The organism is Rhizobium sp. NPDC090275 (assembly GCF_044772225.1).
Classification (GTDB): Bacteria; Pseudomonadota; Alphaproteobacteria; order Rhizobiales; family Rhizobiaceae; genus Rhizobium.
On record NZ_JBIVYL010000002.1, the window covers coordinates 110782 to 166983 of the forward strand.

Here is a 56202-nt window from a genome sequence, read left to right on the forward strand (position 1 = left end):
TGTCGAAATCAGCGCCTGTGAGGTAGCGCTTCTCAGCACCTTCAAGCACGATCGGGAAGGGCGCCTTCTTGTCCGGATCGGACAGGAACAGGTTCTTGGCGACCTCGACCTTGCCGGTGGCCCAGTCGAACTTCACCTGATGCAGGAAAAGCATGGCGTCGCTGGAATTGGCCTTCGAGCCGAAGCCATTGTCGGACAGCGTCCAGAACGTGCCGTCTTCCATGGTCTTGATGCCGGAGAAGCCCTGGATCGGCTGTCCGTCGAAGGGAAGCTTGAGGTCGGTCACGCGCGCGCCGTCCTTGCCCGGAACGGTGCCGAGCGCCTCGGTGCGCTTGCGATCCGGCGTCGTGAACTTGCCGGAGTGCTTGAGGAACTCAGGTGCGTCGGCGGGAGCCGGCACCATGGTGTTCGCCGGCAGAATAGCCTGGCCGGCGAGCTTTGCGGGAAATTGCTGCTGGTCGGCCATGGCCGAACCGGCGATCAAAAGAACAAATGAAACGGAAGCAAGAAGAGCATTTTTCATCGAAACCCCCATGTGATGGAATGCGGGCTTCGATTAGCAGGCCTCTCATGTCGGCGCTTTGACACCCGCGTGAAGCTTTGGTGACGCTATGCGGTCGTCCGCCTTGACCAGCGAGATCACGCCGAGGCTCTGTCCGCGCCCCTTGACCGCGTGTTGCCCGAGATCCTCGGCCACAACCTTGGTCGGCAGCTGGATCCGCTGGGCGAGGTCGGTCGAGATCAGCACCGAGCGGTTCAGTGTCTTGCAGAGCGATTCAAGCCGCGACGCGGTGTTGATCGTATCGCCGAAATACGTGATCTTGTGATGGTCGACGCCGATTTCCGCGGTGATGATGCTGCCGCCATGCAGCGCCGCGCGCAACCTCGGCACCTGTCCATAGGTCGTCAGCCAGCTCTCGGCATCCGCCTCGATCGCACTGATGATGTCGAAGATGCAGTTGACGCAGCGCGCGAATTTGACGCCGCGGTCCAGCGGCCAGGTAATGATGGCGGCATCGCCGACATAATCGACGATCGTTCCCTTGTATTTGCGTACCGGCTCGGCGAAGGCCGCAAACAGCGAGCTCAGCATCTGCTGCGCGCGCAGGTCGCCGTGCTTCTCCGCGAAGGTCGTCGAATCGACAAGGTCGATGAAGAGAAACACCCGCTCTTCGCTGACCGGTTTGCGGTAGCGGCTGATGAGCATGCTGGTGAACACTTCGCGGCCCAGCAACTCACGAACTCTGAGAACGAAGATCATCAGCGAGCACACGGCCAACGCGTAGAGAAAGGCGTTGAACGGCAGCACCACCATGTCGACCCAGGAATGGGGAATGACAATGCCGGTTCCCCATAGCGAAAGGCCGGCGGCCGCAAAGCCGATGCTCATCAGCACTTCGTAGATGAAAAGCTCGGCGAGGAAGAACGTCAGCGTCGGCAGCGCCTCGACCCGGTTGCGCAGTTCGCGAAAGATCACCTTTCGCTCGAAGGCGATGATCGGCATGCCCATGCACAGTGCGAACACAGCGCCGATGAGCGGACGGCTGTCCTGGAAGAACATGACGCTGTAGAGCACGCCGCTTCCCGCCATGACGAGCATGATCAGAAGCCAGTTCTGGACTGGAGATACTTCTCTCATAAGGGTCTTTTCGTTCAGCCTTGGCCAGCGTGCGTCTGAAGCAATGTAGGCGCGCGTAAGCCCTTTCGGAAGGGGATTGGATATCCCTCCCGAAAAGATTTAGCTGAATGATTGGGCGCAGTTATGGCCTGAATCGAGGCGACGCAAAATTTGCGTCGCGACTTACAGAGCGACCGTCTCGACCTTCTTGCCGACGAAGCGCAACGCGACGTCGCCCTTGATCAGCTGCAAAGCAGGGTCGCCGAACAGCTCGCGGCGCCAGCCGCGCAGCGCGCCCACATCGGCGTTTTCGCCCTCGGCGGCGATCTTGTCCAGATCCTCGCTGTTGGCGATCACCTTGGGCGCGACGCCGTGCTTTTCCGAGATCAGCTTCAACAGCACCTTCAACAGCTCGGCTGCGGCCGCGGCTCCCTCCGGTGCCTGGGTCTGTCTCGGCGCATGCGGCATCTCGGCCTTCGGTAGCGCCAGCGCCGTATTCACAGCCTCGACGACAGCGGCACCGGCAGACGACCGTTCCCAACCCTTCGGGATGGTGCGCAGACGACCAAGCGCCTCGGTATCCTTCGGCTGCTGCTGGGCGATCTCATAGATCGCGTCGTCCTTGATGACGCGCGAACGCGGCACGTTGCGGCTGCGCGCTTCACGCTCGCGCCACGCGGCCACGTATTTCAGCACGGCAAGCTCCTGCGGCTTGCGCAGGCGCATCTTCAGGCGCTGCCAGGCGTCGTCGGGATGAATGTCGTAGGTCTCTTTCGCCTCGAGCACATCCATCTCCTCGGAGAGCCACAAGGAGCGGCCTTCGCGCTCGAGCTCTGCCTTGAGATAGAGGTAGACGTCGCGCAGATGCGTCACGTCGGCCAGCGCATAGTCGAGCTGCTTTTCGGAAAGCGGACGGCGGCTCCAGTCGGTGAAGCGCGAGGACTTGTCGATCTGCACGCCCTTGGTTCGGCTGACCAGCTGGTCGTAGGAGACAGAATCGCCGAAGCCGCAGACCATCGCCGCAACCTGCGTGTCGAAGATCGGATGCGGAATGAGGCCGCCACGGTTGTAGATGATTTCGATATCCTGGCGCGCGGCGTGGAACACCTTCAGCACGCTGGAATTGGCCATCAGCTCAAAGAAGGGTTTCAGGTCGAGACCCTTGGCCAGCGGATCGACAAGCACTTCCGTCGTCGGGCTCGCCATCTGGATCAAGCAAAGCTCCGGCCAGAACGTCGTCTCTCGCAGAAACTCGGTGTCGATAGTAATGAATTCTGACTTGGCCAGCTCGATGCAGGCCGCCTCCAAATCGGCGGTTGTTTCAATCATCTCAATTCATTCGCAGGATAGACATAGTTGAACCTTCCTTCTCCTTTCGGCCCGATATGTCAACCGCTACCGGCAAAGAGTGGTCAAACAACCCTGACATAACTCGTCATGCCGGTCTTCTGATGCTCGATGATGTGGCAATGCAACAGCCAATCGCCGAGATTGTCGGCGACGAAGGCTAGCTGCACCTTCTCGTCCGGCTGTACCAGATAGGTGTCGGTGACGAGCGGCATGACCTCTCGCGTGGACGATGAGAGCACCGTGAAGCTCATCCCGTGCAGGTGGATCGGATGCGTATGCGGCGTCACGTTCTCCAGCTGCAGGATATAGCTCTTACCGAGCTTCAGTTCCGAAAGCGGTGCAGTCGGGTCGCTCGTGTCGCCCGGCCACGGCACCTTGTTGATCGCCCAGAAGCTGTAGCCCAGCGTCCCGCAGATGCTGTCGACCGGCGCATTCTCGGCGGTGGCGCTAAGCACGACCGAGATCTTCTCCGCCGTGGAGATGTCAGCCTTCGCGACGGGGTTCTCCGCGAGTGCCGCGAGATCGCCGACATTGCGCTTCAGCGAGGTGCCCACCGAACGCAGCTTGGCGATCGTTTTCGGCGTGGTCCCGCGAATGTCCTCCAGCGTCGCAACCGCACCTTCGGTATCGGGCATCCGAACGGCAAGATCGAGCCGCTGGCCGGGGCCGATCAAAAGCAGGTCGAGCGGGAAGCGCTTCGGCACGGGATTGCCGTCGATCGCGATCACGGTCGCCTCGGCCCCCTCCATCTTCAGCGAGAAGATGCGCGTGACGTCGGTGACGGCGATGCGCAGGCGGATCAGGCCGCCGGCCGGCGCGTCATATTGCGGTTCCTGGTGCCAGTTCGCGGTGCGCACCGTGCCGTAGGTGCCGGTCTTCGCCGCGTCACGCGGTCGGAACGCGGCAATGAACTGGCCGTCGCCGCCGAGGCGCCAGTCGCGGAGGTTCAGCACCACTTCGGAATCGAATGTGGGGTCGGCCGCATCCTCGACCACGATCACGCCGGTCATGCCCTGTCCCATCTGCGCCAGCGTGTTGCAGTGCGGATGATACCAGAAGGTGCCGGCATCGGGCGGCGTGAAGGCGTAGTCGAAGCTGTCGCCGGTATAGACATAGGGCTGCGTCATGAACGGCACGCCGTCCATCTTGTTGGGAATGCGCAGGCCATGCCAGTGGATGGTGGTCGGTTCGTCGAGCGTGTTGGTGAGCCGCGCCGCATAGGGCTTGCCCTTGGTCATCCGCAGCACCGGCGGCATTCCCGCATCGTTCCCCGGATTACCCCAAGTCATGATGTTCTTGGTCACACCGGCATCGGTCAGCGTCGCCTGTGTCTTCAGCGCTTTCAGCATCTGCGGCTCTGGTGCTGCTTCCGCCAGGCCGAACTTGCCGGCAATGCCGATACCCACCCCGTATGCGCCAGCGACGGCGGAAGCCTTCAGAAGGTTGCGGCGGGTGAGGAGGGGCATGGCGGGACTCCGGAGAAGAATGATACGTCCTCTTTAAAGTTGACCGCGACCTTCAGCAATATGCCTCGTGCAGCCAAACTGCCGCAGAGCTTGGCATATGATAAGGTTGCAACCACGCCGAAAACCGGGCGCAAAGCGCGCGTGGGCCGTGCCAAGTCTTGACAAATCAGGCCGTCCATGCGCTTTTCCGCCCGATTTTCTTGTCGGCGCGAGAGAGCTTTTGAAGCCCCTGCTGCCGTCTTCAAGCCAAATACTGGAAATTGAGATGATGCATCGTTACCGCAGCCACACATGTGCAGCCCTCCGCAAGGCGGATGTCGGCGCCAATGTCCGGATTTCCGGCTGGGTCCACCGCGTTCGTGACCATGGCGGCGTTCTCTTCATCGACCTTCGCGACCATTACGGCATGACCCAGGTCGTCGCCGACCCGGATAGCCCGGCCTTCAAGATCGCCGAAACCGTTCGCGGCGAGTGGGTCATCCGCATCGACGGCGTCGTCAAGGCGCGCTCGGAAGACACCGTCAACAAGAACATGGCGACCGGCGAGATCGAACTCTACGCCCAGGAGATCGAAGTGCTCTCCGAAGCCAAGGAACTACCGCTGCCGGTCTTCGGCGAGCCGGATTATCCTGAGGACATCCGCCTCAAGTACCGCTTCCTCGACCTGCGCCGCGAGACGCTGCACAAGAACATCGTCAAGCGCAGCCAGATCATTTCCGACATCCGCAACCGCATGACGTCGGCCGGCTTCGGCGAATACACGACCCCGATCCTGACGGCGTCCTCGCCGGAAGGCGCGCGCGACTTCCTCGTGCCGTCGCGTATCCACCCCGGCCAGTTCTTCGCCCTGCCGCAGGCGCCGCAGCAGTACAAGCAGCTCCTGATGGTTGCCGGTTTCGACCGCTACTTCCAGATCGCGCCGTGCTTCCGCGATGAAGACCCGCGCGCCGACCGCCTGCCGGGCGAATTCTACCAACTCGACCTGGAAATGAGCTTCGTCACCCAGGAAGACGTCTGGGACACGATGGCCCCGATCATGACCTCCGTCTTCGAGCAGTTCGCCGAAGGCAAGCCGGTCACCAAGGAATGGCCGCGCATCCCCTATGACGTCGCGATCCGCAAGTACGGCTCCGACAAGCCGGACCTGCGTAACCCGATCGAGATGCAGGCCGTCACCGAGCACTTCGCAGGCTCCGGTTTCAAGGTGTTCGCCGGCATGATCGCCTCGAACCCGAAGGTCGAAGTCTGGGCGATTCCCGCCAAGACCGGCGGCTCCAGAGCATTCTGCGACCGCATGAACGCCTGGGCGCAGTCGCTTGGCCAGCCGGGCCTCGGCTACATCTTCTGGAAGGAAGAAGACGGCAAGGTCGGCGGTTCCGGTCCGCTCGCCAAGAACATCGGCGAAGAGCGCACTGAAGCGCTCCGCGTCCAGCTCGGCCTTGAAGCAGGCGACGCCGCCTTCTTCGTCGCTGGCGAACCGGCGAAGTTCTACAAGTTCGCGGGCGAAGCGCGCACCAAGGCGGGTGAAGACCTGAACCTCGTTGACCGCGATCGCTTCGAACTGTGCTGGATCATCGACTTCCCGTTCTACGAATGGAGCGAGGAAGACAAGAAGATCGATTTCGCCCACAACCCCTTTTCGATGCCGCAGGGTGGTCTGGAAGCGCTGCAGAGCCAGGATCCGCTGTCGCTCAAGGCCTACCAGTACGACGCCGTCTGCAACGGCTTCGAGATCGCCTCGGGCTCGATCCGTAACCAGTCACCGGAAGCCATGGTCAAGGCCTTCGAACTGGTCGGCCTCAGCCAGACGGATGTCGAAGAGCGCTTCGGCGGCATGTACCGTGCCTTCCAATACGGCGCGCCTCCGCACGGCGGCTGCGCTTTCGGTATCGACCGTGTCGTGATGCTGCTGCTCGGCGCCAAGAACCTGCGCGAGATCACGCTGTTCCCGATGAACCAGCAGGCGCAGGACCTCCTGATGAACGCCCCGTCGCCGGCAACGCCGAAGCAACTGATGGAACTGTCGCTGCGCGTCATGCCGCCGGTCAAGAAGGACTAAGCGAACATCGCTTGAATGAGAAAAGCCCGGCGCAAGTCGGGCTTTTCTCGTTTCCGGACAATGTCAGAGAGCCGCGTAGATCGCCTGTTTGAGGTCTACGGTGAACCGGCCCCACATGCCCTCCAGCGTCGTGTTGGTGAGCGCGACCACCGTCAGCTTCCTTGTCGGATCCACGAACCAGCTGTGACCATAAACCCCGCCCCATTGCAGGCTGCCGCGAGACAGCGGAACCTGCGCGGCATCTGGATCGGTCACCACGGCCCAGCCGAAGCCGAAGCCCGAGCCGGGCTCTACCTGCTGCCGCAGACCGTTGGCCTGGTCGGTCATCATGGTCGCGACCGTTTCCGTAGATAGCAACGCGCCACCGCCCTGGCGGATGGTTTCGAGAATGCGGAGTACATCGTCCGCCGTGCCCGCCATTCCTGCGCCGCCGGAGTGATAGGAGGAAGGGTCGAAGATCCGGTCCGGCGCAAACCGCACTGAACCCGTCAGCGCGGGAATGACGGCTTCCTGTCCCATCCGCTCCGGCTCGGGCGAGGCGTTGAAGTAGGCGGCCGCCAATCGCTGCCGGTCGCGCACCGAAAACGCGGTGTCTGTAAGCCCGAGCGGGCCGGTGACGAGTTCCGCGACCGCATCGTCGAGCGACATGGCCATTTCCTGCTCGATGACGCCGCCGAGAACGTCGATCGCCAGAGAGTAGCACCAGCCTTCGCCCGGCGCGAACCGCAGCGGTGCACTCGCAATGCGCTTCAGGTTCTCCGCGAGCGCCATTCCAGGCTCGCCGATGCCGTCCGAAACGCCGGCGCGGGTATAGGGACCATCCTCGTCGATGAAGCAGTAGCTGAGGCCTGCGGTGTGGGTGAGCAGATGGCGAAGGCGGATGACCGCTTCCCCGCCATCGGCAAGCCGAGGGCGGAAGTCGGGCAGCCAGCGTGTGATCGGATCGTCCAAACCCATCCGACCCTGTTCGACCAGTCGCATGGCGGCAATCGTCACGATCGGCTTGGTGACCGAGGCAAGGCGGAAGATCGTGTCCTCGGTCATCGTCCGTCCGGCTTCCCGGTCCGCCAACCCGGCTGCGCGCCGGTAGACCGGCTTTCCATCTTGCATGATCAGGACCACGGCGCCCACCAGCCGCTTGTCGGCAAGTGCGGCATCGATTGCCTTATCGACGCCCGCGCCGAAGGATACCGCCGCGTTATCAATCTTGATGTCTGGGGGAAGACTCATGAGATCAAACCTTCTATAATCACAATGACCATTCCTGAATATAGCGGATCGTAAGATAATTCCAGAGTGAACGTTGTGAAAAATACAGAAAGTTCGAAACCTGACACTCAACGCAAGCGCGGTCGCCCGCCCGCTTTCGACAGGGAGGTCGTTCTGGCGGCGGCGCGTGACGTCTTCTGGCAGCACGGCTACGACGGCTCGTCGATCGCCGATCTGACGGCGTCCATGGGGATTACCCCTCAAAGCCTCTACGCGGCCTTCCGCTCAAAGGCTGATCTCTATCGCGAGACGCTCGACCAGTACCGCCGCATGCCACGGCAGGAGCCGGGCAATCCGTTGCAGGAAAAGATCGATACGGTAACGGCTTTCACGCGTTTTCTGCGGAACTCCGCGTTCCTGTTCACGGCAGCCGAACACCCCAAGGGCTGCATGATCTCGACGGCGGTGCTGAACTGCGCGGCGGAAAACGAGGACATCGCCTTTCACGTCTCATCCCTGCGGCTGCAAACGCTCGGCGCGTTCCAGGCGCGTATCGAGCGTGGGGTAGAGGAGGGCGATATGCGCGCCGACACCGATGCCGGCTCGCTTGCCCGTTTTCTCGGCGCCATGGTTCAGGGAATGTCGGTCCAGGCGCGTGACGGTGCGGGTGCCGACGAGCTCTTGGCAGCAGCCGATCACGCGATCAGCGAATTGAAACGCCACAGCATACGATGAAGAAAGGCCCGGCGAGCAATGCGCGCCAGGCCTTTCTCATTCATGCGGCAACGATCAATCGTTCGCCGAAACCTTCACGCCGAGCACCTGCGGCAGCGTGTTCGGTGCGCCCATGGCGGCACCCATGATCATCGGGAACGGCACGGGTTTTTCCGGTGCGGCGTTGACCGTCAGGCTCTTCGGGTCGTCGAGGAAGGTGTTGACGGCGGCCGATACGGCGTTCTGCAGCTCGGGGATGTTGAGCTGTGCCAGCATGATCGGCGCCATCGCCTTCAGCGAGTCCGCCATCTGCTTGCCCGACATGCCCTGCTGGCTGCCGGCATAGTCGAGAGCGCGCTTGGTGATCGAGGCGTCGTCGAAGCGGATCTGAGCGCTTTCGAAGGACAGCTGCTGCAACAGGCCAAGCATGGCAAGGCCGAAGGCCTGCTGGGCCTGGTCCTTGTTCTGGTTGGCTTCCGCCTGCTGGGCGGCTTCCTGCAGCGACTTCACGAAGGCGAGCGTATAGCCATTGACCTTGAAGGCGAGGTTGAGCTTGCCGACATTGCTGAAATCGAAGGCGAACTCGGATACGTCGATCGTGCCCGGTGCCAAGTCCCAGGCGCCCTTCATGGTGATGTCGCCATTGACCTGCTGCAGCGCCAGCTTCTCGATCGCTTCCTTGCTCTGCGGATCGGCCGCCTTGCTGAGGTCGGCCTTGAGGCTCTTGAAGGCGCCGTCGAAATCGAAGCCGGACTCGTCTTCGCGCAGCGTCAGGTTCACATCGCTGCCACCGAGCGAGAACACTTCGGCGCCATCCTTGACGACCTTCAGCGGACCGCTGTGGGCGCTCTCGTAGAGCAGCATGGAGGAGAGGCCTTCGCCCTTGGCATCGGCAGGAATGGAGATGCCGCCGAGCGTCAGTTCGCTCACGGTCAGCGTCGCGCCGTCATTGGTGGTGTTGATGTCGGGGAAGGCTGCTTCTTCGATGTAGTAGCCACCGTCGTCATCTTCCTCGACGCCCGACAGCGTGATTTCGCCGATCGGCAGAGCGCCGCCGTTATTCGGCTTGAAGCTGGCGTTCTTCAGCGTGACGGTCTTGCCGTCGACATCGACGCCATCGGCTGCGAGCGTGCCGCCCTGCAGCGTGTAGGCGGCATTGATCTTCTTCAGCAGGTCCTGGCCATCGAGCGCGAAAGCGGAGCCTGCGAGAGAAAGGAATGCCACGCCCGAAAGCATGAGCCGTGTCGTCCGGTAAAATGTCATTGGTGTTCCTCAGATCCAGGTGGGCGGTTGGCCGTCAATCTACGGTGGATTTGTGCCGGTTTATATTTCGTGTTTTCTAAAATTATGTTGAAGGGATAAGCAAACAAAGTCCAAATTCGGGCAGAAAGGTTTTAGCGGTCGTTTTCTTTCTGTTCGGGGACTTCATCCACAGCCGCAATGCCCGGATTCCTTGCTCACATCAACCATCTCGGTTAGTCAGAAGGTATGGGACAAGAGATTTTGCCGCCCTCTGGCGGAGACGATGACAGCATTCTTCCGATCGACCTGAAGGCGGCGCTCGAAGAGCGTTATCTCGCCTATGCGCTGTCGACCATCATGCACCGCGCGCTGCCCGACGTTCGCGACGGCCTGAAGCCGGTTCATCGCCGCATCATCCATGCGATGAGCGAGATGGGCATCCGCCCGAACTCGGCCTTCAAGAAATGCGCCCGTATCGTCGGTGACGTCATCGGTAAATTCCACCCGCACGGCGACCAGTCGGTCTACGATGCGCTGGTTCGTCTCGCCCAGGATTTCTCGCAGCGTTATCCTGTCGTCGACGGGCAGGGAAACTTCGGCAACATCGATGGCGATAGCGCTGCTGCCTATCGATACACCGAAGCCCGCATGACAGATGTCGCCGGGCTGCTGCTCGAGGGTGTCGATCAGGACGCCGTCGATTTCCGGCTGACCTACAACGAAGAAGACCAGGAGCCGACGGTTCTCCCTGGCGCCTTCCCGAACCTTCTCGCCAACGGCTCGTCGGGCATCGCCGTCGGCATGGCGACCTCTATTCCGTCGCACAACGCACATGAACTGTGCGACGCGGCGCTGCATCTGATCAAGCATCCGGATGCGACGGTCGAGACGCTGGTGGAGCAGTTCATTCCGGGTCCGGATTTCCCGACCGGCGGCATCATCATCGACGACCGACAGACGATCATCGACGCCTACAAGACCGGCCGCGGCGGCTTCCGCACGCGCGCCAAGTGGGAGACCGAGGATCTCGGCCGTGGCGGCTATCAGATCATCATCACGGAAATCCCGTTCCAGGTGCAGAAGTCGCGCCTGATCGAGAAGATCGCCGAGCTCTTGATCGCCCGCAAGCTGCCGCTGCTGGAAGACATTCGCGACGAGTCGGCCGAAGACGTCCGCGTCGTGCTGGTCCCGAAGAACCGCACCGTCGACCCGACCATCCTCATGGAATCCATGTTCAAGCTGACGGAACTCGAAAGCCGTTTCCCGCTGAACATGAACGTTCTCTCCATGGGCCGCATTCCGCGCGTCATGGCCCTGAACGAGGTCCTGAAGGAATGGTTGGATCACCGCCGCGACGTGCTTCAGCGCCGTTCGCGCTTCCGCCTTGCCGCTATCGAGCGTCGCCTGGAAGTCCTGGGCGGCCTGCTGATCGCCTACCTCAACATCGACGAGGTGATCCGCATCATCCGCGAGGAAGATGAGCCCAAGCCCGTCATGGTCGCGCGCTGGTCGCTGACCGAGATCCAGGTCGAAGCCATTCTCAACATGCGCCTGCGCTCCTTGCGCAAGCTCGAAGAGTTCGAGATCCGCACCGAGTTCGACGCTCTGAGCAAGGAAAAGGCCGAGATCGAAGCGCTGCTCGCCTCCGAGGACAAGCAGTGGCAGACCGTTGCCTGGGAAATCGGCGAGGTGAAGAAGAAGTTCGCCAAGGCGACCGAACTTGGCCGCCGTCGCACCCAGTTCGCCGAAGCGCCGGATGCCGACGAGCAGGCTATCCAGCAGGCGATGATCGAGAAAGAGCCGATCACCGTCGTCGTTTCCGAAAAGGGCTGGATCCGCGCGCTGAAGGGCCATATCTCTGACACCGCGACGCTGACCTTCAAGGAAGGCGACGCGCTGAGGATCGCGTTCCCGGCGCAGACGACGGACAAGATCCTTGTCATCACCACCGGCGGCAAGGCCTTCACGCTTGGCGGCGACAAGCTGCCGGGTGGCCGCGGCCATGGCGAGCCGTTGCGTATCATGATCGACATGGACAACGACCAGGACGTGCTGACGGCATTCGTCCACGATCCGCAGCGCAAGCAGATGATCGTCTCGACGGCCGGCAATGGCTTCGTCGTCGCCGAGACCGACATGGTCGCCAACACCCGCAAGGGCAAGCAGATCATGAACGTCTCCATGCCCGACGAAACCAAGCTGCTCGTGCCCGTCTCCGGCGACCACATCGCCGTGGTTGGCGAAAACCGCAAGCTGCTGGTCTTCCCGCTGGATCAGGTTCCGGAAATGTCGCGCGGCAAGGGCGTTCGCCTGCAGCGCTACAAGGATGGCGGCATTTCCGACGTTCGCTGCCTTGCGATCGCGGATGGCCTTGTCTGGGAAGACAGCGCCGGCCGTACGTTCAGTAAGAACAAGGAAGAGCTCGCCGAATGGCTCGCCGACCGCGCTTCGGCCGGCCGCACCGTTCCCAAGGGCTTCCCCCGCAGCGGCAAGTTCGCCGGCTGAAATATATCAGCGCCCCGCTCTTGGCGAGCGGGGCATTTCCTCTAGTTCTGTCCTGTAATCACAACATGGACAAACATCATTCCGAAGGCGGACGGAATGATCGTATGTGGCGCCTTCGTGGGAAGGCGGCATGTCCGATCATGGAGGTCCGATCACGGAGGAATGTTGATGAGTGCCTGCAAGACCATTACGCTTTCAGTCGGCCACACCTACAATGCCTCGCCCTGCGAGGTCTACGACGCCTGGCTCAATCCCGAAATCGCCAAACGCTTCCTCTTCGCCACCGATGACGGCAGGGTCATCCGTGCCGATATCGAGCCGCGCGTCGGCGGCCATTTTCTCGTCATCGACAGGCGGCCGACCGGCGATGCCGTTCATTATGGCGTATTTCTCGAAATGCGCCGGCCGCGCCTGATGGTGTTCTCGTTTTCGGTCGCCGAACACGATCACAATGCCGATCGCATCCGCGTCGAAATCGAACCGCTGGGGGAGGGCACGCGCCTGACGCTGTCGCATGAAATGTGTGCCGAATGGTCAGCCTTCGAAGAGCAGACCCATCGCGGCTGGACGCATGTGCTGAACGGTCTGGAGCGCGAGCTCGATGCGGCTCACACGGTCAAGCTGCCGGAGCTTGTTGCGTCCCAGGCTGTTTCCGAACCATCCAAAGCGAGTGCACCATAATCGCGATGACGAGGATGGAGCCGCCGATCAACGTCATGACCGGCGGCGTTTCCGCGAAGATCAGCCAGATCCAGATCGGTGCCAGAATGGTCTCGAGCAGGTAGAACATGCCGACCTCGGGTGCCGAAAGATAACGCGGGCCGCTGGCAAGACACCAGAACGACACCGGCATCAGGATCGCGCCGTTGAAAATGATCCAGGCGGGATGCTCGATCACGAGACCTGCCGGCAAAGCGTTCGCAATGCCCAGAGCGGCGGGAAAGGCCGCGGCAAGCAACGGCACGAAACCCATGGCGCGACGCGATGCGCGCCCGACGGTAATCGCGCCAGCGAGCACCAGCGCCGTCAAAAGCGCCATCGCATCGCCAAAGCTGTGGCCGCCGGCCAAGCCGTCGCCGACAATCAGGCCTACGCCAAGGATCATTACAGCCATGGTCACGAGCGTCGACAACGGTGGGCGCTCCTTCAGGAACAGCCATGACAGCAGCGCGCCGAACATCGGATTGAAGGCGACAATGAAGACGACGTTGGCGGTGGTCGTGTTAAACACCGCAAGCAGGAATGTGATGGTCGAGAGCCCATAGAGAAATCCCGCAAGAAGGCCCGCTCGACCGGGCACCATCGCCGGCCAGCTTCCCTTCACCCACCGGATCGCGCAAAGGATCAGCAAAGTCACGGCAACCGTCGTGATGCTGCGCATGCCGACGATCGACCACATGTCGCCATGGGCGAGGCGTACGAGCGGAATGTCCATGGAGAGCGCAAGGCCGCCGATCGCCGTCAGCAGCAGGCCCTTCCGATGATCGGAAAGGGTAGGGAGGGGCATTTAGGGCTGGCTACCTTCGGGAAGGGATGTGGGATCGAAACGCTCCCAGCCGCGCGCGGTCAGGTGTTCCTGCGGCTGGTAGCGGGTCTTGTAGTCCATTTTCCGCGAGCCTTGAACCCAGTAGCCGAGATAGACATGCGGCAGGCCGAGCGCCTTTGTCCGCCTGATGTGGTCGAGGATCATGAAGGTGCCGAGCGAGCGCTTGTCGAGATCGGGATTGAAGTAGGAATAGACCATCGAGAGCCCGTCGCTCATCGTGTCGGTCAGGGCCGCCGCGATCAGCTCGCCGCTTGGCCGCGTTTCCAGCCCCGAGCCTTCCACACGCCGGCGATACTCGATGATCTTGGTGTTGACATGGGTGTCCTCGACCATGATCGCATAGTCGAGCACCGTCATGTCAGACATGCCGCCCTGCTGGTGGCGATAGTCGAGGTAGCGACGAAACAGCGAATATTGCTCGCTCGATGGCTGCGCCGGAAATTCGGTCGAGATGATATCGGAGTTGGTGGCGAGCACCCGCTTCATCGACTTGGTCGGCTCGAACTCGTCGGCAAGGATGCGAACAGACACGCAGGCCCGGCAAGCCTCGCAGGCCGGGCGGTAGGCGATGTTCTGAGAGCGGCGAAATCCGCCTTGCGTCAGGATGTCATTCATCTCGGCGGCGCGGGGCCCGACGAGATGCGTAAAAACCTTTCTTTCCATCTCATGCGCAAGGTAAGGGCAGGCAGCCGGGGCCGTCAGATAAAACTGCGGAGATGGCGTGGTCTGCGTATTCATCTGCTGCTGAGATGTCCTTAGGTTGCATGCTGAAATGACAGCATGACTTAAGAAAAGAAAACGTCAACAGCGCGGCAGTGCGCCGCGCTTTGTAACCGATTATACTTTCGGATATTGGCCGAAAATTTCCCCTCAAAAGGAGGGGAAATCCGCTTATTTCAGAGACTTGATCAATCTCAGGCGGTTCTGACCGTCACCGTGCCGACGAGAAAATCGTGCAGCAGGCGGCTGCGTTCGGTGAACAGGCCGACCAGCAGAATCAGCGGCGTCAGAACCGAGTTCAGGATCCAGAACAGCGCCAGGTGAACGATCGCCGTCAGGAAATCCATCTCCCGCCCGTCGACGCGCACGATCGCAATCCCCATCGCCCGCATGCCAAGCGATGCCTGGCTCGAGCCGCCGACCGTGAAGCCGAAATACAGGCCCGCGACGATCACGAACAGCGCCGGATAAAGAAAGAAACCGAGGCCGAGCGTGACGATCGACAGGAAGAACAGGATGACCGCTGCCGGAATGCAGAGCAGCAGAATGATCACATAGTCGAGGATGAACGCAAAAACGCGCCGGCTCAGCGTGCCGCTATAGGCGCGCCAATCGTCAGGTGCGGCATAGAGCGGGTTCGGGTTGAGCGACATCGTTACGGTCTCCTTTCGAGAGTGGCTACCGCTGATATGGTGACGCTCTCTGCGAATGCAATATTAGCGCGAAGCGATCAGCGTTTGGCGAGGATCTTGGCAACCTCGATGGAAAAATAGGTGAGGATGCCGTCGCAGCCGGCGCGCTTGAAGGCAAGCAGCGTCTCAAGCATCGCCTTTTCGCCGTCGATCCAGCCGTTCATCGCTGCCGCCTTGATCTGCGAATATTCGCCCGACACCTGATAGGCGAAGGTCGGAAGGCCGAAGGCTTCCTTCATCCGCCAGCAGATGTCGATATAGGGCAGGCCGGGCTTGACCATCAGCATGTCGGCGCCTTCCTCGACGTCGAGTGCGGCGTCGCGGATCGCTTCCGTGCCATTGGCTGGGTCGATATAGTAGCTCTTCTTGTCGCCCTTCAGCAGTCCGCCGGTCGAGATCGCCTCGCGGTAGGGACCATAGAAGGCGGAGGCGAACTTCGTCGCGTAGCTCATGATCCCGACATCCTGGTGCCCGGCGGCGTCAAGCGCCCGGCGGATCGCGCCGATGCGGCCGTCCATCATTTCGGACGGCGAGATGATGTCTGAGCCGGCATCGGCCTGCATGACCGCTGCACGTGCCACCTGCTCGACCGTCTCGTCATTGACGATCTCGTTGCCGCGCAGGATGCCGTCATGGCCGTGGCTGGTGAACGGATCGAGTGCCACGTCGGTGATGACGCCGATATTCGGCACGGCCTTCTTGATGGCGGCCGTCGCCTGGTTGATCAGGTTGTTCGCTTCCAGGCTGTTGGAGCCGGTCTCGTCGCGCAGCGACATCTCGATATTCGGGAAGGTCGCGATCGCGGGAATGCCGAGATCGGCCGCTTCCTTGGTGGCTTCCACCAGCTTGTCGACGCTCATGCGGTTGACACCCGGCATGGCGGGGATCGGCTCGACGATGCCGGAACCCGGAACCACGAAGACCGGCCAGATCAGATCGTCGACCGTCAGCCGGTTCTCCTGCACCATCCGGCGCGTCCAGTCGGCCTTGCGGTTGCGCCGCATCCGGCGGTGGCCCGTGATTTCATCGACGAGGTGTGTCTTGTCCTGCATGATCGTTCCAGCTCTTGGCAGTTCCAATTGTTGCTGCGCTCATTATCATGCCATCCGACAAATCCAAACCGGGCGAATGGCCGCAACCAGTCAACAGCTTGCGATCAACCGCTGGCGAAGACGCCGCAGCACTCCTATTGTCTGACCCATGAACGCTGATTCTCCGACCATACCGAAAAGCACGCTCACCGGCGTTCTCTTTGTCCTGTTCCTGCGCCTGATCGCGATCTCGTGTTTCTGGTTCGGATTGCAGTATTGGGCGATGCTTGTCGGCTACTCGCTGATCGGTGCGGGACGCTTCGATCTTCTGAGCCTGCCGTGGAAGGTGGCGAGCACCAGCCTTGCGGTTCTGTTTCCCGTGGCTGCCCTCGGGCTCTGGCTGGCTGTCTCCTGGGGACCCGTCATCTGGGTGCTCGCGGCCGGTGGCCAGATCATAATGTATGGCTTTCTTCCGGAGATTTTCGGAGCCAACAAACTCATCATTCTCCTGCATGCGGCAGTGGCCATTATCTACGCTGTTTTCCGCTTTTTGCTCTGGCAGGAGAAGCGCCGGCGCCGGCAGCAGGTAAGCGTTGATTTACCCTGATACAACAGCGCGTTTTGGTAAGGCACTGTTAAGCCTGCAGTTTAAGTAGAATTTTATCTGTATTCGATAGGGTCTGTCTCAAGGCGGGAAGACAACCAACACCGCCAAACAAAACAGTGAGGCAGTCATCATGAATACGAAAATCAAGCCGCAGGCGGTATCGAACTTCCGTGAACAGCAGGACCTGGGTATCCGCGATCTTTACATGGAATCCCTTCATCTTGTTGAACGTCTTCACCGTCGTCTTCTGGATGTCATCAAGGACGAATTCGACCGTCAGGGTCGCAGCGACGTCAACGCCATCCAGGCTCTCCTCCTCTTCAACATCGGCAACTCGGAACTGACCGCCGGCGAACTTCGCTCTCGCGGTTACTACCTGGGCTCCAACGTTTCCTACAACGTCAAGAAGCTCGTCGACCTCGGCTTCATCAACCACCAGCGCTCGCGCATCGACCGTCGCTCGGTCCGCATCAGCCTGACGGAAACCGGCCAGGAAATCGCCGAGACGGTTGCCAAGCTCTATGAGCGCCACACGGCATCGATCGACAAGGTCGGCGGCATCGGCACCGACGAGTTCGCGCAGATGAACAAGCTGCTGACCCGTCTCGACCGCTTCTGGAACGACTCGATCATGTATCGTCTCTAAGCAACAAGACCTCTCCAAGGTCAAAGAAAGCCGGATGCGTTTCCCTGCGCGTCCGGCTTTGCCGTTTGCGCCGACGTGGCATCTTTGCAACGCATGGCCAGCCAACCGCGCTTCGAGCCTTAAACCCCTGTATTCAAGCCGCCTTTTAGCCGCTATTAGCCGGCAGAATCCTTGCAATGGTTTGGTTCATTCTTCGCTTCGATCGCTATCGAAAGTTGCACTTTTCGGCGGAGACACGAATTGGCCATATTAGCATGGCAGCGGAAATACACGGCAATCGGCGCTTTTCGAATCCGGGGTTTTGATAACCTCGCCTTTCCTGCTCGCGATCATGTGATCGCCGGCAGCGAGAATTTGAGGTGCGCCGTGGCAACGGATGGGTAGTGACTGCGTTATTCGCGGTGACGAAGGGCAAAGCCACCGGTCTCTCAAGCGGCGGCATTATTGTGGTTGGGATGCATGTCTAAAAAAACAGGTACTGAAGCTCTCTCTCGGCGGGCATTTCTTGCTTCGGCCGCAGCCGTTGGCGCAAGTTCGGTCGCGGCGCCGGCACTGGCGCAATCGGCAATCGATTCGCTGATCAATGCACCGGAGCGCGGTGACTGGGACGACCAGTTCGATGCGAAGGCAGCGTCCCGTACGGCAACCGCCGTGGTGTCGAACACCCCGATCCTCGGACCGCAGTCCGTCCCCAGCATTCAGCAGGCGATTGCCCAGTATCAGCAGATCGCATCCGCAGGCGGTTGGCCGCAGGTCAACCCGGGCCAGCAGCGCCTGCAGATCGGCGTCACCGATCAGTCCGTCCAGGCCCTGCGCCAGCGCCTCTTCGTTACCGGCGACCTGCCGCAGGAAGCCGGCATGTCCTCGTCGTTTGATTCCTACGTCGATGGTGCGGTCAAGCGCTTCCAGGCACGTCATGGTCTCCCGGCCGACGGCGTGCTTGGTGAATTCACGCTGAAGGCGATGAACATCCCAGCCGACGTGCGCCTGCAGCAGCTGAACACCAACCTGATCCGCCTGCAGACCTTCCCGGAAGAGCTCGGCCGTCGCCACGTGATGGTCAACATCCCGGCTGCTTATGTCGAAGGCATCGAGGACGGCAGCGTCGTGACGCGCCACAACGCGGTTGTCGGCCGCCTCAGCCGTCCGACACACCTGGTCAACTCGAAGATCTACGAGGTCATCCTCAATCCTTACTGGACCGCGCCGCGCTCGATCGTCGAAAAGGACATCGTGCCGCTGATGCGCAAGGACCCGACCTACCTGACGAAGAACAACATTCGTCTGATCGACGGCAAGGGCACGGAAGTAGCCCCTGAGACGATCGACTGGAACGCTGAAAAGGCGCCGAACCTGATGTTCCGTCAGGACCCGGGCAAGATCAACGCCATGGCCTCGACGAAGATCAACTTCTACAACAAGAACGGCGAGTACATGCACGACACGCCGCAGCAGGGCCTGTTCAACAAGCTCATGCGCTTCGAATCCTCCGGCTGCGTGCGCGTTCAGAACGTTCGCGACCTGACCACCTGGCTGCTGCGCGATACACCTCCGTGGTCTCGCCAGCAGATGGAGCAGGTGATCACCACCCGCGTCAACACGCCGATCAAGCTGGCCGAGGAAGTGCCTGTGTACTTCGTCTACATCTCCGCCTGGGGCATGCCTGACGGTATCGTGCAGTTCCGCGACGATATCTACCAGATGGACGGTAACGCCGAACTCGCGCTCGACACGACCGCAGGCATGGAGCAGCCGGTTCAGTAATAGCCGAAAGCTGCGTTGGAATTAAAAAAACCGCGTCTTTCATGGCGCGGTTTTTTGTTGCGCGTAGATTGCCCAGCAAATGTCGCTCTCCGTATTGCCCTTGAACGGGCAGGGCGCTAATAGCCTAGCGCATTCCAGTTAAGGAGCCCGCCGATGACCAATGCTTCTACCCAGACCTTCTTCAATCGCTCGCTTGCCGACACCGATCCGGAAATCTTCGGTTCGATCCAAAAGGAACTCGGTCGCCAGCGTCATGAGATCGAGTTGATCGCCTCGGAAAACATCGTTTCCCGCGCGGTTCTGGAAGCCCAGGGCTCCATCATGACCAACAAGTACGCCGAGGGTTATCCGGGCAAGCGCTACTATGGCGGCTGCCAGTTTGTCGATATCGCCGAAGAACTCGCGATCGAACGCGCCAAGAAGCTGTTCGGCGTCAACTTCGCCAACGTTCAGCCGAACTCCGGTTCGCAGATGAACCAGGCTGTCTTCCTCGCGCTGCTGCAGCCGGGCGACACCTTCATGGGCCTCGACCTCAACTCGGGCGGTCACCTGACCCACGGTTCGCCGGTCAACATGTCCGGCAAGTGGTTCAACGTTGTCTCCTACGGCGTTCGCGAAGGCGATAACCTGCTCGACATGGACGACGTCGCCGAGAAGGCACGCACCCACAAGCCGAAGCTGATCATCGCCGGCGGCACCGCTTATTCCCGCATCTGGGACTGGAAGCGCTTCCGCGAGATCGCCGATGAAGTCGGCGCCTACCTCATGGTCGACATGGCCCATATCGCCGGTCTCGTTGCCGGTGGCCAGCATCCGTCGCCGTTCCCGCACTGCCACGTTGCGACCACCACGACCCACAAGTCGCTGCGCGGCCCGCGCGGTGGTGTCATCCTGACCAACGACGAGGATCTGGCCAAGAAGTTCAACTCGGCCGTCTTCCCGGGTCTCCAGGGCGGTCCGCTCATGCACATCATCGCCGCCAAGGCCGTTGCCTTCGGTGAAGCGCTGCAGCCTGAGTTCAAGGACTATGCTGCCCAGATCGTCAAGAACGCCAAGGCGCTCGCCGATACGCTGATCGCAGGTGGCCTCGACGTCGTCTCCGGCGGCACCGACAACCACCTGATGCTGGTCGACCTTCGCAAGAAGAACGCGACGGGCAAGCGCGCCGAAGCAGCCCTCGGCCGTGCCTACATCACCTGCAACAAGAACGGCATCCCGTTCGACCCTGAAAAGCCCTTCGTCACCTCTGGTGTTCGCCTCGGCGCGCCTGCCGGCACGACGCGCGGCTTCAAGGAAGCGGAATTCAAGGAAATCGGCAATCTCATCGTCGAGGTTCTCGATGGCCTGAAGGCAGCCAATTCCGACGAAGGCAATGCCAGCGTCGAAGCAGCCGTACGCGACAAGGTGATGAACCTCACCGGCCGCTTCCCAATGTACGACTACATCGGCTAAGGATAGCGCATGCGCTGCCCATTCTGCGGATCGGAAGACACACAGGTCAAGGATTCACGCCCGGCGGAGGACAATACGTCCATCCGCCGCAGGCGTATTTGTCCTGATTGCGGCGGTCGTTTCACGACCTTCGAGCGCGTGCAGCTGCGCGAGCTCATGGTCTCGAAGAAGACCGGCCGCAAGGTGCCTTTCGATCGCGACAAGCTGGTGCGTTCCTTCGAGATCGCGCTGCGCAAGCGCCCCGTCGACCGCGACCGCATAGAACGCGCGGTCTCGGGCATCGTGCGGCGCCTGGAAAGCTCCGGCGAAGTCGAAATCAGCTCCGAGCAGATCGGCCTGCAGGTTCTCGAAGCGCTGAAGAGCCTCGATGACGTCGGCTTCGTGCGCTACGCTTCGGTCTACCGCGATTTCAGCCACGCCGAGGATTTCGAGAAGGTGATCTCGGAGATCAACGCCAAGATCGCTCGCGATCCCTTGGATAGTTGAGCGATGAGCGCTTCGCCAGACGACGCGCAATTCATGCAGGAGGCGATCCGCCTGGGTTTCCTCCATCTCGGCCAGACATCCACCAATCCCTCCGTCGGTTGCGTCGTCGTGCGCGACGGCACGATCGTCGGCCGTGGCACGACCGCCGTCGGCGGCCGCCCGCATGCCGAGCCGCAGGCCTTGGCCGAGGCAGGTGAACTGGCACGCGGCGCCACCGCCTATGTCACGCTCGAACCATGCTCCCACCACGGAAAGACGCCGCCCTGCGCCGATGCGCTGATCGCATCCGGCGTGGCGCGCGTCGTCATCAGCGTCACCGATCCCGATGAGCGCGTGTCGGGCAGGGGCATCGGCATGCTCCGCGATGCCGGCATCACCGTCGAGACCGGGTTGTTGGAAGAGGAGGGCCGCCACTCGCTCGCCGCCTATCTCACCCGCCAGACGAAGAACCGCCCCTATGTGATTCTGAAGCTTGCCGTTTCTCAAGACGGCATGATCGGGCGCCTGGGCGCGGGCCAGATCGCGATCACTGGTCCCGCTGCGCGCGCCGAGGTGCAGCAGCTGCGGGCCGAGACGGATGCGATCCTTGTCGGCATCGGGACCGCCGTTGCTGACGATCCGGAACTGACGGTGCGCATTCCGGGGCTCGAGGGCCGCTCTCCGGTGCGTGTTGTGCTTGATCCGTTGCTGGAGTTGCCGTTGGCGTCGAAGCTGGTGCGGACGGCGCGGCAGGTGCCGGTCATTGTGGTGGGGCGTGAGGAGGTTTCGGAGGCGGAGACGGGAGAGCAAGATTTACCCCCCTCTGTCCTGCCGGACATCTCCCCCACAAGGGGGGAGATCGACTCGTTGCGGGCGCCTTCGCAAAACGCAGATGTTGGAACGAGCGGCTCCGCCCAGCCAATCTCCCCACTTGTGGGGGAGATGCCCGGCAGGGCAGAGGGGGGTAACACACCCACCAACGCCAACGAGAATACCGCACAACTCGAAGCCCGCCGCCAAGCCCTCGAAGCATCCGGCGTCGAAGTCGTCTACTGCCACCCCTACCATCCGGAACAGCTTCTCCCGGCACTAGCCTCCCGCGGCATTTCCTCGCTGCTGGTCGAAGGCGGCGCCAAGACGGCGCGGCTGTTCCTTGAGGCCGGCTATGTCGACCGCATCCTGCTCTACCAGGGGCCGGGCACGATTGGGCAAGGCGGTATTGAAACGCCGATCCGCAAAACCGATATTCCATCCGATTTCAAGCATGTGGGCACGCGCAGAGTTGGCGACGACAGCCTGGACGAATACGAAAGAGAAGTTTGATGTTTACAGGCATTGTCACCGACGTCGGCACGATCGAATCCGTTTCGCCTCTCAAGGAAGGCATCAAGCTTCGCGTGGCGACCAGCTATGATCCGGCGACCATCGACATGGGCGCCTCGATCTCGCATTCCGGCATCTGCCTCACCGTCACGGGCTTGCCCGAAGAGGGCAGCAACGGTCGCTGGTTCGAGGTGGAAGCCTGGGAAGAAGCACTGCGCCTGACGACGATCGGCACCTGGACAGAGGGCAGCCCCGTCAACCTTGAGCGCTCGCTGAAGATCGGTGACGAACTGGGTGGCCACATCGTCTCGGGCCATGTCGACGGCAAGGCCGAGATCCTCTCCGTGACCGAAGAGGGCGATGCCACCCGTTTCCGCATCCGCGCGCCGGAGCATCTGGCAAAGTTCGTCGCGCCCAAGGGCTCGATCGCGCTCGATGGCACATCGCTGACGGTCAATGCCGTCGATGGCACCGACTTCGACGTTCTGCTTATTCGCCACACGCTCGAGGTCACGACCTGGGGCAAGCGCCAGGCCGGCGATTTCGTCAATTTCGAAGTCGACACCATGGCGCGCTATGCCGCTAGGTTGGCCGAGTTCCCGGTCGCGAAAGCAGAATAACCTCGCCATTGTAGTGCGCCCGCCTCGCATCGCCAAAGCCGAGCTTTTCGGCAAGGCGCAGCGAGGCGGCATTGTCGGGGTCGATGATGCAGCTCATCGACCGTGCCGGAAAGCGATGCTCCGCCCAGTCGATCAAAGCCCGCAGCGCTTCCGTCGCGTAGCCTTTGCCTTGAGCCTCCGGCATCAACGCCCAGCCCGTTTCCAGCGTCCCCTCGGTGCTGACGGGCTGCATGTCGCGCTTCATCTCAAGAAAGCCCGCTTCGCCCACGAACTTCCCGCTCTCTTTTTCTTCGATGGCGAGGAAGCCGAAGCCCATATGGTGCCACATACCGGCGACGCGCAGCATGCGTCCCCAGCTCTGCTCCCGCGTCGACGCCACCCCGCTGATGAAGCGCACGACCGCATCGTTGCTCCAGAGCGCGTGATAAGCCTCGAAATCCTCAACTGTGTGCGGCCGCAGGATCAGCCGCTCGGTCTCTATCGTCGGTATCTCGGCCATCGCGATCGCTTTCCTCGTCAGGCCCCAGGCTCGCCATCCCAGTAATCGAGACCGTCGCCGGTCCGGCCCATCACGCGAAACGATCGGTCGGGTGATCCCTCGCGGCGCGTCTTCGCAAGAAACTTCCCCGAGTCCGGGTATTCGACGATATCGGTCGCGGCCTTCGTCGAAATGCCGAGATAGATCAGCGGGGTCTCGCCGGTGTTGATGATCTGGTGCGCCGTCTCCGGCCCGCCCGCCGGCGCTCCAAGCACATCGCCCTTGCGGATCGGATAGCGCTCGGTTCCGAAACGATATTCGCCCGTCCCCTCGATCACGAAGAACATCTCGTCCTCCGCATGATGGTTGTGGAAGGGACAGCCCGATTTGCCCGCGGGTACCTCGTTATAGCTGACGCCAAGCCCTTTCAGCCCGAGCATCGCCCCGAACGAAATATCGGCGCTCTCATAAAGCTCCCCCTGCTTCCAGCGATCGAGGTTGAGTGCGTTCACGTTGACGACGGGTGTTTGCTGATCGTTCATTCTCGTCTCCCTTTGCCTCAGGGAACTATGACTTCATGCGGGAAATCAACCCGTTATCGATCACGGCGCGGCATTTTCGGCCCAGCGGCTCGCCAGTACCTCGGCACTCGCCGGGACGATTCGCGATTTTGCACCGCAGCCATGAGCCGAATTTGCTTGCCATTCGGACAAAGGCATGTTTTGACCGCCGCCTGTCGAACGACAAATCCTCTAGGAAATGAAGGTGACCCATGGCGCGAGAAACCGCTCCTCATATCTTGATCGTTGAAGCACGTTTCTACGACGACATGGCTGATGCGCTCCTGGAAGGCGCAACCTTCGCATTGACCGAAGCCGGCGCGACCTATGACGTCGTCACCGTTCCCGGCGCGCTGGAAATTCCGGCTGCGATTGCAATGGCTCTCGATGGAGCGGATAATGACGGCACGAACTACGACGGCTACGTCGCGCTCGGCATGGTCATCCGCGGCGAGACCTACCACTTCGATATCGTGTCGAACGAATCCTCGCGCGCTCTGATGGACCTGTCCGTCAGCGAATCCATTGCCATCGGCAATGGCATCCTGACTGTCGAAAACGACGAGCAGGCTTGGTCGCGCGTACGCCGTTCGGATAAGGACAAGGGTGGCTTTGCCGCTCGCGCAGCTCTCACCATGATCGAGCTGAAGAAAAAGCTGGGTGCATAAGGCATGAGCAACGAAAACGTAGAGCGTCCGATCAAGGCAGCGAACCAGCGTGGCGCCGCGCGTCTCGCCGCCGTTCAGGCGCTCTATCAGATGGATATCGGCGGCACCGGCGTTCTCGAAATCGTCGCCGAATACGAAGCCCATCGTCTCGGCCAGGAACTGGATGGCGAAACCTACCTGAAGGCTGACCCTTCCTGGTTCCGTTCGATCGTCTCGGGTGTCGTGCGCGAACAGAAGCGCCTCGATCCGCTGGTTGCCTCGGCGTTGCAGGATGATTGGGCGCTGTCGCGTCTCGACAGCACCGTTCGCGCCATCCTTCGTGCCGGCGTTTTCGAACTTCTCGACCGCAAGGACGTGCCGGTCGCGGTCATCGTCACCGAATATGTCGAGATCGCCCAGGCGTTCTTCAGCGACGATGAGCCCAAGCTCGTCAACGCTGTTCTCGACCGTATCGCCAAGCAGGTTCGCGGCGATCAGAAAAAGTAGCGTTTCGCGCGCAAGAATCGGCTCCTTCCTCCGATTGGCTAATCTCCTCTTTCCCATTGCTCCGTAAGGGTTTTCAGCCCTTGCGGGCTTGACGTCCCGTTTTCCTCCCCGCAATCTCCACTCGGCGTTGCAGCATTTCTGTGGGAGGAAATGAGGACGGCGTGTTCGCAGCCGGAGAGGGAGTGAGCTCCGGCTCTTTTGGAGGAAAGAGCGAAATGACGATTCTTTTATGCGTAATAGCGTGCGGCTTGCTTTCGGTGGTCTATGCCATCTGGGCAATCCGGTCGGTGCTATCAGCCGATCAGGGGAACGCCCGCATGCAGGAAATTGCAGGATATATTCGCGAAGGCGCGCAGGCCTATCTGACGCGCCAGTATACGGCGATCGCCATTGTCGGCGTCGTCGTCTTCATCGCCGCCTGGCTGCTGCTCTCCGCCACGGCCGCGATCGGCTTTCTGGTTGGTGCCGTGCTTTCGGGCGCTGCGGGCTTCATCGGCATGCACGTTTCGGTTCGCGCCAATGTGCGCACCGCGCAGGCTGCCTCGCATAGCCTGGCCGCCGGGCTTGGCATCGCCTTCAAGTCGGGCGCCATCACCGGCATGCTGGTCGCCGGCCTCGCGCTGCTTGGCGTCTCCATCTACTACCTGATCCTCACCGGCGTGCTCGGCCACGATCCCGCCTCGCGTGAAGTCATCGATTCCCTGGTCGCTCTCGGCTTCGGCGCATCGCTGATCTCGATCTTCGCCCGTCTCGGCGGCGGCATCTTCACCAAGGGCGCCGACGTCGGCGGTGACCTCGTCGGTAAGGTCGAGGCCGGTATCCCGGAAGATGATCCACGCAACCCCGCCACAATCGCCGACAACGTTGGCGACAATGTCGGCGATTGCGCAGGCATGGCGGCCGACCTTTTCGAAACCTATGCGGTTTCCGTCGTCGCGACGATGGTTCTCGCCGCGATCTTCTTCGGCGGCACGCCGGTTCTTGCGTCGGCGATGATCTACCCGCTGGCGATTTGCGGTGCCTGCATCATCACCTCGATCATCGGCACCTTCTTCGTCAAGCTCGGCAGCAACGGCTCGATCATGGGCGCCCTCTACAAGGGTCTCATCGTCACCGGCCTGCTCTCCATCCTGGGGCTCGGCGCGGCAACGTCGCTGACAGTCGGTTGGGGCCCGATCGGCACCGTCGCCGGTCATGACATTACCGGCATGAACCTGTTCATCTGCGGTATCGTCGGCCTCATCGTCACCGCGCTGATCGTCGTCATCACCGAATACTACACCGGCACCAACAAGCGTCCGGTCAACTCGATCGCTCAAGCATCGGTCACGGGACACGGCACCAACGTCATCCAGGGGCTCGCCGTATCACTGGAATCGACAGCGCTTCCGGCAATCGTCATCGTCGGCGGCATTCTGGCGACCTTCCAGCTGGGTGGCCTGTTCGGCACCGGTATCGCCGTCACCGCCATGCTCGGCCTTGCCGGCATGATCGTGGCGCTCGACGCCTTCGGTCCTGTGACCGACAATGCCGGTGGCATCGCCGAAATGGCGCATCTGCCGCCGGAAGTGCGCAAGTCCACGGACGCGCTCGATGCGGTGGGCAACACAACCAAGGCCGTCACCAAGGGCTATGCGATCGGCTCCGCCGGTCTCGGTGCCCTCGTGCTCTTCGCGGCCTATTCGAACGACCTGCAATATTTCGCCGCGCATGGTGATCAGTATCCGTACTTCGCCAATATCGGTGCGATCTCGTTCGATCTCTCCAATCCCTATGTCGTCGCCGGACTGCTCTTCGGCGGCCTCATCCCCTATCTCTTCGGCGGCATCGCCATGACGGCGGTGGGACGTGCGGCCGGATCGATCGTCGAGGAGGTGCGCAAGCAGTTCCGCGAAAAGCCCGGCATCATGCAGGGAACCGAGAAGCCGGATTACGGCAAGGCGGTCGATCTTCTGACCAAGGCCGCCATTCGCGAAATGATCATTCCGTCGCTTCTGCCCGTCCTGGCGCCCATCATCGTCTATTTCGGCGTGCTGTTGATCTCCGGCTCCAAGGCGTCGGCTTTCGCGGCGCTTGGCGCATCGCTTCTCGGCGTCATCATCAACGGCCTGTTCGTCGCGATCTCGATGACCTCGGGCGGCGGCGCATGGGACAACGCCAAGAAATCCTTCGAAGACGGCTTCGTCGACAAGGACGGCACGCGCCACATGAAGGGTTCGGAAGCCCATAAGGCATCCGTAACCGGCGACACAGTCGGCGACCCCTACAAGGATACTGCGGGTCCCGCCGTCAATCCGGCGATCAAGATCACCAATATCGTGGCACTGCTGCTGCTTGCCATCCTGGCGGGCTGATCGATCTTAAACCTGTAACCAATAAAAAACCCGCCGGAGCGATCCGGCGGGTTTTGTGTGGGCGGATGACTTGGCGATTAGCGCAAGCTGGCTGGGTTCTGCGGCGAAGGACGATCGCCGGCGCCGAACAGGCCCTTGGCCATGTTCGCGGCGCTGCCGCCGGAAAGCAGCTGCTGCAGGAAGGTAAGATCCTTACCACCAGTCGGCGTAACGCGTGTGATCGTGTCGAACGGCTTGCCGTCCTTGAGCGTGTAGTTGGCGCGACGGGTAACGACGCCGTCCTTGTCGAAATAGATGGCCAGAACGCTCTGGTCCACGACCTTCAGCTTCTGGAACGCCATGGAGCGCTCGCGACGCTGTGAGATGTAATAGAAGACTTCGCCATCGAAGGTGGCGGTCGTCGAAGGCGTGCCCAGCGACAGCAGAACCTGCTCGCGGCTCGAACCCTCGGGAACCAGGTTGAGCGACTGCTCGTCGGCGACGTAACCGCCGTTGAGAACCGTACCCGTTTGGCAGCCGGTCAATCCGGCGGAGGCGATCATGATGGCAATGGCGGCATTGCTGAGGAATTTCTTGTCAGACTTGAAATACCGTTTCTTCAACGACATCTACTCCCTTAACGTATCGATACCAGCCATCGGCCATGCAATGTTACGCTGATGCAAAACCATTGTGGCCTTTCCGGGGTCGGACGTGAGCCATCTGCCGAGTGGCCATCGTCGAAGCGCTGTCCCGAAAGTGGCCACCTTCGCCATTGCAATTCGCGCATGCTTCGGTAAACCAGCTTTCGAAATCATGCAACAAGGCCGGACGCAGGTTGGCGCCAAGAACGAGGCCTTTCCGGAAAAAACAATGATATTCGGGCTCTTCGGCAAGAAAAACAACAATCAGGCGATCGTCGACCGGCAGTATGAGGCGCTGACATCGGCCGCCCGCATGCCTGCGCTTTACGAGAGACTCGGCGTGCCGGATACGGTCATGGGTCGCTTCGAAATGCTGTCGGCCGTCATGATCCTGTTTTTTCGCCGCACGCGTGCATCCGAGACGAGCGGCCAGGAAATCGCGCAGGAAATCGTGGATGCATTCTTTCAGGATATCGACTATTCGATCCGCGAACTCGGGATTGGCGACAACACGGTTCCGAAGCGCATGAAGAAACTCGCCGGCATGTTTTACGGCCGGCTCGAAGCCTATTCCAAGGCGATGGACGCCGGCGACGCCGAGGCTCTCGCCGTGGCGCTTGGCCGCAACATTCATCCGAAGGAAACAGATCCGGTCGATATGCGCGCGCTTGCCGATTGGATGTTTTCCGCTGAAAAACACCTGTCGGCACAGTCCGAAGATACGATCGCGACCGGCTCGGCAACGCTGCCGGCCGTCGCGTGAGGAGACAATGATGAAGAATTCAAACGAAGACACGCCTTTCTCCTATCTGGTCAAGGTCGGTAACGTTTCGGCCAACCCGGTCGACGTCCATCTGGAAGCCGACAAGGACGAGTTGCAGGCGCTTGCGGAGACATGGGACGTGATCTCGGTTGACGATTTCCGCGCCGATCTGCAGATCGCGCGATGGAAGAAGGACGGCATCCGCGTGAAGGGCAGGGTGCAGGCGAGCATCGTCCAGAGCTGCGTCGTCACGCTGGAGCCGGTGCCGTCAAAGATCGATGAGCCCTTCGAGCAGATCTTCGTTCCCGAAAACTCCAAGCTTGCGCGTCGCCCGGCCAACGATACCGGCGAAATGATGCTGGACCCGGATGGTCCCGACCTGCCGGAAAGCTTTGTCGGCGATACGATCGACGCCGGCGAAGTCGCCACCGAATTCGCCGCCATGGCGATCGATCCGTACCCCCGCAAAGAGGGCGTTGCCTTCGATGGTCACATAGAAGACACCGGAGAGAACGATAAGAAGCCTTCCGCCTTTGCTGTTCTGAAAGACTGGAAAAAGGACTGAAAGCCGCTCGCGGTTTGACATAATTCAGTTGTCAGCGACGGTAAAACCGGTATTTTGGCCAAAATTTCGCCCTCCTGGGACGAAAAAAAAGGATCAGGGACGCGTGATCAGAATTTCTCTCGACCTCATGGGTGGCGACTTTGGTCCCCAGGTAGTCATCCCCGGTGCCGCCAAGGCGCTGGAACGGCATCCGGACATTTCGTTTGTGATGTATGGCTTGAAGGAACAGTGCGAGCCTATTCTCGACCAGTTTCCGAAGCTGAAGGAGAAATCCGTTCTCCACGATTGCGAACTCGCCGTGCGCATGGACGAGAAGCCGAGCCAGGCATTGCGCCGCGGCCGCTATGTCTCCTCCATGTGGCGTTCGCTTGAGGCCGTGAAGACCAAGGACGCCGATGTCGCGGTGTCCGCCGGCAATACAGGCGCGCTGATGGCGATGGCCAAGTTCTGTCTGCGCACCATGGCCAATATCGAGCGCCCGGCGATCGCGGCGATCTGGCCGACCATGCGTGGCGAAAGCATCGTGCTCGATGTCGGTGCGACGATTGGCGCCGATAGCCAGCAGTTGATGGATTTCGCGCTGATGGGCGGCGCCATGGCGCGCGCGCTGTTCGAGATCGACCGTCCGACGATCGGCCTGCTCAATGTGGGTGTCGAGGAAATCAAGGGCCAGGAAGAGGTCAAGGAAGCGGGACGCCTGCTGCGCGAGGCCAATATCGACTCGCTCGACTATTTCGGCTTCGTCGAGGGCAATGACATCGGCAAGGGAACCGTCGATGTCGTGGTCACCGAAGGCTTTGCCGGCAACATCGCGCTGAAGGCCGCAGAAGGCACGGCGCGCCAGATCGGCGAATACCTGAAAGCCGCGATGTCGCGCACCCTGCTTGCCAAGATCGGCTATATCTTCGCCAAGAGCGCCTTCGACATGCTGCGCGAGAAGATGGACCCGAGCAAGGTCAATGGCGGCGTGTTTCTCGGCTTGAACGGCGTGGTCATCAAGAGCCACGGCGGCGCCAATGCCGAAGGGATCGCGTCTGCGATCGAGGTCGGCTACGACATGGCCAAGAATGGCCTCAATCAGAAAATAGAAAACGATTTGCAAAAGTATCATGCCAAGCGGCTGCCCCCTATCGGGCCGGAAGCGGCATGAGCGACGGGATTTGAAGAATATGATCCGTTCAGTGGTTCGCGGTTTCGGATCCGCGCTTCCGAAACGCGTTATGACCAATCGCGACATGGAAGATGTCGTGGACACCTCCGACGAATGGATTGTCCAGCGCACGGGCATTCGCCAGCGTTATCTCGCCGGAGAAGATGAAACGACGTCCTCGCTTGGCGCGGCGGCGGCTCTGGCCGCGCTCGAAAAGGCCGGCATGACGCCCGATGACATCGACATGATCATCTGTGCGACGTCGACGCCCGACAACACCTTCCCGGCAACCGCCGTCAGCATCCAGAACCGTCTCGGCATGAGCCACGGCTTTGCCTTCGACGTGCAGGCGGTCTGCACCGGCTTCGTCTATGCGGTCACCACCGCCGACGCCTATATCCGTGGCGGCCTTGCCAAGCGCGTGCTTGTCATCGGCGCCGAAACCTTCTCGCGTATCCTCGACTGGAACGACCGCACCACTTGCGTGCTCTTCGGCGATGGCGCGGGCGCGATCGTGCTGGAAGCAGCCGAAGGCGAGGGGACCACGGCGGATCGTGGCGTCCTCACCGCGCATCTGCGCTCCGACGGCTCGCACAAGGAAAAGCTCTTCGTCGATGGTGGACCGTCGACCACGGGCACCGTCGGCAAGCTGCGCATGGAAGGCCGCGAAGTCTTCAAATATGCGGTCGGCATGATCACCGACGTCATCCAGGCAGCCTTCGACAGCACCGGCACGACGTCAGACGATCTCGACTGGTTGGTGCCGCATCAGGCAAATCGTCGCATCATCGATGGCTCGGCCAAGAAGCTGAATATCGCGCCTGAAAAGGTTGTCGTCACGGTTGACCTGCATGGCAACACGTCGGCGGCTTCGATCCCGCTCGCGCTCGCGGTTGCAGCCGGCGACGGACGTATCAAGAAGGGCGATCTCGTCATGCTTGAGGCGATGGGCGGCGGCTTCACCTGGGGTGCAGTCCTGCTGCGCTGGTAACAGCCAAAAACCCAAAAAGCTGACAACGAACAAAGGCTTGACCGTAAGGCGCAAGACAAATACTCTTTGCTCGTCCTCACAAAACAAAACCGATGGGCAGGGAAAAAGATGACCGGCAAAACAGTCACGCGCGCAGACTTGGCGGAATCCGTTTTTCGCAAAGTCGGTCTGTCCCGCACGGAGTCGGCGGAGCTCGTGGAGACTGTGATCGACGAGATCTGCAACGCCATCGTTCGTGGTGAGACGGTCAAGCTTTCCTCCTTCGCGACCTTCCAGGTGCGCGACAAGAACGAGCGCATCGGCCGCAACCCGAAGACCGGCGAAGAAGTGCCGATCTCTCCGCGCCGCGTCATGACTTTCAAGGCATCGAACGTCTTGAAGACCCGCATCCTGAAGGCGCACACCCTGCGCAAGGTCAAGACCAAGCCGGCCAATCCGGCTGCCTGATCGCTTTCCGATCTCGTCGCCCGACGAGGCTCATCGACGCTTCCCGTGAATTTTCCGCAACGTTTTCTGTGCGAATTCGAGACGTGACTTGAATTAACGTAAGCAAACCGTTGAAATGTGATGAGTCGCGGCTCGGACATATCAGGTGCGAGCCCCTTAGCCTTGCCGATAAACGGTAAGCGCGACGCGCTGAAGATCGCGTGCTGAAAATCGCGTAGGGAGTGAGAACCTTGGATAAGAGCCCGGATGCTTTTCGCACCATCAGCGAAGTAGCGGATGACCTCGATCTTCCGCAGCACGTGCTGCGCTTCTGGGAGACCCGCTTCCCGCAGATCAAGCCGATGAAGCGCGGCGGCGGTCGGCGATACTACCGGCCGGAAGATGTCGATCTGCTGAAGGGCATCCGGCATCTGCTCTATGATCACGGCTACACCATCAAGGGTGTGCAGAAGCTCCTGAAGACCAACGGCAACAAGTTCGTCATCGCCATCGGCCATGGCGATCTGGCAAGCGTCCAGGCGCTGACAGGCCAGAGCGAAAGCGAAGCCGGCGAGCCGAGGGTCGGCATGTCCGAAGAAGATCAGCTGGTCGGACGCGCCAAGGCGCCCGCTTCGCGCCGCTTCTTCAACTTCGGCGGTGGTGACGACGAAGCGGCAGAGGTGTCGCTCGGCAAGTCGAGCGTCGGCAAGGAAGATCGCGCGCTGTTGCAGGAGGCGCTCTATGATCTCCTGGAATGCAAGCGTCTTCTCGACCAGGTCCGCTAAGGCCGGCGTCAAGTCGTCCGGGATCATCTCATATTGCCAGCCAGGAGCTTTGCGTGCCGGTTCCCACAAAAATGTATGACGCCTTCCTGTTCGACATGGACGGGACGCTGCTCAACTCCATCGCCGTGGTCGAGCGTGTCTGGACCGGCTGGGCGGTGCGCCATGGATTTGAGCCCGAGGTGTTCCTGAAGACTATTCACGGTGTTCGCGCCAGCGACGTGATCCGCAATCTGGCGCTGCCGGGTGTCGATCCAGAGCACGAAGCAAAATTGCTGCTGCAGGAAGAGCTTGAGGATGTGAACGGGATCATCGAGATACCGGGCGCCGTAAAATTCCTGAACAGCCTGCCACCCGAGCGCTGGGCCATCGTCACCTCGGCGCCGACAGAGCTTTTCAAGCTCCGAATGGCGGCAGCCGGCATCCCGATACCGAAAGTGATTGTAACGGGTGAAGAGGTTTCATCCGGAAAGCCAAGCCCGGAAGGCTATCGCCTTGGCGCCGAGCGTCTAGGCGTCGATCCGGCCAAGTGCCTCGTGTTCGAGGACGCGGTCGCCGGCATTCTCGCGGGCGAGGCGGCGGGCGCGGATGTGGTCGTTGTGACCCAGACCCACGCCACGCCCTTTGAAACGCCGCATATGTCGATCGCCGATTATCTCGGCTGCAGCGTTACGATCGCCGAAGACGGGCGTATCGGCTTTACGCGCGGCTAGCGCTTACTGCTTGCGCGGCAGGCCTTGCTTCTGCATCCGCTCGAACGCCGCCATCATCTTCGCCTTGACGGAACCGAGCGTTCCGAGCTCGTGGCCGCAGGTGAAGCATGTCAGCATGTCGCTATCCAGCGGCTGCGGACGTTCGAACTTCATTCTGGTGTTCCTGCACTTCGGGCAGGGGATCTCGATTTCCATGCTATGTCTCCCTGAGCAATCTGACGTCCCAATAGTCAGATGATCGCGGCAGGGCAAGCTCTTTGCGGCGGCGGAGAGCTTCGTCGCGTGCGGTCTGCCGAAAAGAACCGGTGAATTTCTGAGCGATGTCGATTTTTCGCTTGCACCGAGAATCCCAAAAGACTAACAGGATCAGGCCGTAAAGGCAGGTCGGGGCGTAGCGCAGCCCGGTAGCGCACTTGACTGGGGGTCAAGGGGTCGCAGGTTCAAGTCCTGTCGCCCCGACCATTTAATCAGATTTTCGGCAGCCCCCAGGAGCCGAGATCACAATCAAAACTCTGATGAACAACTGGATTTGGCAGCCCCGTCGCGGCGCAGCGCGAATTGTTGATTCGATATCTGTCAACAACATTTGACGTGGATATCCAGTATTAAATTGGATTAAGCCGACGCTGAGAATAAATCAACTGGTAAACCTATGGTCGTCTCGAATATCGCGCCAACTTGTGGCATGGATATACCGAAGATGCATGAGGTTGTTCATGATTGATGTCGCCGGAAGTCAATCTATTCGTGAATGGATGTCAGTGGGACTTTCGAAGTTGATCGATAATGCTATCCAGGCCGGTTGGCCGGAGCATGATGTCGCGCTGTTGCTGATGGAGCTTGCAGAGGATCATTTCATGCGGGTTACGGCCGGCGTCATCATTGACGACGCGCTGTATTCCCAGCGCGCCGCCAATATCAAGAACTGAGCGCGATTGCTCGCGCCAGTCGCTTGCAAGTGTCATTTCTGCTCGATGGACACGCCGTTCTGGCCGATGCTCATCTCGACGCCCTTGGGCTTCGTCTGTTCGTGATAGATATAGGCGCCAAGCCCGGCGACGACGACAATCAGAGCGCCGATAACAACATAAAGACCGTTCGAGTTTCTCAAGAAACATCCCCCAACATTTTGATAATGCGCGGGAATAACGCGAAACCTCGATTTTGGTTCCAGCGTTCAGTCGTCGTTTGCAGAGTTCAGGTTTTCCGGACGGATACCCTCGTCGCTGCCGCTGCGTGCCTTCAGCCGAACGCCCGGCCCACCCTCGTCATGGTTGCCGCTGGCAATGAAGAGCACGCCAGCCGTTTCGAGCGCCTGTTTGACCGTCAGCAGCGCCTGCGGCTCGCCTTGCGTCTCGTCGCGCTCAAGAGTTTCGAGGGTCGCGACGGGCAGGCCGGATGCGGTTGCCAGTTGCTCTATAGAGATGCCCATCATGGCGCGGGCGGCGCGTATCTGCATGGCTGTGATCATAAGGAAAGACTAGCGCGCCGGTGGCGGTTCGCAAGGGCTCAGTGGCGCTCGCGAGCGTTTGGATCGCGCATATGCCGCGCCTCAAGCGCGGCGCAGCCCCATACGACGCCGAATAGCAGGTAGACATGGCGCCAGTGATCGATGTCGATGACGTTGCCGATCGCGGCATGGCCGAGAACGCCGATCCAGGCGATCATCAGATAGGGCTGCCAGGGACGGTTCTTGAGCAGGTTCTTGAAGCCGAGATAGAAGGTCCAGAAGAGCATGCCGACATAGCTGACGAAGCCAAGCCAGCCGTAGGTCGTCAGCGATTTCAGCCAGATATTGTGCTCGTCTTCAGGAAAGATGGTGCCGAACACCATCGGCCCGATCCCGAGTGGCCGCTCCATCATCATCGTGAAGCCGATCCGGTGGCGGTCGAAGCGCCCGAGGTGCTCGCCGTCATATTGCTGCACAAGCTGCGCGCGCGTCGAGAATAGGTCGCTGACCTTGGGAAACTGCAGCGCGATCACAAGCGACGCCACCATCATCAGGATCGCGGCGAGCGAAAGAACGAGAATGCGCAGCCGAAATGCGCCGCTGCGTTCCTTGAGCAGCATCACGAAGATCAGGAGGATGATGGTGAGCAGGAACAATCCCCACGCGGCGCGCGAAAACGACAGGAACACGCCGAGCGCGAGGATCAGGAGTGCCGCCGCCTTGATCGGCGCGGCCCGCAGGTTTCCGGTCAGGATGCCGTGCACGAGATAGAGGGAAGGGGGCACGAGGAATGGTCCGAACACGTTCGGGTCCTGAAATGCACCCTTGGCGCGGTCATATAGCGTGAAGACCTCAGAGCCCGGAAAGGCGTGGAAATAGCCGAGAATACCGAGCATCGAGGTGATGACGGCCGCGAACGTCCAGGCGTTGAAGATGAGCGGCAGCCGACGATGACTGTCCTCGATGATTGCGGCGTAGAAGACGGCCGTCAGTGCGAGGAAGGTCGAGACCGCCACATACATCGGACCATCGGCAAGGTCCTTCATCTGCGTCAGCGACAGCATGCCGCCGATGTTGAATGTGATCAGCAGGGCCAGAAGCGGAACGGTATAGCGCGAAATCCTGAGGCCGAGGATGAACCACAGCCCGACGAGCGCGGCCATCCAGAGTTCATAGGGGGCCGGCTCGCTGATGACGAAGCCCGACAGAAACACGCCGACGGTCACGGCGGCCGAGCCGATCAGTCGCAGCGTTGCCCGTTGTGGATGGGCGACGCGTGGATATGTCGCCTCGATCGCGCTCAATAGGCGTTTTCCGTGTTGAACAGGCGGAACGGCGTGAGGAACAGGATCTTCAGGTCGAACCAGAGCGACCAGTTCTCGATGTAGTAGAGATCGTAGGCCGTGCGGAACTTGATCTTGTCGTCATTGTCGACTTCGCCGCGCCAGCCATTGATCTGCGCCCAGCCGGTCACGCCGGGCTTGACGCGGTGGCGCGCGAAATAGCCCTCGACGACATCGCCGAAGGCGCGGTCGCGGGCCTGTGCAAGCACGGCATGCGGGCGGGGGCCGACGAGCGAGAGATTGCCGAGAAGCACGTTGAACAGCTGCGGCAGTTCGTCGATCGACGTCTTGCGGATGAAGCGGCCGACGGGCGTGACGCGCGGATCGCCCTTGGTCACCGCCGCCCTCCCGGTCGGGTCGCTCATGTTTGTATACATCGAGCGGAACTTGAAGACGTTGATGACCTCGTTGTTGAAGCCATGCCGCTTCTGCATGAAGAAGACTGGTCCCTGCGAGGTCGCCTTGATGGCGATGGCCGTTCCCAGCATGATCGGCCAGAGCACGAGCAGCGCAAGCACGGCGAAGAAGATGTCGAAGCAGCGCTTGGCCACCGAATCCCAGTCGCGAATGGGCTTGTTGAAGATATCGAGCATCGGCACCGAGCCGACATGCGAATAGGCGCGCGGACGGAAGCGCAGGCGGTTGGAATGCGCGGCGAGACGGATATCGACGGGCAGCACCCACAGCTTCTTCAACAATTGCAAGATGCGCGCTTCGGCGCTCAGCGGCAGCGCGATGATCAGCATGTCGATGCGTGTCAGGCGCGCGAACTCGACGAGCTCGCCGATGGTCCCGAGCTTCGGATAGCCCGCGACCATCGCCGGCGACCGCTTGTCGCCGCGGTCGTCGAAGATGCCGCAGATGCGGATATCGTTGTCGGGCTGCTGTTCGAGCAGGCGAATGAAATCCTTGGCCGGCTGGCCGCCGCCGACGAGAACCGCGCGGCGCTCCATGATGCCGTTTCGCGCCCAGTTGCGGATGCCGTAGGCAAGCAGGAAGCGCGATGCGAGCAGGAAGACGCCGCCGAGGATGAACCACGAGAGATAGGACCGCAGCTGGGCCGCATCGACAGGACTGACGATCGCGACAATGGCGACCATGGCGCCAAAGACCAGCGTCCATGCCAGGAGCACCTTCGGCAGCGGGCGCGTGCGGGCGCGCAGTGCCGGGATCGTGTAGCAATCGGACGTCTGCAGGGCGAGCACCAGAAGGGCACCGACGCACAAGGAGGCGACGGCGCGCATGGCGACGGTTTCGTCCGTATCCATCCAAATCAGGAACGAGAGGAGGCCGATGCCGAACTGGGAGAGAAATTCGATCAGGCGAAACTGGCCGATCATGATCGCGGGCGTGCGTGTGCCATCGCTGAACTGCTCGGCGATCTGACGCGCGTAGTCGTTGAGCGGCTCCGAGGTGGTCTTCTCAGTGCCGCCGCCGGCGCGTCGATTGACGTCGGAAACTTGCTTGCGCAGGGTTTCCAGATCAAATTGATCGTTGTTCTCTGCCTTGTTCATGAGGCTACCGCCGCTGTTTCACCAGTCGGCAATAGCAGAAAGCCCCTAAGAAACGTTTTACGAAGTGGCTTTACTTGTCTTTGCGGCCCGGCGCTCAAGCAGATCGCGGTAAAGTTTCAGCACATCCTTGGCCATGACCGTGGCGGAAAAGACCGCCCGTACCTGATCGATTGGAGGCATGGTTTTTTCGTGCCATTCGGGAACGCGGATGGCATCGGCCATCACCCGGGCGAGGTCGTCTGCATTGTCAGGGGCGACCAGCGCCTCGCTATCCTTGCCAAGCGCTTCCGGAATGCCCCCGACGCGGGTCGCGATGATCGTCTTGCCGGCGCCCAGCCCCTCCAGCACGATATAGGGCATGGCTTCCGCGCGTGAGGGTACGACGAGGTTTTGCGACATCGCGAATGCCTGCTGCACGCGCATCGCAGGCAGCATGCCGATACGCTTGCCCAAGCCGCGCTCGACCATCATCTCGCGGTAGCGATCCCGATCCGGCCCATCGCCGATCATCAGCGCCGACAGCGGCCGGCCGATCAGGCGCTCCGTCTTTGCAAACGCGTCCACAAAAAGGTCGGGACCCTTAAGGTCCCGCAACATGCCAACGTAGATGAAGTGGACGGCATCGGACCGGGTGGGGACGAGCTCGAAGTCCCGCTCGCTGATACCGTTGTAGATCAACCGCGTCTGCGTCCGCGGGCGGCCGACCCTCTTGGTGTAGGTGTCGCGCTCGTACTCGCAGATGAACACCAGGGCGTCCGTGAGATATTCCTGCAGCCGCTCCATGCGGAGCACGAATTGCCCCAGGAGCGATGAGCGGGAATAATGCAGGCTTCCGCCATGGGCAGTGTAGAGGCGGGCTACGCAATACCTGTTCACCCGCAGGGCTGAGCCGGCTAGTCGCGCGAGCACGCCGCCTTTGGCGCCGTGTCCGTGCAGCACATCCGGCCGCAAACTTTTGATCTTCTTGTAGGCGTCCCAAAGCATGCCGATATCCGAAGGGCTGATCGAGCGCCGGATCGGCACGCGCGTCAGGCCCAGCGCCAGATAAGGCCTGATATCGTCGAACAGCGCGTCCTCATGCTCTCCCCCGGTCGAGCTGTCGCAAAGAATACCCACTTCATGGCCAGCCTTGCTGTGCTCGATTACCAGATCGCGCACGTGGCGGAAGATGCCGCCGACCGGGGACCTGAAGCAGTGGATGATGCGAAGGGGCCGCTGTTCGCTCATCTATGATCAGAACAGCCGTTCGCGGACATAGAGCGTATCGCCGGCGATAATGGCGGACGAGATGTTGACGCGTCCGGTCATCACCTGGCCGTTGATCTTTCTGGTCACATCGACGGCGCTCTGGTTGGCGCGCGGCGTGAAGCCGCCGGCTACGGCGATCGCGTTCTGCGCGGTCATGCCGGGCACGTAGGCGTATTGCCCGGGCTGACCGACTTCACCCATGATGAAGATGGAGCGATAGCGGTCGACATCGATGGTGACGTCGGGGTCGCGGAGGTAGCCCTGCTTGAGCTTCTGCGCGATCTGGCCGGAGAGTTGCTGCAACGTGCGGCCACGCGCCGGGACCTGGCCGACAAGCGGGAAGGCGATGTAGCCGGCTTGGTCAATCGTGTAGGTGTTGGTCATGCTCGGCTGATCGAACACGGTAATACGGAGCCTGTCGCCGCTATCCAGCGAATAGGGCTGGATCGTTGCCTGGTTGAATGCGCGCGGCGCGGGCTGATAGCTGTTGCAGCCGCCCAAGACTGCTGTCATGGCGGCGAGGCTCAAAGCCATCAGAAACTTGGGCTGTGCGACGGGCATCTGCTTCTCACAGGAAACGAAACTCTTGCCCCGTTATCGATCCGTTAGGGTTAATGACCGGTAAAGACCGCCGTCAAATTCGCTCTTTCTTGAGTTGCGGCAGGCAGTCGACCCCACGCCCGCAAGCATTAACCCTTGAGTTACTATAGTCATTTACCCTCGCGGCACCTTTGTTCTTGGAGTACGAGCATGTCCGGCGTGACGGGTAATCAGGATGTCGATATCGATCTTGCCCAGCTGGTTCGCGGCGTCTGGGCCCGTCGGCTCAAGGTCGTGGCGATCACCTTGCTCGGGGCAGGGGTGGCCTTTGCCGGCGCCAAGATGATCTCGCCGAAGTATCGCAGCGAGACCCGCATCCTGATCGAGCCGCGCGCGCCGGCCTTCGCCACCGCGCAGGCAACGGATGCGAACGCAGGCCAGCTCCTCGACGAGCTGAATATCTCCAGCCAGGTGCAGCTCCTGCAGTCGGCCGATCTCATCAAGCAGGTCATCAGCAGCCAGAAGCTCTACGATCTTCCAGAGTTCGACGCAGCCGCCAACAGCTCCGCGCTCGGCGACATTCTGATCGCGCTGCATTTGAAGAAGAGCCCGCTCGCCAACCCGCCGGAAGAGCGCGTCATCGACGCCTTCGTTGAGCGCCTGCAGGTCTATCAGGTCCCCGGTTCCCGCGTCATTGGCATTACCTTCACCTCCAAGGATCCGGCGCTCGCCGCAACGATCCCCAATGCCATGGCCGCCGCCTATCTCGCCAAGCAAAGCGGCGCCAAGCTCGATTCCAACTCGGAAGCCACGCGTTGGCTGGAACCTGAAATCGAGAACCTCCGCACCAAGGTCAGCGACGCCGAGCAAAAGGTTGCCGAATATCGCGCCGCCCACGGCCTGCTGCCGACCAACGGCGGCGGCAATTTCCAGACGCAACAGCTGAACGATATCTCCGCCGAATTGACGCGTGTCCGCGGCGAGAGGGCCAACGCCGAGGCGCGGGCGCAGTCTGTGCGCAATGCGCTGTCGTCGGGCGAAGCGTCCGATACGCTGCAGGACATCATGTCGTCTCAGTCGATCCAGCGGCTGAAGGGAACGGAATCTGGCCTGCAGTCGCAGATCTCGGACCTCCAGACCTCGCTCCTCAACAACCATCCGCGCCTGAAGAGCCTCCGCGCCCAGCTCGCCGACATCAAGACGCAGATCCGTCAGGAAACGCAGAAGATCCTGGCAAGCATCGAAAACGAAGCCAAGGTCGCGACCCTTCGCGAGCAGGAGCTCGAGCAGCAGTCCAACAAGGTCAAGGCCAACAGCGCCCAGGCCGGTGAGGATGAGGTTGGCCTGAACGCGCTTGAGCGCGAGGCCGCCGCTCAGCGTCAGCTGCTCGAAACCTACCTGTCGCGCTTCCGCGAGGCCGCATCGCGCGCCGACAAGAATTCCAGCCCGGCTGATGCCCGCATCGTCTCGACCGCTGTTCAGCCGGTCGATCCCTACTTCCCCAAGGTCGTCCCGATCGTTGTCGTTGCTGCACTTGCGACCTTCATCATGACCTCGATCGCGATCATGCTGGCGGAGCTCTTCAGCGGTCGCGCGCTGCGGCCGACGTCGAGCGCTGAGGTCGAGGAACGTATCGAACGGGAAACGGTCGAAGTTGTCGTCGCTGCGCCGCCAGCACGCACACCCGCGTCGAGCATGCTCGCCGTCCATCAGGAAGAGAAAGACGAACAACAAGACGAAGTCCCCGAAGAACTCGTCCCGGAACAGCCTGAGGAGGAGAACGAGTTCTCCATCGCTTCCGTCGCGCATTATCTCATCGGCAGCCGTGCGCCGCTGGCGATCGCCATTTCACCGACCGGTGACAATGGCTCGGCCGCGACCGTTGCCCTGGCGCGCACGCTTGCGTCCGCTGGTTCTCGCGTCGTGCTCGTCGACATGACCGGCTCCGGCCACCCGACGGAACTGATGGCGCAGGGCCGCTCGCTGCCTGGCGTCACCGACCTTCTGTGCGGTGAAGCAGCCTTTGGCGACACCATCCATGGTGATTACCTCTCCGACGCCCACTTCATCCCGCAGGGCACCAGCGACATGCGTCGCGCCATGCGCGGGGCCGATCGCCTCTCGCTGCTGCTCGACGCTCTCTCCTCGGCCTACGATCTGGTGCTAGTCGAATCCGGCGCTGCTGATGTGGCCGGCGTCTCCAAGCTCACGCAGAGCAAGACGGTCGAGATCATTCTCTCCATGCCCGAGATCGTAGAAGAAGAGTTCGTGGCCGCGATGACCAGCTTCGAAGAGGCAGGCTACGAGCGCGTCGTGCTGATGTCCGGCGGCAACACGGATGGCAATGCGACGGTCGCCCAGCAGGCCGCTTAATCAGACGCCAGCGAACCGGCGCAGGCGCTGGGCGGCGCGATAAAGCCGCTGCTGCGATTTGACGTAGGCCTTGGCGCGGGTGACGAGTCGGTGCACCACGCCGGCGACCATTCCGCGAGCGGTAAGGGGCAGAACGACATCATAATGATCCGTCTCGACAGGCGCCCAGGAGCGCTTGTAGCCTTGGTCGCCCAGGCCGAAATCGAACATGCTGACGCCCTTGCCATGCAGGCCCGATATCATCTGCCAGAACAGAAACTCGCCCGGGCTGGCCTCGGCACCGATGCTCTCGTCGATCGCGCTGAACTGGCAGATCACATGATCGCCCTTGCGCGAAATACCGGCGACAGCCGCCACGTGACCGGCATGCTCGCCCTTCAGCTGGATCGCATGCATTTCGAGACCTGACAGCTCGTTCTGGGCATCGCGGATATCGATCGCGCCATGAAGAAAGGCCTTCGTCTCGGCGTCGGCGAAGACATTGGGCAGCCCCATCGCTTTGAAGCGTTCGCTCTTCAGCCGGAAGAACTGGTCGAGAAGCGCGTGCTGGCTCTCGGTATCCGTGCCATGGACATAATCGAAGCCCCCGAGTTCCTCCAGCCGCTTCGACTGCACCCGGAACTTCTTCCGCCGGCTCTTTGCGTTCAACTGCTTCAGCGTCGCTTCCATCGTGTCGAACAGCGGCAACTGATAGGCGTGGTTCTGATTTTGGACCATTGGCAACAGCGCCAGCGGATTGCGACGGCCGCGCCATGTCAGGGGAATGTTCTGCAGGAGCAGGAGATAGGCTTTGCCCTTGAGAGCGCCGGAGATGCGCGCGGCAAGGTCATGCGCATCGAGCGTCTCGAAGGCATCCGCGAAATCGGTGGCGAACAGTCCTGTATTGACGTTGCTGTGGTCGGCGCCGATGAACTTCGCGACACGCACGCCGCGCGAGCGAATGATCTCGACGGGGAGAATGAAGACGGTTCGCGTCCCAGACCGGCCACGGATGACGGCGGCCGGATTGCCGTAGGCCTTCATCCAGGATGCGCACCAGTCATATCCCTGGTGCAGGGAATTCAGATTGTCACGCTCGAGCGCACGCCATTCGGGCTCGATAGCCTCGATGGTATCGACGATGTCGATGTCGATCTCGATCGCATCGAAGGAGAGCCGCGCATTGATCTCCCTGAGTTTCGCCAATCCGGCACCGGCGTCTGCGGCGATGTCACGCGGCGCGGATTCCAATGGAAGCTTCTGCGTTTGCACGGGCGTTCTCCGGGAAAAGATACTGCCCGGGAAAATAGCGCGCCAGCGCATCCATTTCCTTTACGCGCACCGCGCCGCCGCCTTTTCCGTCAATCACGGTTAGTCCGCGATTAATGCCTATTGCTGCTTCGGGCCCGCCATCCACTTGATGATGACCATCGCCGGCAACACCCAGAGCAGTCCCGTCAGCGAGAAATAGAGCAGGTGCCCCCACCATGGCGCATTGCCGAGCGTCGCAACCGCGATCGTATTCGCAACCAGCGCATAGACCAGAACGAGGACGACGATGAGGATGGTGCCGATGAACTTGCGAAGGCGGACAGGCATCTGGTGAATTCCGGTATGGGATGTGCAGGCAGGCCACCGCGACTGCATGCCGCAAATGTTCGGACTTGTTTTGCATCAGTGGCTAAGGCAAATCAACTGTCGGAACGAAGGAGTCCATCCATGGCCGTCGCTGATCTCACGACTGAACAGGAAATTCTGCGCCAGGTGCGCAAGCAGGATGATAACCGCAAGGCCATACGAATTTGGCTCGGCATCGTCCTTCTGGCGCTGTTCTGTCTGGTGATTGTGGGCGGCGCTACGCGACTGACCAATTCCGGCCTGTCGATCACCGAATGGAAGCCGATCCATGGCGTTATCCCACCACTGAACGCCACGGAATGGGAAGAGGAATTCAAGCTCTACCAGCGCATTCCCGAGTTTCAGCAGATCAACAGCGACATGACCGTAGATGAGTTCAAGGGCATTTTCTGGTGGGAATGGGCCCACCGCCTGATCGCCCGCGGTATCGGCGTGATCTTCGCGCTGCCGCTGCTCTACTTCTGGGCAACCGGCAGGATCGAGCGCCGACTGCGCTGGCCTCTCGTCGGCATTCTGGCGCTCGGCGGCTTCCAAGGCGCGATCGGCTGGTGGATGGTGTCGTCGGGACTGACCGCGCGCACCGATGTCAGCCAGTACCGCCTGGCGACGCACCTCATCACCGCCTGTCTGATTTTCGCATCCTGCATGTGGATCATGCGCGCGCTCTCGCCGCATTCCGAAGACATGGCGCCGACTAAAAGCGCGCGTGTCTGGGCCGGCGTGATCGCCGCCCTGACCTTGTTCCAGATCTATCTCGGCGCGCTAGTCGCCGGTCTCGATGCGGGCTTCACCTACAATACATGGCCGCTGATGGACGGCGCCATCGTGCCGTCCGATCTGCTGATCCAGCAGCCCGCATGGATCAACTTCTTCGAAAACCCGAAGACGGTGCAGTTCATCCACCGCATTGGCGCCTACACGCTCTTTGCAGTGACACTGATCAACATGATCATGCTGCTGCGCGCAGCACCCGCTACGACCCACGCGCGCCGCGCCGTCGTCATGTTCGCCCTCGTCACCATCCAGGCCTCGATCGGCATCGCCACCTTGCTGCTCGAAGTCCCGCTCCACTGGGGCCTGCTGCACCAGGGCGGCGCACTCGTCGTCTTCGGCTTCGCGATCGCCAACTGGCGCGGCTTCTACGGCGAATACCCACACGCGACGGTTATCGCCGAACGCGATTGATTTGGAGCCACGATCGGCGCGAATGCGCGGGTCGTGGCTAGCCTTGCGCTTCAATAGCGCCTTACAGCAATCAAGAAGCTTGTCTCAGCGAGATCCGGCGGGAAGCCGATCTCGCTGTTTGCTTGTCTGCCTATCGCTAAACCGTTGCAGCTTCTGGCTGGAACCAGTTTCCCGCTTATGAAAGCCGGCGGCGCCGGTGTGCGTAGCCGAGCTAGCGTGAGCGATGGTTATTGGCAGGGTAGGAATGAGACGCCGCCGCGTGTGGAAGCGCTCAAGCATCTGGAGGGTGGATGTAGCGCGCCCTGTTTACCGTGGCGGCAAGACTGACTCCGGTCCCCGCCACCGGGCAACCGATGCGTCCAGGATCCCTCGTCACATAACCCCTGAACGAAAAAATCCGGCTGCGTTGCCGCAGCCGGATTTCAATCAGTCACGTCCGAAAATCAGTCTCAGAAAAAACCGCGGCGCTGCCACCAGCCGGCCTTCTTCGGCTTTCCGTCGCCATCAGCCGCTTCCGCGGTGGAAGACTTGACGGTCGGTTCGGAGGAAGCAACGTTTGCGCCGCGATTGGCGCGAACGGGCTTCGCTTCTTCTTCAGCGGGCGCTGCCAGATCAGCGGACGCTTCGGCGACTTCCGGCTCGGCGGCAGGTGCTGCTTCGGCAACCGGTGCTGCTTCAGCGGCAGGCGCCACTTCCGCTTCCACGACAGGCTCTTCGACCGGCGAGGCCTTGCGGCTGCGGCGAGCACGCTTCGGCTTCACGTCTTCCGTTACCGTGGCGCCAGCTTCGACGGCGGCCATGGCCGAGGAGGCCTCGACAGCTTCGGCTGCAGCGGCTTCGACGACAACGTCTACCGGCGCGCCGTCTTCGGTTGCGACTGCGGCTTCGTCCGTGGTCTCGCCTGCTTCCGCGCTTGCGGCAACATCGCCATCAACTTCGGCAACATCGTCGCCCTCAGCGCCTTCGGCACCTTCCTCGCGGTTGCGGCGACCGCCGCGCTTGCCGCGACGGCGGCGCTTGCGGCGCTGTGCGTCATCGCCTTCGGCGCGTTCTTCGGAGCCGGCAGCGGACGTGGTTTCGGCGTCGTCGCCTTCCTCGTCACCACCATCCTCGTCGCCAGCCTGTTCGGCGCCGTTCTCGTCGGAAGCCTGCTGCTCGCCATTGCCGTTACGGCCGCGACGACGACGGCGACGCTTGCGCTTGCGTCCGTCTCCTTCGCCCTCAGCACGGGCAGCAGCGGCCGGACGTTCCGACGCCTGCTTTTCTTCCAGTTCTTCGTCTTCTTCCTCGTCAATCTCGATCACGACGTCATCGTCGTCGTCTTCAGGGATGGCCGCGAAGTTGAAGAGCGTTTCGATCTTGACCGGGTTCTCGACGGCTTCGCCGCGATCGATCGCGAAGTGCTGCGCGCCAACGGCGCCATCGGCATCGATGATGATGGCGACGCCGAAGCGGGCTTCGTAGTCAACGATCGTCTGACGCTTGTGGTTGAGGATATAAAGAGCGATCTCCGGCGTCGTGCGAACCGTGATGTCGTGGGTCGTGTTCTTGAGCAGATATTCCTCGATACCGCGCAGCACGTGCAGGGCAACGGAAGACTGCGAGCGAACGTGACCGGTGCCGCCGCAATGCGAGCAGACCTGCGTCGTCGATTCGAGAACCGATGCGCGAATGCGCTGGCGCGACATTTCGAGCAGGCCGAAGTGCGAGATGCGGCCGACCTGGATGCGGGCGCGATCGTTCTTCAGGCAATCCTTGAGCTTCTTCTCGACAGCGCGGTTGTTGCGCTTTTCTTCCATGTCGATGAAGTCGATGACGACAAGGCCGGCCAGGTCGCGCAGGCGCAGTTGACGAGCGACTTCGTCGGCGGCCTCGAGGTTGGTCTGCAGTGCCGTGTCTTCGATCGAGTGCTCGCGGGTCGAACGACCGGAGTTGACGTCGATCGAAACCAGCGCTTCGGTCTGGTTGATGATCAGGTAGCCACCCGACTTCAGCGTCACCTGCGGCTGCAGCATACGGTCGAGCTGGGCTTCGATGCCGGAGCGCGAGTAGATCGGGTGAATGTCGCGGTAAGGCTGGACCACCTTCGCGTGGCTCGGCATCAGCATCTTCATGAAGTCTTTCGCTTCGCGATAGCCTTCTTCGCCGGAGACGATGATCTCGCCGATATCCTTGTTGTAGAGGTCGCGGATCGAACGCTTGATCAGCGAACCTTCCTCGTAGACGAGGCAGGGCGCGGTCGAAGCGAGCGTCAGCGTACGGACGTTTTCCCAAAGACGCATCAGGTATTCGAAGTCGCGCTTGACCTCGACCTTGGTGCGGTTGGCGCCGGCGGTGCGCAGGATGACGCCCATGCCCTGCGGCACTTCGAGCATCTTGGCGATTTCCTTCAGGCGCTTGCGGTCCTGAGGGCTGGTGATCTTGCGGGAGATGCCGCCGCCACGTGCGGTGTTTGGCATCAGAACCGAATAACGGCCGGCAAGCGATAGGTAGGTGGTGAGGGCGGCGCCCTTGTTGCCACGTTCTTCCTTGGCGACCTGAACGAGCAGGATCTGGCGACGCTTGATGACTTCCTGGATGCGGTACTGCTTGCGCGGCTTGCGCTGCACCCGATCGGGAACTTCTTCCATGGCGTCTTCGGCGCCGACGTTCTCGATCACTTCTTCTTCGTGATCATGATCGTCGTCGTCCTCGTCGTCACCGCGGCGGCGCGCATCGACGTCTTCGGAAATCGTGTCGGTCTCGACCATGGCGGCCATCTCGCCGCCGGTGGAACCTTCGTCGTCGGACGATGCCGCGGCATCGGCTTCAACCGTCGCTTCGTCAGCGGCGGGAACGACCTTCTTACGGCTCCGGCGGGGCTTGGCTGCCTTCTTTGCAGGCGCTTCCTCGACGGCTTCGACAACCTCTGCAGCTTCGACGGTCTCTACGACCTCTACAGCGGCTTCGACTGGCGCATCAGGTTCGTCCTTGGCAACGATGCCGACATCGGGTTGGTCCTGGGTCGCGGGGTCGATCCGTGCCGTGTCAACATGCTCGACGTCGTCGTCGCGGCGATGCTCTTCGGCTTCGGCGCGCAACAGGGCCTGACGGTCGGCAAGCGGGATTTGGTAATAATCGGGATGGATTTCGGCGAAGGCCAGGAAGCCGTGCCGGTTGCCGCCGTAATCGACGAAAGCAGCCTGCAGCGAAGGTTCGACCCTCGTTACCTTTGCGAGGTAGATGTTGCCGCGAATTTGCTTCTTGTGTTCCGACTCGAAGTCAAATTCTTCTATGCGGTTTCCGCGAACGACAACGACGCGCGTCTCTTCCTCGTGAGACGCGTCGATAAGCATTTTGTCTGCCATGTAAGCTGAGCTCCTCGGCGCGGTCGATCGTCGGCAGTCTCCGCAGTCGATAAGACAAGGGGAGTGCGGACCGTCATAGCAGCGCCGGATAGTGAAAGTCGCGATTGGTTCGGTGTGGAAGGCAGCAGCCAGACAGCAGCGGGGAAACTCTTCTCCCGGGGTCTGTAGACTTTAGATAAAACCTGCTGCGACACCATAAAAGACCAAGCGAGATCGACAAAACAAAGACCTTATTAAGGCCCGATGAGTTTGCTCTCTCTTTAAAGAGCGGTTGGTGGCAATCCACCGATGAAGTTTCCGCATACTCCGGAAAAATCAGGATCCATTGTCGAGTGGAAGCATGTAAGACGGCGGACGATTGCCGGTTGTGGCGCCAGGTCCTTTGCGGTTGGCTGCCTTGTCGGCGACTCTATCCCGTCAGTGCTTCTACCCTAAAATTGCTTGTATGTTTTCTCCGTCACAATAGCAAGGGAAAAGCCAAATGTGCCATAATATTGATGGATTTGCAGCATCATAAAAAATAGCGGTGGACGAGGTGATTCCGGCGCGGCGACAGTGACAATTGTTCTCGGTCGCAATCGCGTGTATCGCGGGATCCGGCATTGATGACAATTGGGGCATGACAGTCGGTTGTATAGCGAGACGCGGCGCGCAACGGTGAAATCCGGCTTGCGGACGAAAAACTTCAGGGCTTGGCTGGTTGCCGCGGTGATGGCCGTGACCGTTCCGCTGGTCGGTCATTCGGTGGCCACCGCGGCGGGCGAAGAGCGCTTGCTGGCCTATGGCGCGCGCATCGTCGGCGACGACGCCAGGACCCGCATCGTCATCGATTTCGATCGTCCCCCGAGCTTCTCCATCCACTACATCGCCAATCCGGAACGCGTCGTCGTCGATCTTCCGGCAACCGCTTTCGGTTTTCCCGCCAAGGATCTCGAGGCGAGGGGCCTTTTCAAGGATATCCGCTACGGCACGATGGATGGCGACAGCGCCCGGATCGTGTTGACGGCGACAAAGCCCGTTCGCATCGGCATGGCGAGGGTTCAGGCCGATGAAAACGGCAAGGGCCAGCGGCTCGTTCTCGAAGCCGAGATGACCGACAAGGCGACCTTCGCCGAACTGGTAAAGGCGCAATCCTGGAACGAGCCCGAGGCCGGGCAAACGACCAGCGCCATACCAGCGCCCGAAAAGGCTGGGCCCGGTGACTTCATCGTCGCCGTCGACGCCGGCCACGGCGGCATCGATACCGGCGCGATCGGGGTCGACACGAAGACCCAGGAAAAGGATGTCACGCTGGCATTCGCCAAGACGCTCGCGGACCGGCTGAACCGCGAGCCAGGCATCAAGGCTTTCCTGACCCGCAAGGATGATTCGTTCCTGTCGCTCTCCGAACGGGTGCAGATCGCGCGGCAGAACCACGCATCACTCTTCGTCTCCATGCATGCCGATACGCTGCGCCAGAAGGATATTCGTGGCGCCACCGTCTACACGATCTCCGACAAGGCATCCGACAAGCTCGCCGCCGATCTTGCCGATCGCGAAAACCTGTCCGACCAGATCGCCGGCAAGGCGGCCGCGACCGAGCCGCCCGAAGTGGCCGACATCCTGCTCGACCTGACGCGCCGCGAGACGCAGGCGTTTTCGATCTCGATGGCCGAAAGCGTGCTGGCCTCCTTCAAGGATCAGGTCGGCACGATCAACAACCCGCACCGCCACGCCGGCTTCCGCGTCCTGCAGGCCCCCGATGTTCCCTCCATCCTGCTGGAACTCGGTTTTCTTTCGAACAAGGAAGACGAGAAACTGCTGCTCGACGACACCTGGCGCGCCAAGATGGGCGATCTGTTGACTGAGGCGGTGAAGCATTACCACGCATCCATGGTCGCCAATGGCGGCTGACAGGCGGCCGTTGCTCAGATGTGACACTTGCGTGGGTAAACATGTATGCGTGTGGAATTGCAGGCAAAAGCCCTACTTTCCTCACATTCAGGCCATTACTCACGGCTATGTTTCCGTGTGCAAAACGGAATTGGCTTGTGGCCGCATCCGGCATGGAGTAATTCGCGCAGCGTGCAAAGTGCCGCGGTTCATGCGATTGTTATGCGCGCGCCGATCGACAATTGAGATACCGGTAGCTTAGATATGATCAGACTTCTTGGATATTTCTTCGGAGCGGCTTGCGTCCTGTTCCTGGGCGTAGCGGCGGCCGTTGCCGTTTATTTGGCGACGGTGACGAAGGATCTTCCTGATTACGCGGTGCTGAGCAGCTACGAGCCGCCGGTGACGACGCGCGTACATGCCGGCAACGGCGCGTTGATGGCCGAGTACGCCAAGGAACGCCGCCTGTTTCTGCCGATCCAGGCCGTTCCCGATCGCGTCAAGGCCGCGTTCCTCTCCGCCGAAGACAAGAATTTCTATCAGCATCCCGGTATCGACGTTACCGGCTTCGGCCGCGCCGTGGTCGCTTATCTGACCGGTGGCCCGACGCAGGGTGGTTCCACGATCACGCAGCAGGTCGCCAAGAACTTCCTGCTGTCGAGCGAACAGACCATGGAGCGTAAGGCCAAAGAAGCCATTCTCTCCTTCCGCATCGAGCAGGCCTACAGCAAGGACAAGATCCTCGAGCTCTATCTCAACGAGATCTTCTTCGGCCTGAACTCCTACGGTATCGCCAGCGCAGCACTCACCTATTTCAACAAGTCGGTCAACGAACTGACCATCGCCGATGCCGCCTATCTGGCCTCGCTGCCGAAGGGCCCGGCGAACTATCATCCGTTCCGTCATCCTGAGGCTGCGGTGACCCGCCGCAACTGGGTCATCGACCGCATGGTCGAGAATGGCTACGTCAGCCAGTCGGATGGTGCTGAAGCCAAGAAGCAGCCGCTCGGCGTCACCGGTCGCACCAGCGGTCCGTCGCTCTTCGCATCGGGCTACTTCGCCGAAGCCGTCCGCCGCCAGCTTATCGACCAGTATGGTGAGAAGATGCTCTATGAGGGTGGCCTCTCGGTCCGCACCTCGTTCGATCCGCAATTGCAGGTATTCGCGCGCAAGGCGCTGCAGGACGGCCTGATCAACTATGATGAACGCCGCGGCTTCCACGGCCCGATCAAGCAGATCGACACGGCGTCGGACTGGGGCAAGGCGCTCGCCGATATCCCGGCTCTCTCCGACGTTCCTGAATGGGACCTCGCCGTCGTGCTCGCTGTTGCCAGCGACAGCGTCGACATCGGCCTGCAGCCGCAGAAGGATGGCGCAGGCAAGATCGGCGCCGACCGCCAGCGCGGCACCATTGAAGCCAAGAACATGCAGTGGGCATTCCGTTCGGCCACCGGCGGGAAGACCTCCAAGTCGCCGCAGGGCGTGTTGCAGCCGGGCGACGTCGTCTTTGTCGAGCGTCTCGGCGGCGACAACTCGACGTCCTACCGTCTGCGCCAGCCGCCCAAGGTCGGCGGCGGTCTCGTCGCCATGGACCCGAAGACCGGCCGCGTGCTGGCGATGGTCGGCGGCTTCTCCTATGCGCAGTCGGAATTCAACCGCGCCACGCAGGCGATGCGCCAGCCAGGTTCGTCCTTCAAGCCTTTCGTTTACGCAGCTGCCATGGACAACGGCTATACGCCGGCTTCCGTCGTCAGCGACGATCCGCTCGAAATCCAGGTCGGCAACGGCCAGGTCTGGGCGCCTGATAACTACGAAGGCGAGGGCGGTGGCGCCAACACGCTGCGCTTCGCCATCGAGCACTCGCGTAACCGCATGACGGTGCGTCTCGCCAACGATCTCGGCATGAACGTCGTTGCCGAATATGCCAACCGCTTCGGTATCTACGACAAGATGATGCCTGTACTGGCCATGTCGCTCGGCTCCGGCGAAACCACCGTGCTGCGCATGGTGTCGGCCTATTCGGTCATCGCCAACGGCGGCAAGCAGATCAAGCCGACGCTCATCGACCGTATCCAGGACCGCTACGGCAAGACCATCTTCAAGCATGAGGAGCGTGTCTGCGAGGCCTGCAACGCCAGCGACTGGCAGAACCAGGAAGAGCCGAACGTGGTGGATAACCGCGAAACCGTTCTCGACCCGATGACCTCCTACCAGATCACCTCGATGATGCAGGGCGTTATCCAGCGCGGCACGGCCGCCGGCAAGGTCCAGCTCGGCGAACGCGACGTCGCCGGCAAGACTGGCACGACCAACGATGAAAAGGACGCCTGGTTCGTCGGCTTCACGCCGGATCTGGTCGCCGGTCTTTATATCGGCTTCGATTCGCCATCGACACTGGGCCGCGGCGGCACCGGCAGCTCGCTGTCGGCGCCCGTCTTCAACGAGTTCATGCAGGCGGCCGTCAAGGACACGCCGGTATCGAAGTTCGTCATTCCCGCCGGCATGAACCTGATCCCGATCGACCGCAAGACCGGCATGGCCGCGACGCAGGGCGATCCGAACACCATCATCGAGGCCTTCAAGCCCGGCACCGGCCCGGCCGACAGCTACTCCGTCATCGGCATGGACAACACCATGGCGCCGGAGGAAATCCTGAAGACCTCGCCGCAGGCCAACCAGGCGGTTCAATCCGGCGCCGGCGGTCTCTACTGACATTTTCGGCTGATGGCGTGGCGGTCGCGGCTCTTTACATCCGCGGCCGCCACAACTATTTGACGGACGACTTTTGAAGACAACGCAAAAGAAGCGGGACAATGCGAGCGGAAATCCAGAACGTAGTCGATGAAACCAAGCAGGCTATCACCCTGCTGAGGAGGCATCTTTGACTGGGACCAGGCGATAAGACGACTGGACTGGTTGAACAACAAGGCAGAGGACCCGAACCTCTGGAACGATGCCACCGAAGCACAGAAGCTGATGCGCGAGCGCCAGCAGCTCGATGACGGCATCAGCGGTGTGCGCCGCTTCGAACAGCAGATCAAAGACAATATCGAGCTCATCGAGATGGGCGAGGACGAGGGCGATGAAGCTATCGTCAAGGAAGCCGAAGACGCGCTGAAGGCACTCAAGGCCGAAGCCGCGCGTCAGCAGGTCGAAGCGATGTTGTCTGGCGAAGCCGACAGCAACGACACCTATCTCGAAGTGCACTCCGGCGCCGGCGGCACGGAAAGCCAGGACTGGGCGAACATGCTTTTGCGCATGTATACTCGCTGGGCCGAACGCTCGAAGTTCAAGGTCGAACTGCTTGAAGTCCACGACGGCGAAGAAGCCGGCATCAAGTCCGCGACGCTGCTCGTCAAGGGCCACAACGCCTATGGCTGGCTGAAGACCGAATCGGGCGTTCACCGTCTGGTCCGTATCTCGCCCTATGACAGCAACGCGCGCCGTCACACCTCGTTCTCGTCCATCTGGGTCTACCCCGTCGTCGACGACTCGATCCAGATCGACATCAACGAAAGCGATTGCCGCATCGACACCTACCGCTCGTCCGGTGCCGGCGGTCAGCACGTCAATACGACCGACTCCGCTGTCCGCATCACCCACATGCCCTCGGGCATCGTGGTGCAGTGCCAGCAGGAACGCTCGCAGCACAAGAACCGCGCCAAGGCCTGGGACATGCTGCGCGCACGTCTCTACGAAGCGGAACTGAAGAAGCGCGAAGACGCGGCCAACGCCGAAGCGGCCTCCAAGTCCGATATCGGCTGGGGCCACCAGATCCGCTCCTACGTCCTGCAGCCCTACCAGATGGTCAAGGACCTGCGAACCGGCGTTACCAGCACCGCGCCCGACGACGTGCTGGATGGAGAGCTCGACGAGTTCATGGAAGCAGCGCTCGCCCACCGCATCAGCGGCAAGGCGGATGCCGTGGTCGACGACGTCGACTGATCGATCTCGGTGAGATGACATAGAAAAGGCCCATCCGGGGCCTTTTCTGATTCTGGCGGTGCGTCTTTCGAAGCGTGACGGACTTCAGTGCCCCGACTTCTCGACGCTGATATCGCCGAACTCGTCTATGATGACGGTCCAGCTATTCGCGTCGCCATCCGGATCGGTCTTGAGATAGACCATCGCGAAAAGCCCTGGCTCGTTCAGCCGGCCGGTCGAATTTTCAGGGCGAATATCCGTCACATAGGGATTGAGATCGTTGAGTTCCTGAACCTCGACCGTCGAGACGATCTCAGGGCCTGCATCGGTCTGTGCGATCTGCTGCAGATAGACCTTGGCGGTGCGATCGGCCTGGCGAACCGCAAACAGCTTGTAATAGCCATGGCGGGGTTGGCTTGGTGCGGCGGGCGTTGCCGTCGCTGGCGCGTTCGGGGTGGCGGCAACCGGCGGGCGCGTCACCGCCGGCGCATTGCCGTCGTCCGCCCAGTAACCAGTGCTCGTCGCGAATGTGATGCTCGCGGGCAAGATGGGATCGGTGGCATCCGCCGCCTGCGCGGCAAGCGGAATTGCTGCGATCAGCAAGGCGCACGCTGTCAGTCCAAGACGCTTCATCGCCTCAATCCTCGAATTGCTCGGATAGAATACGGTCGGACCAGGAACGGTCGGGGTCGGAGAGTATGCGGGCCGTCATGTGCTCGGACTGAGCGATGCGCACATGCAGCACCGATTTGACCTCGGAATTATCGGCAACCGCGTTCACCGGGCGCTTTTCCGATTCGAGAATATGAATGTCCACGGTCACCTTGTTCGGCAACAGCGCCCCGCGCCAACGGCGGGGACGGAACGCGCTCACCGGCGTTATCGCCAACAGCGGCGCGTCCAGAGGCAGGATCGGCCCATGCGCCGAGAGATTGTAAGCCGTCGAGCCGGCCGGCGTCGCCACCATCAGCCCGTCGCAGATCAGCTCCTCAAGGCGAACGACGCCATCCACTTCGACCCTGAGCTTGGCGGCCTGGTAGGATTGGCGAAACAGCGAGACCTCGTTGATGGCAAGCGCGGTATCGCTCGTCCCGTCCGCATTCGTGGTCGTCATCCTCAGCGGCCGAAACGTGTTCTCGACGGCGGCATTGATCCGCTCGCGCAGCGCGTCGGTGCGGTACTCGTTCATCAGAAAGCCGACGGAGCCCCGGTTCATCCCATAGACGAGCCTGCCGGAGTTCATCGTGCTGTGCAGCGTCTGCAGCATGAAGCCATCGCCGCCGAGCGCCACGATCACATCGGCATCCTTGGCGGGCACATCCCCGTAAAGGCGAATCAGTTCGTCACGCGCCGCCAGCGCCTCGGCGGTAGGGGAAGCCAGAAAACAGAGGGTCTGAAAGGATACGCTCATGCAATGCCCTTTGATAAAGTCCGCCTAGCTAAATGATAATGGGCTGGCACGACAAGGCATTTTAAGGTCGCAGCTGTTCGCCGGGACTACTCTCTGCATAGGTGAGGAGAAGGCAGAAGGGCGCCAATTTCATGGCGCCCCTGTTTATCAAGCTGCTGGTGATTGGCTTCGAGCGGGCCTTGGTCGACTTGCGTCTTTGGCCCGTCGGCTGGCGACAGCGCCTTACTTGTTCTGAAGCAGCCAGATCTTTCCGCCCATGGTGATGCCATAGGTATCGGTGGTGCCATCGTCGGTGAGATTGCGGCGCTCCAGGAAGCCGTGCTCGCAAAGGTCCACAAGCGTCTTCGCGGTCACCGTCTTGATCTTCTGCGGGCGCTCTTTCCAGCGGTCCGTTTTCGCATAGGTCACGGTTGCGTTCTCGTGCGTCCACTTGCCGGCGGCCTGCGGATAGAGATCGCCGTCACGGGCGAGTTTAAGTCCCGCGATCTGCGCCGGGGTGAGTTCAGCCATTTCAATAACCTCTTGGCATGTTGCACGGATCAGCCGTGAATGCAGGGGAACCCTGGGAAACCAAGGGCAATAGGAACCAAATGTTGCAACGCGAGCATCTCGTCTGCCGAGGCCCGTCGGTGTGGCAACAATCGATTCCTTCGAAGATTTGTGGTGCCCCCGGCAGGGTTCGAACCCGCGACCCCCTGATTACAAATCAGGTGCTCTACCAACTGAGCTACAAGGGCAACGCCCGCCAATTAGCAGATTTTGCTGCTCTGTAAAGGAAAATCGGCCACGA

Annotated in this window: 53 protein-coding genes and 2 tRNA genes (1 of these 55 only partly in view); 28 read left to right on the top strand and 27 right to left on the bottom strand. The window is 61.2% G+C overall.

Annotated elements, in window-relative coordinates; translation table 11 throughout:
- The 4 genes from ACIQUB_RS04690 to ACIQUB_RS04705 form a co-directional block, all read right to left on the bottom strand.
- Window positions 1–523 carry the beginning of an esterase-like activity of phytase family protein gene (locus tag ACIQUB_RS04690; RefSeq protein WP_113238929.1) on the bottom strand. 836 nt of this gene lie to the left of the window's left edge, so 523 of the gene's 1359 nt are visible here — the first part of the coding sequence; the start codon lies at window positions 521–523; its stop codon lies beyond the left edge, outside the window.
- Between the two features lie 45 nt (window positions 524–568).
- Complete coding sequence (locus tag ACIQUB_RS04695; RefSeq protein ID WP_113238901.1) at window positions 569–1639, bottom strand: adenylate/guanylate cyclase domain-containing protein; 1071 nt, start codon at window positions 1637–1639, stop codon at window positions 569–571.
- A 162-nt stretch (window positions 1640–1801) separates the two neighbouring features.
- Entirely contained in the window at window positions 1802–2947 is a 1146-nt protein-coding gene (rnd, locus tag ACIQUB_RS04700) for a ribonuclease D (RefSeq protein WP_113238902.1), read from the bottom strand.
- A gap of 83 nt (window positions 2948–3030) precedes the next feature.
- Entirely contained in the window at window positions 3031–4434 is a 1404-nt protein-coding gene (locus ACIQUB_RS04705) for a multicopper oxidase family protein (protein ID WP_113238903.1), read from the bottom strand.
- 268 nt (window positions 4435–4702) lie between these two features.
- On the opposite strand from ACIQUB_RS04705, the gene aspS reads away from it, so the two are divergent.
- Window positions 4703–6493: an aspartate--tRNA ligase gene (gene aspS, locus ACIQUB_RS04710; RefSeq protein ID WP_113238930.1), complete on the top strand. Its 1791-nt coding sequence runs from the start codon at window positions 4703–4705 to the stop codon at window positions 6491–6493.
- Window positions 6494–6556: 63 nt separating this feature from the next.
- On the opposite strand, the gene ACIQUB_RS04715 is transcribed toward aspS, so the two are convergent.
- Window positions 6557–7723, bottom strand: a complete 1167-nt coding sequence (locus tag ACIQUB_RS04715) for a serine hydrolase domain-containing protein (RefSeq protein WP_113238904.1) — start codon at window positions 7721–7723, stop codon at window positions 6557–6559.
- A 66-nt stretch (window positions 7724–7789) separates the two neighbouring features.
- Here ACIQUB_RS04715 and ACIQUB_RS04720 point away from each other — a divergent pair, with 66 nt between their 5' ends.
- Window positions 7790–8437, top strand: coding sequence for a TetR/AcrR family transcriptional regulator (locus ACIQUB_RS04720; RefSeq protein ID WP_402928779.1), 648 nt, complete (start codon window positions 7790–7792; stop codon window positions 8435–8437).
- Between the two features lie 54 nt (window positions 8438–8491).
- Here the strand turns inward: ACIQUB_RS04720 and ACIQUB_RS04725 are convergent, their stop codons facing one another.
- Window positions 8492–9679, bottom strand: coding sequence for a hypothetical protein (locus tag ACIQUB_RS04725; RefSeq protein ID WP_112941285.1), 1188 nt, complete (start codon window positions 9677–9679; stop codon window positions 8492–8494).
- 225 nt (window positions 9680–9904) lie between these two features.
- Between ACIQUB_RS04725 and parC the strand changes: the two genes are divergently transcribed.
- Together parC and ACIQUB_RS04735 are read left to right on the top strand one after the other, a co-directional pair.
- Entirely contained in the window at window positions 9905–12163 is a 2259-nt protein-coding gene (gene parC, locus ACIQUB_RS04730; RefSeq protein WP_113238905.1) for a DNA topoisomerase IV subunit A, read from the top strand.
- Window positions 12164–12331: 168 nt separating this feature from the next.
- A complete protein-coding gene (locus ACIQUB_RS04735; RefSeq protein WP_047513216.1) occupies window positions 12332–12844 on the top strand; it encodes an SRPBCC domain-containing protein in 513 nt (170 codons plus the stop codon).
- Here the strand turns inward: ACIQUB_RS04735 and ACIQUB_RS04740 are convergent.
- The 4 genes from ACIQUB_RS04740 to hemB form a co-directional block, all read right to left on the bottom strand.
- Window positions 12780–13670, bottom strand: a complete 891-nt coding sequence (locus tag ACIQUB_RS04740) for a DMT family transporter (RefSeq protein WP_113238906.1) — start codon at window positions 13668–13670, stop codon at window positions 12780–12782. The genes ACIQUB_RS04735 and ACIQUB_RS04740 overlap by 65 nt on opposite strands.
- Window positions 13671–14447, bottom strand: a complete 777-nt coding sequence (locus tag ACIQUB_RS04745) for an arginyltransferase (RefSeq protein ID WP_111561156.1) — start codon at window positions 14445–14447, stop codon at window positions 13671–13673.
- A gap of 176 nt (window positions 14448–14623) precedes the next feature.
- Window positions 14624–15082, bottom strand: coding sequence for an RDD family protein (locus tag ACIQUB_RS04750; RefSeq protein WP_018898696.1), 459 nt, complete (start codon window positions 15080–15082; stop codon window positions 14624–14626).
- Between the two features lie 77 nt (window positions 15083–15159).
- Window positions 15160–16173, bottom strand: coding sequence for a porphobilinogen synthase (gene hemB / locus ACIQUB_RS04755; RefSeq protein ID WP_111561157.1), 1014 nt, complete (start codon window positions 16171–16173; stop codon window positions 15160–15162).
- A gap of 148 nt (window positions 16174–16321) precedes the next feature.
- Here hemB and ACIQUB_RS04760 point away from each other — a divergent pair, with 148 nt between their 5' ends.
- The 7 genes from ACIQUB_RS04760 to ACIQUB_RS04790 all read left to right on the top strand — a co-directional run bounded on the left by ACIQUB_RS04760 (window position 16322) and on the right by ACIQUB_RS04790 (window position 23029).
- Window positions 16322–16759, top strand: a complete 438-nt coding sequence (locus ACIQUB_RS04760) for a DUF6163 family protein (protein WP_018898694.1) — start codon at window positions 16322–16324, stop codon at window positions 16757–16759.
- Window positions 16760–16889: 130 nt separating this feature from the next.
- Entirely contained in the window at window positions 16890–17405 is a 516-nt protein-coding gene (gene ldtR, locus ACIQUB_RS04765) for a transcriptional regulator LdtR (RefSeq protein WP_018898693.1), read from the top strand.
- A 459-nt stretch (window positions 17406–17864) separates the two neighbouring features.
- Entirely contained in the window at window positions 17865–19169 is a 1305-nt protein-coding gene (locus ACIQUB_RS04770) for a murein L,D-transpeptidase (RefSeq protein ID WP_112973538.1), read from the top strand.
- A gap of 153 nt (window positions 19170–19322) precedes the next feature.
- Window positions 19323–20621: a serine hydroxymethyltransferase gene (gene glyA / locus ACIQUB_RS04775; RefSeq protein WP_112536447.1), complete on the top strand. Its 1299-nt coding sequence runs from the start codon at window positions 19323–19325 to the stop codon at window positions 20619–20621.
- A gap of 9 nt (window positions 20622–20630) precedes the next feature.
- Window positions 20631–21107, top strand: coding sequence for a transcriptional regulator NrdR (gene nrdR / locus ACIQUB_RS04780; protein ID WP_047513200.1), 477 nt, complete (start codon window positions 20631–20633; stop codon window positions 21105–21107).
- 3 nt (window positions 21108–21110) lie between these two features.
- Window positions 21111–22409, top strand: a complete 1299-nt coding sequence (gene ribD / locus ACIQUB_RS04785) for a bifunctional diaminohydroxyphosphoribosylaminopyrimidine deaminase/5-amino-6-(5-phosphoribosylamino)uracil reductase RibD (protein WP_402928784.1) — start codon at window positions 21111–21113, stop codon at window positions 22407–22409.
- Window positions 22409–23029, top strand: coding sequence for a riboflavin synthase (locus ACIQUB_RS04790; RefSeq protein WP_047513196.1), 621 nt, complete (start codon window positions 22409–22411; stop codon window positions 23027–23029). The genes ribD and ACIQUB_RS04790 overlap by 1 nt, the downstream gene beginning before the upstream one ends.
- Here the strand turns inward: ACIQUB_RS04790 and ACIQUB_RS04795 are convergent.
- Window positions 22992–23528, bottom strand: coding sequence for a GNAT family N-acetyltransferase (locus tag ACIQUB_RS04795; protein ID WP_113238907.1), 537 nt, complete (start codon window positions 23526–23528; stop codon window positions 22992–22994). The two genes, ACIQUB_RS04790 and ACIQUB_RS04795, sit on opposite strands and share 38 nt — an antisense overlap.
- Before the next feature lie 17 nt (window positions 23529–23545).
- Entirely contained in the window at window positions 23546–24049 is a 504-nt protein-coding gene (locus ACIQUB_RS04800) for a cupin domain-containing protein (protein WP_113238908.1), read from the bottom strand.
- Between the two features lie 230 nt (window positions 24050–24279).
- Here ACIQUB_RS04800 and ribH point away from each other — a divergent pair, with 230 nt between their 5' ends.
- The 3 genes from ribH (at window position 24280) to ACIQUB_RS04815 (ending at window position 27575) form a co-directional block, all read left to right on the top strand.
- Window positions 24280–24735, top strand: coding sequence for a 6,7-dimethyl-8-ribityllumazine synthase (gene ribH, locus ACIQUB_RS04805; protein WP_018898685.1), 456 nt, complete (start codon window positions 24280–24282; stop codon window positions 24733–24735).
- 3 nt (window positions 24736–24738) lie between these two features.
- Window positions 24739–25221 carry a transcription antitermination factor NusB gene (gene nusB / locus ACIQUB_RS04810; RefSeq protein ID WP_113238909.1) on the top strand — a complete coding sequence of 161 codons (483 nt, stop codon included), beginning with the start codon at window positions 24739–24741 and terminating at the stop codon, window positions 25219–25221.
- 215 nt (window positions 25222–25436) lie between these two features.
- Window positions 25437–27575 (top strand): sodium-translocating pyrophosphatase, encoded by a 2139-nt coding sequence (locus ACIQUB_RS04815; protein WP_113238910.1) that lies wholly within the window; start codon window positions 25437–25439, stop codon window positions 27573–27575.
- Between the two features lie 77 nt (window positions 27576–27652).
- Here ACIQUB_RS04815 and ACIQUB_RS04820 read toward each other — a convergent pair whose 3' ends face one another.
- Window positions 27653–28183, bottom strand: a complete 531-nt coding sequence (locus ACIQUB_RS04820; RefSeq protein ID WP_018898682.1) for an outer membrane protein assembly factor BamE — start codon at window positions 28181–28183, stop codon at window positions 27653–27655.
- 187 nt (window positions 28184–28370) lie between these two features.
- On the opposite strand from ACIQUB_RS04820, the gene ACIQUB_RS04825 reads away from it, so the two are divergent.
- From ACIQUB_RS04825 to ACIQUB_RS04855, 7 genes are all read left to right on the top strand, one after another.
- Complete coding sequence (locus tag ACIQUB_RS04825; RefSeq protein ID WP_402928785.1) at window positions 28371–28961, top strand: ubiquinol-cytochrome C chaperone family protein; 591 nt, start codon at window positions 28371–28373, stop codon at window positions 28959–28961.
- 10 nt (window positions 28962–28971) lie between these two features.
- A complete protein-coding gene (locus ACIQUB_RS04830) occupies window positions 28972–29526 on the top strand; it encodes a DUF177 domain-containing protein (RefSeq protein ID WP_113238912.1) in 555 nt (184 codons plus the stop codon).
- A gap of 103 nt (window positions 29527–29629) precedes the next feature.
- Window positions 29630–30676: a phosphate acyltransferase PlsX gene (gene plsX / locus ACIQUB_RS04835; RefSeq protein WP_026283034.1), complete on the top strand. Its 1047-nt coding sequence runs from the start codon at window positions 29630–29632 to the stop codon at window positions 30674–30676.
- A 19-nt stretch (window positions 30677–30695) separates the two neighbouring features.
- Window positions 30696–31667: a beta-ketoacyl-ACP synthase III gene (locus tag ACIQUB_RS04840; RefSeq protein ID WP_111561168.1), complete on the top strand. Its 972-nt coding sequence runs from the start codon at window positions 30696–30698 to the stop codon at window positions 31665–31667.
- A 108-nt stretch (window positions 31668–31775) separates the two neighbouring features.
- Window positions 31776–32114, top strand: a complete 339-nt coding sequence (locus tag ACIQUB_RS04845) for an integration host factor subunit alpha (protein ID WP_018898677.1) — start codon at window positions 31776–31778, stop codon at window positions 32112–32114.
- A 230-nt stretch (window positions 32115–32344) separates the two neighbouring features.
- Window positions 32345–32878 carry a MerR family transcriptional regulator gene (locus ACIQUB_RS04850; protein ID WP_047513173.1) on the top strand — a complete coding sequence of 178 codons (534 nt, stop codon included), beginning with the start codon at window positions 32345–32347 and terminating at the stop codon, window positions 32876–32878.
- Between the two features lie 71 nt (window positions 32879–32949).
- A complete protein-coding gene (locus ACIQUB_RS04855; RefSeq protein ID WP_402929118.1) occupies window positions 32950–33588 on the top strand; it encodes an HAD family hydrolase in 639 nt (212 codons plus the stop codon).
- A 3-nt stretch (window positions 33589–33591) separates the two neighbouring features.
- Here the strand turns inward: ACIQUB_RS04855 and ACIQUB_RS04860 are convergent, their stop codons facing one another.
- Window positions 33592–33741: a hypothetical protein gene (locus ACIQUB_RS04860; RefSeq protein WP_018898674.1), complete on the bottom strand. Its 150-nt coding sequence runs from the start codon at window positions 33739–33741 to the stop codon at window positions 33592–33594.
- Window positions 33742–33973: 232 nt separating this feature from the next.
- On the opposite strand from ACIQUB_RS04860, the gene ACIQUB_RS04865 reads away from it, so the two are divergent.
- Window positions 33974–34050 (top strand) — tRNA-Pro (locus ACIQUB_RS04865).
- A 254-nt stretch (window positions 34051–34304) separates the two neighbouring features.
- Window positions 34305–34517, top strand: a complete 213-nt coding sequence (locus ACIQUB_RS04870) for a hypothetical protein (RefSeq protein ID WP_113238932.1) — start codon at window positions 34305–34307, stop codon at window positions 34515–34517.
- Between the two features lie 32 nt (window positions 34518–34549).
- Here the strand turns inward: ACIQUB_RS04870 and ACIQUB_RS04875 are convergent, their stop codons facing one another.
- The 6 genes from ACIQUB_RS04875 to ACIQUB_RS04900 all read right to left on the bottom strand — a co-directional run bounded on the left by ACIQUB_RS04875 (window position 34550) and on the right by ACIQUB_RS04900 (window position 39704).
- Window positions 34550–34699, bottom strand: a complete 150-nt coding sequence (locus ACIQUB_RS04875) for a hypothetical protein (protein WP_018898672.1) — start codon at window positions 34697–34699, stop codon at window positions 34550–34552.
- A 66-nt stretch (window positions 34700–34765) separates the two neighbouring features.
- Window positions 34766–35059: a helix-turn-helix transcriptional regulator gene (locus ACIQUB_RS04880; RefSeq protein ID WP_113238914.1), complete on the bottom strand. Its 294-nt coding sequence runs from the start codon at window positions 35057–35059 to the stop codon at window positions 34766–34768.
- Window positions 35060–35097: 38 nt separating this feature from the next.
- Window positions 35098–36342 (bottom strand): O-antigen ligase family protein, encoded by a 1245-nt coding sequence (locus ACIQUB_RS04885; protein ID WP_113238915.1) that lies wholly within the window; start codon window positions 36340–36342, stop codon window positions 35098–35100.
- On the bottom strand, window positions 36339–37895 hold the full coding sequence (locus ACIQUB_RS04890; RefSeq protein ID WP_113238916.1) for an undecaprenyl-phosphate glucose phosphotransferase: 1557 nt from the start codon (window positions 37893–37895) through the stop codon (window positions 36339–36341). The genes ACIQUB_RS04885 and ACIQUB_RS04890 overlap by 4 nt, the downstream gene beginning before the upstream one ends.
- A gap of 57 nt (window positions 37896–37952) precedes the next feature.
- Window positions 37953–39122 (bottom strand): glycosyltransferase family 4 protein, encoded by a 1170-nt coding sequence (locus ACIQUB_RS04895; RefSeq protein ID WP_113238917.1) that lies wholly within the window; start codon window positions 39120–39122, stop codon window positions 37953–37955.
- A 6-nt stretch (window positions 39123–39128) separates the two neighbouring features.
- Window positions 39129–39704, bottom strand: a complete 576-nt coding sequence (locus tag ACIQUB_RS04900; protein ID WP_018898667.1) for a polysaccharide biosynthesis/export family protein — start codon at window positions 39702–39704, stop codon at window positions 39129–39131.
- A 189-nt stretch (window positions 39705–39893) separates the two neighbouring features.
- Between ACIQUB_RS04900 and ACIQUB_RS04905 the strand changes: the two genes are divergently transcribed.
- Complete coding sequence (locus ACIQUB_RS04905; RefSeq protein WP_113238918.1) at window positions 39894–42056, top strand: exopolysaccharide transport family protein; 2163 nt, start codon at window positions 39894–39896, stop codon at window positions 42054–42056.
- On the opposite strand, the gene ACIQUB_RS04910 is transcribed toward ACIQUB_RS04905, so the two are convergent.
- Window positions 42057–43307, bottom strand: a complete 1251-nt coding sequence (locus tag ACIQUB_RS04910; protein WP_113238919.1) for a GNAT family N-acetyltransferase — start codon at window positions 43305–43307, stop codon at window positions 42057–42059. It abuts the gene before it with no gap.
- Between the two features lie 117 nt (window positions 43308–43424).
- Window positions 43425–43634 carry a DUF2842 domain-containing protein gene (locus ACIQUB_RS04915; RefSeq protein ID WP_018898664.1) on the bottom strand — a complete coding sequence of 70 codons (210 nt, stop codon included), beginning with the start codon at window positions 43632–43634 and terminating at the stop codon, window positions 43425–43427.
- Between the two features lie 120 nt (window positions 43635–43754).
- On the opposite strand from ACIQUB_RS04915, the gene ACIQUB_RS04920 reads away from it, so the two are divergent.
- Window positions 43755–44858: a COX15/CtaA family protein gene (locus tag ACIQUB_RS04920; RefSeq protein ID WP_402928790.1), complete on the top strand. Its 1104-nt coding sequence runs from the start codon at window positions 43755–43757 to the stop codon at window positions 44856–44858.
- A gap of 449 nt (window positions 44859–45307) precedes the next feature.
- On the opposite strand, the gene ACIQUB_RS04925 is transcribed toward ACIQUB_RS04920, so the two are convergent.
- Window positions 45308–48205 (bottom strand): ribonuclease E/G, encoded by a 2898-nt coding sequence (locus tag ACIQUB_RS04925; RefSeq protein WP_113238921.1) that lies wholly within the window; start codon window positions 48203–48205, stop codon window positions 45308–45310.
- Between the two features lie 711 nt (window positions 48206–48916).
- Between ACIQUB_RS04925 and ACIQUB_RS04930 the strand changes: the two genes are divergently transcribed.
- The 3 genes from ACIQUB_RS04930 to prfB all read left to right on the top strand — a co-directional run bounded on the left by ACIQUB_RS04930 (window position 48917) and on the right by prfB (window position 54022).
- A complete protein-coding gene (locus tag ACIQUB_RS04930) occupies window positions 48917–50098 on the top strand; it encodes an N-acetylmuramoyl-L-alanine amidase (protein ID WP_113238922.1) in 1182 nt (393 codons plus the stop codon).
- Between the two features lie 243 nt (window positions 50099–50341).
- Window positions 50342–52789, top strand: a complete 2448-nt coding sequence (locus ACIQUB_RS04935; protein WP_113238923.1) for a penicillin-binding protein 1A — start codon at window positions 50342–50344, stop codon at window positions 52787–52789.
- 101 nt (window positions 52790–52890) lie between these two features.
- Window positions 52891–54022, top strand: a protein-coding gene (prfB, locus tag ACIQUB_RS04940) for a peptide chain release factor 2 (protein WP_111561177.1) whose coding sequence is annotated in 2 segments (ribosomal slippage) — window positions 52891–52959 and window positions 52961–54022 — 1131 coding nt in all. Because the reading frame shifts where the segments join, the coding sequence is not laid out codon by codon here.
- Between the two features lie 84 nt (window positions 54023–54106).
- Here prfB and ACIQUB_RS04945 read toward each other — a convergent pair.
- From ACIQUB_RS04945 to ACIQUB_RS04960, 4 genes are all read right to left on the bottom strand, one after another.
- Entirely contained in the window at window positions 54107–54634 is a 528-nt protein-coding gene (locus tag ACIQUB_RS04945; RefSeq protein WP_113238924.1) for a hypothetical protein, read from the bottom strand.
- 4 nt (window positions 54635–54638) lie between these two features.
- The gene (locus ACIQUB_RS04950; RefSeq protein ID WP_113238925.1) at window positions 54639–55412 is read right to left on the bottom strand and encodes an NAD kinase; all 774 of its coding nucleotides are present in this window, start codon (window positions 55410–55412) and stop codon (window positions 54639–54641) included.
- A 222-nt stretch (window positions 55413–55634) separates the two neighbouring features.
- The gene (locus tag ACIQUB_RS04955) at window positions 55635–55922 is read right to left on the bottom strand and encodes a hypothetical protein (protein ID WP_018898656.1); all 288 of its coding nucleotides are present in this window, start codon (window positions 55920–55922) and stop codon (window positions 55635–55637) included.
- 151 nt (window positions 55923–56073) lie between these two features.
- Window positions 56074–56149 (bottom strand) — tRNA-Thr (locus tag ACIQUB_RS04960).
- Window positions 56150–56202: the final 53 nt, after the last annotated feature.

Excerpts from the sequence above, each read along its gene's own strand:
- ACIQUB_RS04695 (WP_113238901.1), bottom strand. The coding sequence starts at position 1,639 with ATGAGAGAAGTATCTCCAGTCCAGAACTGGCTTCTGATCATGCTCGTC.
- rnd (WP_113238902.1), bottom strand. The coding sequence starts at position 2,947 with ATGATTGAAACAACCGCCGATTTGGAGGCGGCCTGCATCGAGCTGGCC.
- ACIQUB_RS04705 (WP_113238903.1), bottom strand. The coding sequence starts at position 4,434 with ATGCCCCTCCTCACCCGCCGCAACCTTCTGAAGGCTTCCGCCGTCGCT.
- aspS (WP_113238930.1), top strand. The coding sequence starts at position 4,703 with ATGCATCGTTACCGCAGCCACACATGTGCAGCCCTCCGCAAGGCGGAT.
- ACIQUB_RS04715 (WP_113238904.1), bottom strand. The coding sequence starts at position 7,723 with ATGAGTCTTCCCCCAGACATCAAGATTGATAACGCGGCGGTATCCTTC.
- ACIQUB_RS04725 (WP_112941285.1), bottom strand. The coding sequence starts at position 9,679 with ATGACATTTTACCGGACGACACGGCTCATGCTTTCGGGCGTGGCATTC.
- parC (WP_113238905.1), top strand. The coding sequence starts at position 9,905 with ATGGGACAAGAGATTTTGCCGCCCTCTGGCGGAGACGATGACAGCATT.
- ACIQUB_RS04735 (WP_047513216.1), top strand. The coding sequence starts at position 12,332 with ATGAGTGCCTGCAAGACCATTACGCTTTCAGTCGGCCACACCTACAAT.
- ACIQUB_RS04740 (WP_113238906.1), bottom strand. The coding sequence starts at position 13,670 with ATGCCCCTCCCTACCCTTTCCGATCATCGGAAGGGCCTGCTGCTGACG.
- ACIQUB_RS04745 (WP_111561156.1), bottom strand. The coding sequence starts at position 14,447 with ATGAATACGCAGACCACGCCATCTCCGCAGTTTTATCTGACGGCCCCG.
- ACIQUB_RS04750 (WP_018898696.1), bottom strand. The coding sequence starts at position 15,082 with ATGTCGCTCAACCCGAACCCGCTCTATGCCGCACCTGACGATTGGCGC.
- hemB (WP_111561157.1), bottom strand. The coding sequence starts at position 16,173 with ATGCAGGACAAGACACACCTCGTCGATGAAATCACGGGCCACCGCCGG.
- ACIQUB_RS04760 (WP_018898694.1), top strand. The coding sequence starts at position 16,322 with ATGAACGCTGATTCTCCGACCATACCGAAAAGCACGCTCACCGGCGTT.
- ldtR (WP_018898693.1), top strand. The coding sequence starts at position 16,890 with ATGAATACGAAAATCAAGCCGCAGGCGGTATCGAACTTCCGTGAACAG.
- ACIQUB_RS04770 (WP_112973538.1), top strand. The coding sequence starts at position 17,865 with ATGTCTAAAAAAACAGGTACTGAAGCTCTCTCTCGGCGGGCATTTCTT.
- glyA (WP_112536447.1), top strand. The coding sequence starts at position 19,323 with ATGACCAATGCTTCTACCCAGACCTTCTTCAATCGCTCGCTTGCCGAC.
- nrdR (WP_047513200.1), top strand. The coding sequence starts at position 20,631 with ATGCGCTGCCCATTCTGCGGATCGGAAGACACACAGGTCAAGGATTCA.
- ribD (WP_402928784.1), top strand. The coding sequence starts at position 21,111 with ATGAGCGCTTCGCCAGACGACGCGCAATTCATGCAGGAGGCGATCCGC.
- ACIQUB_RS04790 (WP_047513196.1), top strand. The coding sequence starts at position 22,409 with ATGTTTACAGGCATTGTCACCGACGTCGGCACGATCGAATCCGTTTCG.
- ACIQUB_RS04795 (WP_113238907.1), bottom strand. The coding sequence starts at position 23,528 with ATGGCCGAGATACCGACGATAGAGACCGAGCGGCTGATCCTGCGGCCG.
- ACIQUB_RS04800 (WP_113238908.1), bottom strand. The coding sequence starts at position 24,049 with ATGAACGATCAGCAAACACCCGTCGTCAACGTGAACGCACTCAACCTC.
- ribH (WP_018898685.1), top strand. The coding sequence starts at position 24,280 with ATGGCGCGAGAAACCGCTCCTCATATCTTGATCGTTGAAGCACGTTTC.
- nusB (WP_113238909.1), top strand. The coding sequence starts at position 24,739 with ATGAGCAACGAAAACGTAGAGCGTCCGATCAAGGCAGCGAACCAGCGT.
- ACIQUB_RS04815 (WP_113238910.1), top strand. The coding sequence starts at position 25,437 with ATGACGATTCTTTTATGCGTAATAGCGTGCGGCTTGCTTTCGGTGGTC.
- ACIQUB_RS04820 (WP_018898682.1), bottom strand. The coding sequence starts at position 28,183 with ATGTCGTTGAAGAAACGGTATTTCAAGTCTGACAAGAAATTCCTCAGC.
- ACIQUB_RS04825 (WP_402928785.1), top strand. The coding sequence starts at position 28,371 with ATGCAACAAGGCCGGACGCAGGTTGGCGCCAAGAACGAGGCCTTTCCG.
- ACIQUB_RS04830 (WP_113238912.1), top strand. The coding sequence starts at position 28,972 with ATGAAGAATTCAAACGAAGACACGCCTTTCTCCTATCTGGTCAAGGTC.
- ACIQUB_RS04840 (WP_111561168.1), top strand. The coding sequence starts at position 30,696 with ATGATCCGTTCAGTGGTTCGCGGTTTCGGATCCGCGCTTCCGAAACGC.
- ACIQUB_RS04845 (WP_018898677.1), top strand. The coding sequence starts at position 31,776 with ATGACCGGCAAAACAGTCACGCGCGCAGACTTGGCGGAATCCGTTTTT.
- ACIQUB_RS04855 (WP_402929118.1), top strand. The coding sequence starts at position 32,950 with ATGTATGACGCCTTCCTGTTCGACATGGACGGGACGCTGCTCAACTCC.
- ACIQUB_RS04860 (WP_018898674.1), bottom strand. The coding sequence starts at position 33,741 with ATGAAGTTCGAACGTCCGCAGCCGCTGGATAGCGACATGCTGACATGC.
- ACIQUB_RS04870 (WP_113238932.1), top strand. The coding sequence starts at position 34,305 with ATGATTGATGTCGCCGGAAGTCAATCTATTCGTGAATGGATGTCAGTG.
- ACIQUB_RS04880 (WP_113238914.1), bottom strand. The coding sequence starts at position 35,059 with ATGATCACAGCCATGCAGATACGCGCCGCCCGCGCCATGATGGGCATC.
- ACIQUB_RS04890 (WP_113238916.1), bottom strand. The coding sequence starts at position 37,895 with ATGAACAAGGCAGAGAACAACGATCAATTTGATCTGGAAACCCTGCGC.
- ACIQUB_RS04895 (WP_113238917.1), bottom strand. The coding sequence starts at position 39,122 with ATGAGCGAACAGCGGCCCCTTCGCATCATCCACTGCTTCAGGTCCCCG.
- ACIQUB_RS04900 (WP_018898667.1), bottom strand. The coding sequence starts at position 39,704 with ATGCCCGTCGCACAGCCCAAGTTTCTGATGGCTTTGAGCCTCGCCGCC.
- ACIQUB_RS04905 (WP_113238918.1), top strand. The coding sequence starts at position 39,894 with ATGTCCGGCGTGACGGGTAATCAGGATGTCGATATCGATCTTGCCCAG.
- ACIQUB_RS04915 (WP_018898664.1), bottom strand. The coding sequence starts at position 43,634 with ATGCCTGTCCGCCTTCGCAAGTTCATCGGCACCATCCTCATCGTCGTC.
- ACIQUB_RS04920 (WP_402928790.1), top strand. The coding sequence starts at position 43,755 with ATGGCCGTCGCTGATCTCACGACTGAACAGGAAATTCTGCGCCAGGTG.
- ACIQUB_RS04925 (WP_113238921.1), bottom strand. The coding sequence starts at position 48,205 with ATGGCAGACAAAATGCTTATCGACGCGTCTCACGAGGAAGAGACGCGC.
- ACIQUB_RS04930 (WP_113238922.1), top strand. The coding sequence starts at position 48,917 with ATGGCCGTGACCGTTCCGCTGGTCGGTCATTCGGTGGCCACCGCGGCG.
- ACIQUB_RS04935 (WP_113238923.1), top strand. The coding sequence starts at position 50,342 with ATGATCAGACTTCTTGGATATTTCTTCGGAGCGGCTTGCGTCCTGTTC.
- ACIQUB_RS04945 (WP_113238924.1), bottom strand. The coding sequence starts at position 54,634 with ATGAAGCGTCTTGGACTGACAGCGTGCGCCTTGCTGATCGCAGCAATT.
- ACIQUB_RS04950 (WP_113238925.1), bottom strand. The coding sequence starts at position 55,412 with ATGAGCGTATCCTTTCAGACCCTCTGTTTTCTGGCTTCCCCTACCGCC.
- ACIQUB_RS04955 (WP_018898656.1), bottom strand. The coding sequence starts at position 55,922 with ATGGCTGAACTCACCCCGGCGCAGATCGCGGGACTTAAACTCGCCCGT.